The 40,997-nt window shown below is 67.0% G+C and carries 35 protein-coding genes and 1 pseudogene; 18 read left to right on the top strand and 18 right to left on the bottom strand.

Going from position 1 to position 40,997, the window contains the following annotated elements; translation table 11 throughout:
* Window positions 1-75, top strand: a pseudogene (locus AC3WL8_RS35780) (IS200/IS605 family transposase); the annotation flags it as partial.
* A 44-nt stretch (window positions 76-119) separates the two neighbouring features.
* Here the strand turns inward: AC3WL8_RS35780 and AC3WL8_RS35775 are convergent.
* Window positions 120-437 (bottom strand): hypothetical protein, encoded by a 318-nt coding sequence (locus tag AC3WL8_RS35775; protein ID WP_249221259.1) that lies wholly within the window; start codon window positions 435-437, stop codon window positions 120-122.
* A 235-nt stretch (window positions 438-672) separates the two neighbouring features.
* On the opposite strand from AC3WL8_RS35775, the gene AC3WL8_RS35770 reads away from it, so the two are divergent.
* The 6 genes from AC3WL8_RS35770 to AC3WL8_RS35745 all read left to right on the top strand — a co-directional run bounded on the left by AC3WL8_RS35770 (window position 673) and on the right by AC3WL8_RS35745 (window position 7,314).
* Window positions 673-1,467, top strand: coding sequence for a hypothetical protein (locus AC3WL8_RS35770; protein ID WP_211980955.1), 795 nt, complete (start codon window positions 673-675; stop codon window positions 1,465-1,467).
* Window positions 1,464-2,858 carry an MFS transporter gene (locus AC3WL8_RS35765; RefSeq protein ID WP_153954348.1) on the top strand — a complete coding sequence of 465 codons (1,395 nt, stop codon included), beginning with the start codon at window positions 1,464-1,466 and terminating at the stop codon, window positions 2,856-2,858. The genes AC3WL8_RS35770 and AC3WL8_RS35765 overlap by 4 nt, the downstream gene beginning before the upstream one ends.
* An 89-nt stretch (window positions 2,859-2,947) precedes the next feature.
* Window positions 2,948-3,976, top strand: coding sequence for a TGS domain-containing protein (locus AC3WL8_RS35760; RefSeq protein ID WP_492379856.1), 1,029 nt, complete (start codon window positions 2,948-2,950; stop codon window positions 3,974-3,976).
* Window positions 3,977-4,143: 167 nt separating this feature from the next.
* Window positions 4,144-4,431, top strand: a complete 288-nt coding sequence (locus tag AC3WL8_RS35755; RefSeq protein WP_013956269.1) for a GYD domain-containing protein — start codon at window positions 4,144-4,146, stop codon at window positions 4,429-4,431.
* Between the two features lie 509 nt (window positions 4,432-4,940).
* Window positions 4,941-5,234 (top strand): hypothetical protein, encoded by a 294-nt coding sequence (locus tag AC3WL8_RS35750; RefSeq protein WP_013956268.1) that lies wholly within the window; start codon window positions 4,941-4,943, stop codon window positions 5,232-5,234.
* 79 nt (window positions 5,235-5,313) lie between these two features.
* A complete protein-coding gene (locus tag AC3WL8_RS35745; RefSeq protein ID WP_211980954.1) occupies window positions 5,314-7,314 on the top strand; it encodes a thioredoxin domain-containing protein in 2,001 nt (666 codons plus the stop codon).
* A 16-nt stretch (window positions 7,315-7,330) separates the two neighbouring features.
* On the opposite strand, the gene AC3WL8_RS35740 is transcribed toward AC3WL8_RS35745, so the two are convergent.
* Window positions 7,331-11,242 (bottom strand): ATP-binding protein, encoded by a 3,912-nt coding sequence (locus tag AC3WL8_RS35740; RefSeq protein WP_492379855.1) that lies wholly within the window; start codon window positions 11,240-11,242, stop codon window positions 7,331-7,333.
* Between the two features lie 260 nt (window positions 11,243-11,502).
* On the opposite strand from AC3WL8_RS35740, the gene AC3WL8_RS35735 reads away from it, so the two are divergent.
* Window positions 11,503-12,876, top strand: a complete 1,374-nt coding sequence (locus AC3WL8_RS35735; protein ID WP_211980952.1) for a tetratricopeptide repeat protein — start codon at window positions 11,503-11,505, stop codon at window positions 12,874-12,876.
* Between the two features lie 421 nt (window positions 12,877-13,297).
* Here the strand turns inward: AC3WL8_RS35735 and AC3WL8_RS35730 are convergent, their stop codons facing one another.
* Genes AC3WL8_RS35730 through AC3WL8_RS35720 form a run of 3 tightly spaced genes read right to left on the bottom strand, consistent with a single transcriptional unit; the run spans window position 13,298 to window position 16,004 of the window.
* Entirely contained in the window at window positions 13,298-13,666 is a 369-nt protein-coding gene (locus tag AC3WL8_RS35730; RefSeq protein WP_013956264.1) for a hypothetical protein, read from the bottom strand.
* Window positions 13,663-14,577: a DUF2950 domain-containing protein gene (locus AC3WL8_RS35725; RefSeq protein ID WP_153954353.1), complete on the bottom strand. Its 915-nt coding sequence runs from the start codon at window positions 14,575-14,577 to the stop codon at window positions 13,663-13,665. The genes AC3WL8_RS35730 and AC3WL8_RS35725 overlap by 4 nt, the downstream gene beginning before the upstream one ends.
* Before the next feature lie 20 nt (window positions 14,578-14,597).
* A complete protein-coding gene (locus AC3WL8_RS35720) occupies window positions 14,598-16,004 on the bottom strand; it encodes a DUF3300 domain-containing protein (protein WP_153954354.1) in 1,407 nt (468 codons plus the stop codon).
* 351 nt (window positions 16,005-16,355) lie between these two features.
* Between AC3WL8_RS35720 and ppk2 the strand changes: the two genes are divergently transcribed.
* The gene (gene ppk2 / locus AC3WL8_RS35715) at window positions 16,356-17,240 is read left to right on the top strand and encodes a polyphosphate kinase 2 (protein ID WP_153954355.1); all 885 of its coding nucleotides are present in this window, start codon (window positions 16,356-16,358) and stop codon (window positions 17,238-17,240) included.
* Here ppk2 and AC3WL8_RS35710 read toward each other — a convergent pair whose 3' ends face one another.
* The 4 genes from AC3WL8_RS35710 to AC3WL8_RS35695 form a co-directional block, all read right to left on the bottom strand.
* Window positions 17,241-17,642, bottom strand: coding sequence for a hypothetical protein (locus AC3WL8_RS35710; RefSeq protein WP_153954356.1), 402 nt, complete (start codon window positions 17,640-17,642; stop codon window positions 17,241-17,243). It abuts the gene before it with no gap.
* A gap of 83 nt (window positions 17,643-17,725) precedes the next feature.
* Window positions 17,726-17,980: an RNA-binding protein gene (locus AC3WL8_RS35705; RefSeq protein WP_153954357.1), complete on the bottom strand. Its 255-nt coding sequence runs from the start codon at window positions 17,978-17,980 to the stop codon at window positions 17,726-17,728.
* A 195-nt stretch (window positions 17,981-18,175) separates the two neighbouring features.
* Window positions 18,176-19,237 carry a phosphotransferase family protein gene (locus tag AC3WL8_RS35700; protein ID WP_211980951.1) on the bottom strand — a complete coding sequence of 354 codons (1,062 nt, stop codon included), beginning with the start codon at window positions 19,235-19,237 and terminating at the stop codon, window positions 18,176-18,178.
* Between the two features lie 29 nt (window positions 19,238-19,266).
* A complete protein-coding gene (locus AC3WL8_RS35695; RefSeq protein ID WP_211980950.1) occupies window positions 19,267-20,055 on the bottom strand; it encodes an SDR family NAD(P)-dependent oxidoreductase in 789 nt (262 codons plus the stop codon).
* An 89-nt stretch (window positions 20,056-20,144) separates the two neighbouring features.
* On the opposite strand from AC3WL8_RS35695, the gene AC3WL8_RS35690 reads away from it, so the two are divergent.
* Window positions 20,145-21,194 carry an RNA-guided endonuclease InsQ/TnpB family protein gene (locus tag AC3WL8_RS35690; protein WP_211982134.1) on the top strand — a complete coding sequence of 350 codons (1,050 nt, stop codon included), beginning with the start codon at window positions 20,145-20,147 and terminating at the stop codon, window positions 21,192-21,194.
* A gap of 52 nt (window positions 21,195-21,246) precedes the next feature.
* On the opposite strand, the gene AC3WL8_RS35685 is transcribed toward AC3WL8_RS35690, so the two are convergent.
* The 7 genes from AC3WL8_RS35685 to AC3WL8_RS35655 form a co-directional block, all read right to left on the bottom strand.
* Entirely contained in the window at window positions 21,247-22,716 is a 1,470-nt protein-coding gene (locus AC3WL8_RS35685; RefSeq protein WP_013956255.1) for an NAD(P)(+) transhydrogenase (Re/Si-specific) subunit beta, read from the bottom strand.
* Window positions 22,713-23,063: an NAD(P) transhydrogenase subunit alpha part 2 gene (locus tag AC3WL8_RS35680; RefSeq protein WP_013956254.1), complete on the bottom strand. Its 351-nt coding sequence runs from the start codon at window positions 23,061-23,063 to the stop codon at window positions 22,713-22,715. Before AC3WL8_RS35680 ends, AC3WL8_RS35685 begins: the two co-directional genes overlap by 4 nt.
* Before the next feature lie 22 nt (window positions 23,064-23,085).
* Entirely contained in the window at window positions 23,086-24,204 is a 1,119-nt protein-coding gene (locus AC3WL8_RS35675) for a Re/Si-specific NAD(P)(+) transhydrogenase subunit alpha (protein ID WP_211980949.1), read from the bottom strand.
* Window positions 24,205-24,320: 116 nt separating this feature from the next.
* Entirely contained in the window at window positions 24,321-25,115 is a 795-nt protein-coding gene (locus AC3WL8_RS35670) for a TauD/TfdA dioxygenase family protein (protein WP_013956252.1), read from the bottom strand.
* 33 nt (window positions 25,116-25,148) lie between these two features.
* Window positions 25,149-26,120 (bottom strand): zinc-binding dehydrogenase, encoded by a 972-nt coding sequence (locus tag AC3WL8_RS35665; protein ID WP_211980948.1) that lies wholly within the window; start codon window positions 26,118-26,120, stop codon window positions 25,149-25,151.
* Between the two features lie 52 nt (window positions 26,121-26,172).
* Complete coding sequence (locus tag AC3WL8_RS35660; RefSeq protein WP_013956250.1) at window positions 26,173-26,538, bottom strand: hypothetical protein; 366 nt, start codon at window positions 26,536-26,538, stop codon at window positions 26,173-26,175.
* On the bottom strand, window positions 26,528-26,989 hold the full coding sequence (locus AC3WL8_RS35655) for a hypothetical protein (protein ID WP_013956249.1): 462 nt from the start codon (window positions 26,987-26,989) through the stop codon (window positions 26,528-26,530). The genes AC3WL8_RS35660 and AC3WL8_RS35655 overlap by 11 nt, the downstream gene beginning before the upstream one ends.
* Before the next feature lie 217 nt (window positions 26,990-27,206).
* Here AC3WL8_RS35655 and AC3WL8_RS35650 point away from each other — a divergent pair, with 217 nt between their 5' ends.
* The 7 genes from AC3WL8_RS35650 (at window position 27,207) to AC3WL8_RS35620 (ending at window position 36,561) form a co-directional block, all read left to right on the top strand.
* On the top strand, window positions 27,207-27,497 hold the full coding sequence (locus AC3WL8_RS35650; protein WP_013956248.1) for a UxaA family hydrolase: 291 nt from the start codon (window positions 27,207-27,209) through the stop codon (window positions 27,495-27,497).
* Window positions 27,498-27,502: 5 nt separating this feature from the next.
* The gene (locus AC3WL8_RS35645; RefSeq protein ID WP_013956247.1) at window positions 27,503-28,657 is read left to right on the top strand and encodes a UxaA family hydrolase; all 1,155 of its coding nucleotides are present in this window, start codon (window positions 27,503-27,505) and stop codon (window positions 28,655-28,657) included.
* Window positions 28,658-28,663: 6 nt separating this feature from the next.
* Window positions 28,664-29,368: a GntR family transcriptional regulator gene (locus AC3WL8_RS35640; protein WP_211980947.1), complete on the top strand. Its 705-nt coding sequence runs from the start codon at window positions 28,664-28,666 to the stop codon at window positions 29,366-29,368.
* Window positions 29,365-30,399 (top strand): Ldh family oxidoreductase, encoded by a 1,035-nt coding sequence (locus AC3WL8_RS35635; RefSeq protein WP_013956245.1) that lies wholly within the window; start codon window positions 29,365-29,367, stop codon window positions 30,397-30,399. The genes AC3WL8_RS35640 and AC3WL8_RS35635 overlap by 4 nt, the downstream gene beginning before the upstream one ends.
* A 91-nt stretch (window positions 30,400-30,490) precedes the next feature.
* A complete protein-coding gene (locus tag AC3WL8_RS35630) occupies window positions 30,491-34,057 on the top strand; it encodes an indolepyruvate ferredoxin oxidoreductase family protein (RefSeq protein ID WP_153954359.1) in 3,567 nt (1,188 codons plus the stop codon).
* 70 nt (window positions 34,058-34,127) lie between these two features.
* Window positions 34,128-35,108: a tripartite tricarboxylate transporter substrate binding protein gene (locus AC3WL8_RS35625; RefSeq protein WP_013956243.1), complete on the top strand. Its 981-nt coding sequence runs from the start codon at window positions 34,128-34,130 to the stop codon at window positions 35,106-35,108.
* 127 nt (window positions 35,109-35,235) lie between these two features.
* Entirely contained in the window at window positions 35,236-36,561 is a 1,326-nt protein-coding gene (locus AC3WL8_RS35620; RefSeq protein WP_153954360.1) for an MFS transporter, read from the top strand.
* A 38-nt stretch (window positions 36,562-36,599) separates the two neighbouring features.
* On the opposite strand, the gene AC3WL8_RS35615 is transcribed toward AC3WL8_RS35620, so the two are convergent.
* Window positions 36,600-38,381: a SulP family inorganic anion transporter gene (locus AC3WL8_RS35615; protein ID WP_013956241.1), complete on the bottom strand. Its 1,782-nt coding sequence runs from the start codon at window positions 38,379-38,381 to the stop codon at window positions 36,600-36,602.
* A gap of 302 nt (window positions 38,382-38,683) precedes the next feature.
* Here AC3WL8_RS35615 and AC3WL8_RS35610 point away from each other — a divergent pair, with 302 nt between their 5' ends.
* Entirely contained in the window at window positions 38,684-39,034 is a 351-nt protein-coding gene (locus AC3WL8_RS35610) for a hypothetical protein (RefSeq protein WP_013956240.1), read from the top strand.
* 85 nt (window positions 39,035-39,119) lie between these two features.
* On the opposite strand, the gene AC3WL8_RS35605 is transcribed toward AC3WL8_RS35610, so the two are convergent.
* A partial coding sequence (locus tag AC3WL8_RS35605) for a pyruvate carboxylase subunit B (protein ID WP_492379854.1) occupies window positions 39,120-40,997 on the bottom strand: 1,878 nt, incomplete at its 5' end.

Genomic DNA, 40,997 nt, shown 5'->3' with positions numbered 1-40,997 from the left:
TTCGCAGGGAACTGCGGCGGTGCGCCCATCGAGATCATCCGCCAATACATTGAGCAACAACAGACGCCGCATTAGCCCCCGAAAGGACGCCGACGGCGTCCGCGCTATCCTTCTCCGGCCTAAAGGCCGAGGCTTGCCGCGCACCTGGTCAATTGGCTCGACGGCTGGGACGACAGCGCCCGCCAGTTCGCGAGATTGACCTCGCCGTCCAGGGACAGTACCAAGCGGCTGGACAGCTGCCACTGCACGATATCGTCCCAGCGCGCGGCCACTTCGTATTTCTCAACGCCGTGGCCGTTGTCGCGGCCATAGCCGCCCTGCATCGAGAAGGTTGCCGCGCCGGCGGCGGCCGGCAGCACGCACAGGCAGACAGCAAAGGAAACGGCGGTCGCAAGGTGCGCCAGCCGGGTTGATGGGGTTGCGTTCTTCACTGACATCCGTGGGTTTCGGGCAGCGTCGAGGTGTATCGCGGCGCTGCCACTTTATTTTGATCACGGCGCTCGAAGATAGCAGCCCTTCAAATTTGCGGAAGCCTGCCGGAAGCGAACACAGTGTTCCAATGCCGGAACAATGCGGCATCACAGCCAAAGCATTGGCCAAGCAACAGACAATTGTCGAAACTTGGTAGTACGCGGCTATCACAAGGCCGTCCACAAGCGGAAGGAGGCCATCATGCGCGCCTGCCGACAAGCCCGCCCTGCCGCCAGGGCAGCAGCAGTCTGGCTGCTGGTGACGGCCATGGCCACCGCGGCCTGGCTGCTGCCGCGCATCGCGCAGCCTCCGCAATACCATCGTTATGCCGACCCTTATGTCTGCTTCGGCACGCCCCACTGCCTCGACATCGGCTCCAATCTGCTGTTCCTGCTCGCGGGCGCGGCCGGCCTGCGCTATCTGGGCACCACGGCTGCCAGCCGCGCCTTCATCGCGCCGGCCGAGGCCTGGCCTTACCGGCTGCTTTTCTTTGCCGTCTTCCTGGTTGGCCTGGGCTCCGCCTATTACCACCTTGCACCGGACAACCAGCGGCTGGTGTGGGACAGGGCCCCGCTGGCGCTCGCGCTGATGTCCTGGCTGGGCGCCAACCTGTGCGAGCGGGTCAGCCTGAAGGCCGGCTTGCGGCTGCTGCCGCTGCTGCTGATCGCGGGGCCGGCCAGCGTCGGCTACTGGGCATGGAGCGAAGCCCGAGGCATCGGAGACCTGCGCCCTTATCTCCTGGTTCAGGCGTGGGCCATGCTGGTGGTGCCGCTGCTGCTCTGCCTCTATGCGCCGCGCTACACTGGCGACTGGGATGTGCTGGCCATCACCGGCTGCTATGTGCTGGCCCTGGCTTGCGATGTGCTGGATCACCAGATCGCCGCGCTCACCGGGCTGGTCAGCGGGCACACGCTCAAGCACGTGTTCGCAGCGCTGGCCGTCTATGGCGTCCTGCTTCGGCTGAAGCGGCGCCGCATCGTGGAGGAAGGAACATGACCGTGCCCCAAGCGGGTGGCCACGCTCGCGAGCCCCGCGTGCCCTCTGCCCTGGGCGTCGACGTACGGCCGCGCGAAGTGTGGGCATGGGCCATGTACGACTTTGCCAATTCGGGCTACACCACGGTGGTCATCACCGCGCTGTTCAATGCCTACTTCGTCGCCGTGGTGGCCGGCAACGCGCCCTGGGCCACGCTGGCGTGGACCGCGGCGCTTTCCCTCTCCTATGCGCTGGTGGTGCTCAGCGCGCCGCTGGTCGGCGCCTACGCCGACCTGCGCGCAGCCAAGAAGCCACTGCTTGCGGTGACGACGGCGGGTTGCGTGGTGTTCACCGCACTGCTCTATTTTGCGCAGCCCGGCACCCTTGGCATCGCCATCCTGTGCGTGGTCCTGTCCAACTTCTTCTTCGGCAGCGGCGAAAACCTGATCGCCGCCTTCCTGCCATCGCTCTCCACCACCCGCGCCCTGGGCAGGGTATCGGGCTGGGGCTGGAGCCTTGGCTATATCGGTGGCCTGTCCACGCTGGGCGCCTGCCTGCTCTATGTCAACTGGGCCAGCGCGCGCGGCCAGGTCGCCAGCCAGTTCGTTCCCGTCACCATGCTGATCACGGCAGCCATCTTTGCCGTGGCGAGCCTGCCGACCTTCCTGCTGCTGCGCGACCGCGGCGCGCCACAGGTCGCCGCGGCCGCGCCGGCTGGCGAACGGGCCATCGGCACGGCCTGGGCCAGGGTATGGCAACGCCTGGGCCAGCTGCGCCAGTTCAAGGACCTGCGCCGCTTCCTGCTGTGCACCCTGTTCTACCAGGCCGGCATCCAGGCGGTGATCACGCTGACCGCCATCTACGCCAACCAGGCCATGGGCTTCACCATGCGGCAGACCCTGACCCTGGTGCTGGTGGTCAATCTGACGGCAGCGGCCGGCGCCTTCCTGTTCGGCCATGTGCAGGACCGCATCGGCCACGTGCGCGCCATTGCCCTGACGCTGCTGGGCTGGATCCTGACCATCATGCTGGCGCGCGCCGCGCGCGAAGCGCCGCTGTTCTGGCTGGCCGCCAATGTGGCCGGCCTGTGCCTGGGCGCCGCCCAGTCCGCCGGACGGGCCATGGTGGGGCTGCTGGCTCCGCCCTCGCGCGCGGCCGAGTTCTTCGGGCTCTGGGGCCTGGCGGTCAAGCTGGCCTCGATCGCCGGGCCACTGACCTATGGCATGGCAAGCTGGCTGACGGGCGGCGATCACCGGCAGGCGCTGCTGGTCACCGGCAGCTACTTCGTGGTCGGGCTGGGCCTGCTGTGCGGCGTCAACACCGTGCGGGGCCGGCGGGCAGCCTTGCGCGCTGAGCGAATGGTCGGGCTGGAGACCGGGTACGGCGCCGCTGCCGGCCCCGCTTGCCATTAGCAGCACGGACGGCAGACTAGAATGAAACTGCCCTTTGGCGATTGGATCGCTCTTTCGGCTTCCGGACGCTGAAGCTCTGGCGACAGCCCATGCCAGCAAACCTCACTCCAGAGTACAAGCAGGCCGAACAAGCCTATCGGCTGGCACGCCAGCCGCGCGAGCAGCTCGAATGCCTGAAGGAGATGCTCCGTGTCATCCCGAAACACAAGGGGACGGAGCGTCTGCAGGCCGATATCAAGTCGCGGATCAGGGAACTCACCCAGGCATCCGCGGGCCACGGGAAGGCCGCTCACAGAGGGCCGGCACATGCGGTGCATCCAGAAGGCGCGGCGCAGCTCTGTCTGATCGGCCCGCCCGGCGCGGGAAAATCCAGCCTGCACGCAAGGCTGACAGGATCGGGCAACGAGGTCGGGCCCTACCCCCACCCTACGCAGTTTCCGATTCCCGCCATGTTGCCGTTCGACGACATTGCTTTTCAGCTGGTGGATCTGCCACCTGTATCAGTCGAATTCATGCAACCCGGGCTCACCGACATATTGCGGGCGGCAGACGGCGTACTGCTCGTGGTCGATCTGAGCGCGCCAGACTGTACAGAACAGTTGGCGCTGATTCTGCGGCGCCTCGCCGAGGCAAAGATCATCCTGTCGGAGCGCTGGCCGGGTCAGGCTGACAGCCCTGGGGCGACGGCGGAAGCGGCGGCTGACCCGTTCAGTGTTCACCTCCCTGCGCTGCTGCTGGCCAACAAGACTGATCTCGCCAAGCCGGAAGACGCGGCCGTGCTCGAAGACCTGCTCGGTGTACATTTTCCGGCGCTCGCAACCTCGGCAACCGGCGGGCGCGGACTGGCCGAGGTCGGTCCGTTCCTTTTCAGGGCTCTGGGCATCGTGCGTGTCTACACCAAGGCACCCGGGAAACCCGTCGACCAGCGTCGGCCTTTTACGATGCGCCGCGGCGACACCGTGCTGGATGTCGCCCTGCAGGTGCACCCTGATCTCGCGCGTACGTTCAAGTTCGCCCGCATTTGGGGGAGTGGCAAGTTCAGCGGCCAGCAGGTGGGCACCGATCATCCGGTAGCCGATCGAGACGTGGTGGAACTGCATTCGCAGGCGCATGGCTGATCAAAGCCATGGCCGCAGGGAGTTCGTTGATGGCCCGGCCCACGGGGCCCTGGGGACAGGTCGCAGCAGGGGGGCGCCGATGACATAGACTGAAAGACCTGCGGCCGGTTGTTCCCGCATGACTGCCGTGCCGATTTGCGGAGCAATTTCTTGCACGGAGGTATGCCATGACTACATACGTCATCCTCAGCCGTCTCGCTCCTGACGCGTTCACGGACCCCAGGGACATGAAGAAACTCGCCGCCACGGTGGCCGAGAAAATCAAGGCCGAATGCCCTGCAGTCACCTGGAAGGACAGCTATCTGACACTCGGGCGCTTTGACGTCGTGGACATTGTCGAGACGGACGACCTGAAGCAACTCGAGCGGGCGGCGTTGATCATCCGGGGCTACGGACACGCCGCGACCGAGACGCTGCAAGCGACGCCGTGGGACAAGTTCATCGCGGCCCTGTAGCGCAGCTCGCTGGACCAGGCTGCTCGCGCGGCGGCACAGCCAGATTCAGGTTGACCTGACCGTCGGCTGCCCTATACTTAAAGTGCTGACTGAGACACGCTTGAGTAAAGCGAAGGTAGGTCAGCGAAACGATCATGTTTCCTGGATGATCTGCCAGATGAAGCGTGATCGTGCAGGCCACATATGCCTGCAGGTCCGGACCGGATCATAAGTTGCTGACCCGGTTCGGACGCACCCGATTGTTGGAAGCACTGAGCACCTGTAGAAGGTGCTCTTTTTATTTGTGGCTCCTTTTATTTGTGGCGTATCAGGGCGACGTTGACCACTCGCCTCGCGGGCCTCGCTGGTGACATGCCGGCAGGCACTGTAACTTGCATTGCCCCGGGCAGTTTTTTTTGCCACAGTCGCCTTAACCGATCGCAGTCCCTGGTCGGCAAACCGTCCGGCAATGCAAAACTGGACGGATCGGATCAGAGCGGTAGCGGATCCGAACTGAAACAAGGAGTCGCATGCGCGCTCGCTCACGCCCTCCGAACGCCGGCTACCGCTGGCTGTGGCAGCTGTCTGCAGCCGGCTGGGGGCACTGCGGCCTGGCCTATGTCAGCGGCGCGCTGCTTGCACCGCGCTGGTGGCCCGCAAGGGAGGCTATGCCCCTGCGGGACCGGTACTCTTCGCGGCGCACGGCGCTGGTGCTGTACACCTTCGCCTATCGTGGCGGTGGGGCACCCCCCGGCACCACGCCACCGCGCGATGGCTTTACCTGGCGATACCAGTACTGGTCACCAGGGGTTGGGGTGGCCTGATGCCGGAAACCCGCCACGCGCTTGCCGGGCGCCCTGTTCTGCGCCACAGTTGTCCCACCGGCCCAGGCTGGAGACCAGGATGACAAACCGGCTCGCCACAGAAACCTCGCCTTACCTCCGGCAACACGCGGATAATCCGGTCGACTGGTATCCCTGGTGCGAAGAGGCGTTTCGCCGTGCGCGCGACGACGACAAGCCGGTCCTGCTTTCGGTCGGCTACGCGACCTGCCATTGGTGCCACGTGATGGCGCACGAATCGTTCGAGAATCCCCGGATCGCCGCCCTGATGAACGAGCGGTTCATCAGCATCAAGGTCGACCGGCAGGAGCGTCCCGACCTCGACGACATTTACCAGAAAGTCCCCCAGTTGATGGGACAGGGCGGCGGCTGGCCGCTGACGGTATTCCTGACGCCGCAAGGAGAGCCTTTCTACGGTGGCACCTACTTTCCGCCGGATGACCGCTACGGCCGCCCTGGGCTCCCGCGCGTGCTGCTGAGCCTGAGCGAAGCCTGGAGGCATCGCCGCCAGGAACTGCGCGACACCATCGAGCAGTTTCAGCGGGGGTTCCGGCACCTGGACGAAGGGGTCCTGAGCCGTGAAGACGCGGAACAGGCCGCGGAAGTCCAGGACCTGCCCGCGCAGACAGCCCTCGCCCTCGCGCGCAATACGGACCCGACCCATGGCGGCCTGGGCGGAGCGCCCAAGTTTCCCAACGCAAGCGCGTACGACCTCGTGCTGCGCATCTGTCAGCGAACGCATGAACCCGCGCTGCTTGATGCGCTGGAGCGCACGCTCGACGGCATGGCGGCCGGCGGCATCCATGATCAGCTCGGCGGTGGGTTTTCCCGCTACAGTGTCGACGAACGCTGGGCCGTGCCCCACTTCGAAAAGATGCTTTACGATAACGGCCAGCTCGTCACACTCTACGCCAACGCCTATCGCCTGACCGGAAAGCAAGCCTGGCGCCGCGTATTCGAGGGAACGATCGCGTACATTCTGCGAGACATGACGCACCCCGACGGCGGCTTCCATGCCGGCGAAGATGCCGACAGCGAAGGCGAGGAAGGCCGCTTTTATGTCTGGACAGCGGCCGAGGTAAAGGCAGTCCTGGGCGAATCAGAGGGGGCCCTGGCGTGTCGCGCCTACGGCGTGACCGAAGGCGGGAACTTTGAGCCCGGCAGATCGGTGCTCCACCGTGCCGTCACGCTGACTCCTCTGGAGGAGGCACGGCTGGAAGGCTGGCGCGAGCGGCTGTTGGCAGCACGCGCCCGGCGCGTGCGCCCCGGCCGCGACGACAACATTCTCGCCGGGTGGAACGGTCTCATGATCCAGGGACTCTGCGCGGCTTACCAGGCAACGGGCAACCCCGCACACCTCGCCGCCGCAAGGCGTGCCGCCAGCTTTGTCCAGGACAAGCTCACCATGCCGGACGGCGGTGTGTATCGGTACTGGAAGAACGGCACAGTCAAGGTGCCAGGGTTCCTGGAAGACTATGCCTTCCTGGCCAACGCGCTGATCGACCTCTACGAATCCTGCTTCGACAGGAGATACCTCGATCGCGCCGCCGAACTCGTGACGCTCATCATCGACAGGTTCCGGGGCGACGGGCTGTATTTCACGCCCAATGATGGCGAGCCATTGATACACAGGCCCCGCGCTCCGTACGACGGCGCCTGGCCGTCTGGCATTTCAGCCAGCGTGTTCGCCTTCCTGCGCTTGCATGAACTCACCGGCGAGGATCGCTATCGTGACCTCGCCGAGCACGAATTCCAGCGTTACCGTGCTGCCGCCACCGCGGCCCCGGCCGGCTTCGTGCACCTCCTGGCCGCCGCGGACTTCGCGCAGCGCGGCGCGTTCGGGATCATTCTTGCCGGCGACAAGGCGGCGGCCGCCGCCTTGGTGGAAAGCGTTCACCGCACCTATCTTCCGGCACGCGTGCTGGCATTCGCCGAAGACGTTCCCGTCGGCCAGGGGCGGCTCCCGGTCGACGGCCGGCCGGCAGCCTACGTGTGCCGACATCGCACCTGTACCGCGCCCGTGACCAGCGGCCAGGCGCTCCTTGAACGCTGCGTGGGGTGACGGTGAGCCCTTTCGATCAGGACAGGCCAGATGCGTCCTGCCCGATACGCGATGTCGCTGTCAGCCGCTCCAGTGCCGCATCGATGGCACCCAGGGATTCATTCAGACCGGCCGCGTGTGCCTCGTCCCTGAGCAGCCGTAGCCGGGCCCAAAGCGGCGGCGTGCTCGCACCACCCTCTTCCCGTCCGGCGCAGATCAAGGCGCGACCCCTGCGGATCAGGAAGTCTCCCCAGGGGCACGGCTCAGGCCGCATGTAATCCTGCAGCGCTGCCAGGTAGCGTTCGGCTTCCTGCCACCGGCGCGCCGCCAGTGAAACGTCGATCGCAGCTTCGAGCAGATCGACGTGGCAATGGCTCACGCAGCCCTGGGCCAGCATGGCCTCGCCCTGGCGCAGGGCGTCGAGCTGCTTGTCCGGATCGCGCGTGGTGCGCGCGAGGAACGCGAGCACGGTTGGCCCTGAATACCGCACGCCGCTGGCGTGGCTCAGCTGCAGTGCCTCGTCGAGCAGGGACTCCGCCTCCTGCACCTGGCCGAGCGCGCCGATGGCCAGGCCAAGCCGGGCCAGCGCTTCCGCCTCGAAGCGCCGGGCCTCCAACCGGCGCGTCAGTGCCAGTGCCAGCCGCGCGTGCGCTTCGGCACGCGGCCAGTCGCCGGCGAGCTGTGCGGTCGATGTCATCACGTCGTAGGCGAGCATCTCGCTGCGCGCATCGCTGATGCGCCGCGCCAGGCGCAGTCCTTCCTCGCAGCTGGCCTGCGCGGCCGCAAGTTCGTTGCGGAACAGTTCCACCGCGCCCACCATCGGCAGGTTGGCACATTCGATGCGGATGAAGCCGTGTGCCCGCGCCAGCTCGACGCAGCGGACAAAATGCGCATGCGCGGTCAGCATGCGGCCCTGCTGGTAGTACGCATCACCGAGGCCGCCCAGCGCACGCGCCTCGCCCAGCACCGATCCGCCCGCCCTCGCATGGCCGAGGGCGCGCTGGTGGGCGGCGAGGCACTCTTCCATGTCGCCCTTCGGGAAATAGAGATTGCCGCGCAGTGATTCGATCTCGGCCAGGCGCTCGTGCTGGCCCGGCGCGGCAGCGGCCTGCTCCGCCTCGCGCAGCGCCGCCAGGGCTTCGTCATAGCGGTCGAGCAGGCGCAAGGCGGCCGCCGTGCCAAGCCACACCCGGGCCCGCTGTGCCGCATCGCTCGCCAGCAATTGCGCTTGCCGGAAAGCCTGCAGCGATTGCGTCGGCAGGCCAAGGTCAAGTGCCAGCTCGCCGTGCAGGCAGGCAAGCGTGTGCCTGCAGGCGTCGCCGCTATCCAGGCGCTGCGCACGCTCGACCAGGCGCAATGCGCGCTCGCCGCGGAAGTGCGCCGCCTCATGCCGCGCCGCGGCGGCATAGGCTTCGGGCGCGCCGGGATCGCCTGCGGCATCCAGGTGCTCGGCCATCAGCGCCGGGTCCCGGCCTTCATACCAGGCGGCCGCGCGCCGGTGCAGATTCTGTCGCCGCGACTTGAGCAGCGACGCGTACACCGCCTCATGGATCAGCGCGTGCATGAACAGATAGTCTTCGCCTTCCGGCCGGGCCATGGCCTCTTGTACCAGGCGCTCGCAAGCGTACGCGGGATCCTCGAGCAAACGCCGCAGTGCGGCCGGGCCAAAGCGCTGGCCCAGTACGGCAGCGGCCTGCAGCGCCTGGCGGTCGGCGGTAGAGAACCGGTCCATCCGCGCCAGCACAATGCTCTGCAGCGTCCCGGGCAACTCGTCCGCGCCCGCCTCCGCGCCGCGCAGCAACTGGTCGAGAAACAGCGGATTGCCCTCGGCCCGGCGAATGCAGGTAGCGGCCACGGCAGGATCGACCTGCCGATGGCAGGCTGCCAGTTCGTGCGCCTCGGCATCGTCGAGCGGCCCGAGGTCGATGGTGGTCAGCGATGCCCCCTGGCTGCTCGCCCGCCAGGCCACATCGAGCGGGTCATGCTCGGGACGTACGGTCAGCACCAGGATCAGCGCATGGCTGCGGGTTGCCGCGGCCAGCTGCGCCAGGCAATCGAGCACCGTGCGCTCGGCCCAGTGGACGTCGTCGACCACGATCAATTGCGCGCGCACCGCACTGCGGCGGGTGGCCAGCGTCACCATCAATCGCTGTGCGCCGCGTTGCCGGCTGGCGGCGTCCATCGCGGCCAGTGCGGCGGCCTGCTCCCGGGACTGGGGCTGCTCGAACATGTCGCGGGCGAACACAAGCTCATCCTCGCCGAGTTGCCAGGCCGCGAGCGCTTGCGCGATGACCGCGCCTGTCGCTTCTTCGGCGGCGGCGCCACCCGCGCCCGTGCGAGGCGCGACGCCCAACAGACTGCGCGCGAGCAAGCACAAGGGATCGCCGCCGCTGCCGGCGCCGAAGTCGAGCACCAGCGCCCGGTGTGCCTCCAGGCCATGCTCGCGCGCCAGCGCGACGAAGCGGTCGGCGAGCCGGCTTTTGCCGATGCCGGCCTCGCCACGGATCAGCACGACCCGGCCATGGTCGGAACGCAGGCAGCTGTCGGCAACGCCGGCGAGCTGGGCCAGCTCCGCTTGCCGCCCGACGAAGGCGTGCTGCGCCGGCGCCTGTTCCACCCCGAGAAAGCGCCACACGCGCCAGAGCGGAATCGGTTCGGCCGCTCCGGGGAGCACGGCGTGCGCCACGCAGTCCGCTTCCAGGCGTCCGGGCAGCGCCTGGTAGACCCGATTCGACACCATGGTTGCGCCAGGCTCGGCCCGCTCCATCGCCTGCGAGGCCACGCTAACCGGCCCGCCGGTCAGCGTCATGCCGCTTTCGCCGCAGGCGGCCAGCACCTGGCCGCTGGCCAGGCCTACGCGCGCCAGCAGCCTGGCGTTGGCGGATTCCGCCAGCCGCGCCAGACCGGCATGCAGCGCCCCGGCGGTATGCAGGGCGCGCTCGGCGTCGTTCCCATGCGCCACCGGAACGCCAAACACGATGGTCAGCCGGGTGCCGATTTCATCGGTGATATGACCGCCGCAGGCGCTGGCCAATGCCCTGGCATGCTGGCGCCAGCGCGCAAGGGCAGCGTGCAATGGCTCGGGCTCCAGGCCAACGCTGCTATCGTCCAGGCTGGCTATCAGGACCACTGCGTGGCGCAACTGCGGCTCGGCAGCGATTACGGCGGACGCAGGTGGCACCGCGGCACCGTCGTCACCAGCCGGCATGCCAGCCACCGGCTCGCGACGGGCCCGCAGCATTGCCTGGTACAGCGCCTCGGTCTCGGGCTCGGGCGATACCCCGAGTTCGCGTTGCAGCGCCGCCCGGCACAAGCGGTATTGCTTGAGCGCCAGCGCCTGCCTGCCCTGGCGTTCATACAGCCGGATCAGCGCCCGGTGCACGCTTTCCTGCAGCGGATCGAGCGCAAGCAGGCGGGTGGCACTGGCGATGGCCTGCTCCGTCTCGCCGGCCTGTTCATGGTGCGCCAGCAACCTGGCCATGACCGCCAACACCACGCCGCGCAGACGTTCGCGTTCGATCGCCAGCCAGTGGTCGAACGCCGGCGCGGCGGCATGAAAGCCCTCCAGCAAGTCACCCCGGTACAGCACCGCGGCGCGCGCCAGCGACGCGGGCGTGGCTTCACGGGCAAACTGCTCGAACTCGCACACGTCGACCTCGATTTCGCCGAGCGTCACGCTGTCGCCTTCTGCCAGCACCACGTGCTGGCCAGCCTCTTCCAGCGCGCGCCGCGCCGCACTGAGCGCCTGGCGCAGGCTGCTGCGCGCCTGCTCGGCATTGCTTTCGGCCCAGCACAGTGCGGCCAGCTTGTCGCGCGGCTGGGCGCGCCCTTGTGCCAGCGCGAGATAGGCCAGCACTGCGCGCGCCTTGCGGGCAGTCAGCGGAATCGGCGTTCCGTCTGCGGAACTCAGCTGGAAGCCGCCGAACAGGTCAAGACGGGCGCGGGCCATGATTTGGAATCCTGAAAGCCCATCCTTTATAGGCGACGGCACAGCATCACGCGCGCCTCGCCGGCGCAAAGATATGAAGCCGGTACTTCCCGGCCTGCCGCTATTTTCACGCTTCTTTCACGCTGGATTGCCGGGCCCGTTCACGCCCGCTGCCTAGTATGACCACAACCCCGGGCCGCGTGGCTCCGACATAGCGGACGAACAGGGGCTGCCATCGAGCGAGGCAAGGGCTGCCTCGGTCACACTGGAAGGATTGCGTCATGACACATACTGACTCGCGCGGTGTTTCGGTCTCGAGCACCAACACCAACTCGCTGGAGCGCTTCGAAGCCGCCCTGGAATTGCTGCATGGCTACTACGGCGACCCGCTCACGGTGATCGACCATGCCCTGGCCGACGATCCGGGCTTCGTGATGGGCCATGCCTTGCGCGCGGGGATGATGATCACGGCTGGCGACGGCGCCGTGGAGCCGATGCTCAGGCAGAGCGTCGAGGCAGGCGAAGCGCGGTCCGCCAGCGCCAACGAGCGCGAGCGCCGGCATATCGCGGCGGCACGCGCCTGGCTGGACGGCCACTTCGCGCGCTCGATCCAGCTGTACGGTGACATCGTGGTCGACTATCCGCGTGACAGCCTAGCGCTGCAGATCGCCCATATCGGCGACTTCCTGCTCGGGCAGTCCACCCTGCTGCGCGACCGCATCGCCCAGGTGCTGCCGCACTGGAATACGCGCGTACCCGGCTTCGGCTATGTCCTTGGCATGCATGCGTTCGGTCTTGAGGAAACGAACTTGTATGAGCAAGCCGAGGAACGCGGCCGCTTCGCGCTGGAACTGAATCCGCGCGATCCCTGGGCTATTCATGCGGTCGCCCACGTGATGGAAATGCAGGGCCGCCAGGATGAAGGCATCGACTGGCTGAGCGGGCGTGCTGCCGACTGGTCGCAGGACAATATGATGGCCGTGCACAACTGGTGGCACCTGGCGCTGTTCCATCTCGAACTCGGCCATACCAGGCAGGTACTGGACATCTACGACGCGCACATCCGCGAGCACCACTCCGCGGTGGCGCTGGAGCTGATCGATGCCTGCGCCATGCTGTGGCGCCTGCACCTGCGCGGCATCGACGTGGGCGCGCGCTGGAACGAAGTCGCCGACACCTGGCAGGCGCGCGGCGCCGAAGGCTACTACGCCTTCAACGATACCCACGCCGCCATGTCCTATCTTTGCGCCGGGCGCGACTGTGCACTGGATGGCCTGCTTGCCGGCATGCGCGCGGCGGCAGGTGGCAGTGGCTCCAACGCGATGATGACCCGCGAGGTCGGCCTTCCGGTGACCGAAGCCCTGCTCTCTTTCTCGCGGCAAGACTACGACCACGCCATCGGTTTGCTGCTGCCGGTACGCCAGATCGCGCATCGCTTCGGCGGCAGCCACGCCCAGCGCGATCTCATCAACCTGACGCTGATCGAGGCGGCGTTGCGAGGCCAACGCGCCAACCTGGCCTGCGCGCTCGCAGCCGAGCGCATGGAGCTCAAGCCGATGAACCCCAGCCTGAGCAAGCTGGTGCAGCGCGCTTCAGCGCTCCAGCGCGAAGCGGCGGACGGCCACGGGGAGGCGGTCGCGGCGAAGGTGGCGTGACGCAAGCCGGCTGGCCACGTGCCAAGCCCAGGCCTTTGTCGCCGGCACCTGGGCCGGCCGACAATGGCCCATGAGCGGATAAAAAAAATGAGGACGCTTGCCTTGGCTCATGCCGAGCCCAGGCAAGCCGCCCCAAAGCGCTCCCTCGATCGTCAGGGCGCCATCAGCGCAGGTTGCTGCGCTCGGTCGGCGTCAACTGGCTCAGTTGCGCCTCGCTCAACGCTGGCGGCCGAGGCGATCGCGCAGCGGCCCTCGAACCAGCTCGGCCTCTATAACGAGGCGGCCACCAGCCATCGCATGGGCAACAACCCCTTTGGCACGTCGGTGAATCCGCAGCGCCCGGCCAGTCCGGCGCCGGGGGCGCCGGTCATTCCGCGCGCGCAGCCTTGAGTGGTTGGCGGCAACGGCGGCGCAGCGCGCCTCAGCGGCCCATGCGCGCGTCGTAGCTGCGCGAGATGCGCTCTAGCAGGCGGGGATCCGACGGGTCGGTGCCGTCGAACTGCACCCGCACCGTGCCGTCGGCCTGGCGGCGCACGCTGGCCCTCACCGGCAGGTTGTTGCGGGTTCCTTCCACCGTGCCGGCCACGGCATCCTCCGTGTTGATCGCCACGCCCTGGTCGCGCATGGCGCCGGCGGCCGCGGCGAAGGCGCGGTCGTAGCGGCTGGGCTGCAGGCCCGGGTAGGTGGTCGGAACCACCTCGGCAGGGTAAGGGTAGGGATAGCATGCCGTCAGCACCGGCACTGCGGCGAACACGGCAACGCCCGCCAGGATCCGGAGCCCATGCTTCATGGCGTCACCTTGCTCCAGCCAGGGCCGGGATCGAAGGTCTTGATCGCCGCGGCCTTGCCGGCACTGTCGGTGCCCAGGTCGCGTTCATAGACCTGGCCATCGTGGCTGACCATGAAGCTCTTCACGCCGGTATCGCCATACCGCACCGGCCAGGCCAGCACGGCGAAGCCGCCGAACAGCTTGCCATTGACGACATAGTTGTACGCGCCGCCGGGTGCGGTGGGCCCCTGCGCGGTCAGCAGCTTGTAGTGATAGCCGTAGTAGCCGCCCTGCCCCGGGTTGCGCTTGCCGGCGGTCAGGAATGCGGCCCCGAGCGGGCTGGGCGGCTTGCCCTCCGATGTCGGCCAGTACAGCCCGTCCTGCTTGCCCGGCGTACTCGCAAGCTTGCCTGCGTAGGCCAGCAGGCCGTCGCCGTCATGATCGGTCCGGGCGTATTCGCGCTGGGCGTCATAGACCGCGAGCATGGCCTGGATCACCGCGAGTTCATTGCGGCCGATGCGGCGTATGCGCATCTCGTCGACCCCGGCACGCGTATCGAACTGCCAGCCCTTCGATGTCTTCACCAGTGGCACTGGCAGGGTCCAGCCGTCATTGCCTACGGCGATGCGGGCATGGCTGCCCTCTGGCTGGACCGCATGCGAGATCCGCCAGGCCTCGAGAAAGCGGTACCGGATGTCGGCGCCGACTGGCGGGATCAGGTCGTGGATCCTGGCGCCCAGCAGCACCTTCATGGCATCGTCGTCGCTGATGGCGACCGCCTCGCCAAAGGCGTTCATGGCGGCCTCGGGGGTTTTGAAGGACTTCTGCGCGTGCGCGGCGTGCATGCCGGCAACGGTCAGCGCGAGCGCAAACGCCAGCGCGCAGGCCAGGCGGCCAGGCAGGGATCGGGCAAGGCTTAGTGGTGACGTCATGATCGAGGCTCCCTGGTCCGCTAGCGCCTGCCACCGCGTCCGCCGCCGCCACCACGGCCCCCGCCGCCGCTGAAGCCGCCGCCGCCACGGCCCCCGCCGCCGCCGCTGAAGCCGCCGCCTGCGTGGCCTCCGGCCGACTGCATGCTGGAGCGTCCGCGATCAAAGTCGCGCTGCGACGCCGCGCCGCCGCCCACGCCCTGGAATGCGTTGTCCCGCCCGCCACCGCCGCCGCGGTCGGCTACGGTGGTGGCCCGTTCACCGCCGCCCCGTGACCGGTCGGCAGCCCCTGCGCGGTCCGATACATCGGCCCGGTCAGAGACCCCGGCCCGATCACTGCCCCGTTCGCCAGCGCGATCACCGACCCGGTCTCCGGCGCGGTCTCCCGCCCGATCACCCGCCCTTTCTCCGGCCCGGTCTCCGGCACCCGCCCGGTCCTGCCCGCCGGCCCGGTCGCGCGCCGCGCGGTCGGACACGCCGGCGCCACCCTCGCGACCCCGGAACTCATTGCGCCGGTCCCCGCCTGGCACATCGCGGGAGAATTTCTCGCGGGTGGCATTGTCGCGGTAGGCCACGCCCTGCCGGTGACCGGCGTCGTGCTGCCAGCGCCCGCCGCTCTGCACCTTGGTGCGGTCAAAGTTGCGGTCGATATTGGTGGCCCGGTTGACGTTGACGTTCACGTCGCCGCCGCCCCAGTTGCAGTTGCCGAAGATCGCCCCGGCGGCGGCCAGCCCGACGCCCCAGGCAAAGCCCGTGGCCAGCGCGGCGCCCGGGTAATAGGCGGGATAAGGCGGCCAGTAGTACGGCGGGTAGGACGGATAACCCCAGGAACCGTAGACCACGGTGGGGTTGTAGGCCGGGACGTAGATGACCTGCGGGTCGGCCGGTTCGATGCGCACCACGGTCTGCACGCCTAGCGCCGCAGTGGTCGCGGGCTCGACAATGACGTTCTGCTGTTCGGTGCTCTTGAGGTTGCCGGATTGCTGGGCCTTGTTGCGCAGCCGCTGGACCGCGGCCAGCACGTCTTTCTCCTGGGCCAGGAAGGCATCGCCCAGCTTCTGGGTCCAGTCGAGCTTGTCGTTCATCGGCTCAAGGACCTGCGGGAAGGCCACCAGCGACTTCACGCTGACATCCCAGGGCTGGTCGGCCACGGCCTTGACCGCGGCGTCGCCCTTGACCTTGGGGTTGGCCTTGACCCAGCGCGCCGCGTGCACGATCTCCAGCGGATAGGTGGAGGCCATCAGCACCTGCGACAACACGGAATCGGGATAGAGCGCGATCGGCGCGACCAGCGCCTCAAGCTCCTCGGCCTTGAAGGTGGGTGGCGGCTTCGGTGCGTCTTGGGCAGCGGCGCCGCCCGCTGCTGCCGCCAGCGCGACAAACAGCCACGCACAGCCGGACTGAAGCAGCCGCCTGACCAGAAAGGCCATGTTCCCTCCTCGCAACTGGTGACGGAGCCATCCGAGGCGTACCGGGGCAGCGCACCGGGCCGGAGGAAGTTCTCCTGCCGCGTGCCATTGCCAGACGACATACGGAGCGGATATTGCTCCATACGCGCTACGAAGGTAGTACGGAACACATTGAAATTCAACCGAATTCCGGTCGCCGTCCGGCAGGCCAGCCGGCAAGGGTTATGCCAGGAAAATGGATCGGCATGAGGATTTCCCCCGATTTTGCTTCTATCGTAGAAACGAGCCGCCTGTGCGCATGCAAGCGGTACCCCAGGTTTGAAGGTGCATAACCGGACCCTCGAGGCACCGGTACGTCAGTGGAGGAAGATCATGGCCAAGCGGAAAGGAAAGCGCCACGACGACAACGGGAGTCAGACGGAGCCGCCGCGCGAACCAGACCCGGCCGACAGCCGCGACGAAAAGCCGGACCAGCAGCCGCGCGAGCGCATGTCGGAGAAGGCATACCAGAAGGAACTCTTCGCCCTTCATGTCGAGCTCGTCAAGCTGCAGCAATGGGTGCAGGCCAGCGGCAGCAAGGTCTGCGTGGTGTTCGAAGGGCGCGACGGTGCCGGCAAGGGCGGCACCATCAAGGCCATCACGGAACGCGTCAGCCCGCGCATTTTCCGCGTGATCGCCCTGCCCGCGCCGACCGACCGCGAAAAGAGCCAGATGTACGTGCAGCGCTACCTGCCGCACCTGCCCGCCGCGGGAGAGATCGTCATCTTCGACCGGAGCTGGTACAACCGCGCCGGCGTCGAACGCGTGATGGGGTTCTGCACCGAAGCGCAGGCCGACGAGTTTCTGCGCGCCGTCCCACTGGTCGAACGCGCCATCGTGCATTCCGGCATTATCCTGATCAAGTACTGGCTCGAGGTCAGCCCGGAGGAGCAGACCCGCCGCCTGCAGGGGCGCATCAAGGACGGCCGCAAGGTCTGGAAGCTCACTGACATGGACTTGCGCTCGTACAGCCGCTGGTACGACTATTCACGCGCGCGCGACGCCATGTTTGCCGCATCCGATACCGACTATGCCCCGTGGCATGTGGCCAATTCCAATGACAAGCGCCGGGCGCGCCTGAACATCATCACGCACCTGCTGGCACAGATCCCGTACAAGGCGATCGAACGCAAGCCAGTCAAGCTGCCTGCCAGGCAGAAGGCGGGCGGATACCGGGAGCCCGACTATCCGTATCGGTATGTCGACGAGCGGTACTAGCTACTTCGGCAGCTTGCGCGACTTCCAGCTCCCGTCCTTCTCCTTGCAGTACCACCCGGTCCAGGCTTCGGTTTCGCCGGCCCGGCGGAATTCACTGCGCAGTTGCCGGCACCGGTCGCCGTGGTCGCGCCGGGACCGCAATGGCGTGAAGGAACCTTCGACCTGCCGCTCGCGCGCGTCGGGTGGCAGCCTGAACGGCATGCGGGCGCCGTCGGCGCCCTGCTCCAGGGTCCTGCGGAAGACATCCGTCAACGCCGTGAGCTGGTCCTGGGTAAGCGTGCCGACGATGGTGCCGCCAAGGTAGTGGTCAAAATAGGCAACGGCCGGTCCTGCCGACATTGCACCCGCAAGCATTGCGGCACTGCATGCCAGCGCGTGCAGGATCCTGTTTCGCCTGTTCATCTCGCCTCCTCCGCCATGGCCTGCCCCGAGGCGGGCAAGCGAGGAAGCACCGGACCCACATGCCCGCCAGCCGCGGCAGCGGCCTATTCGAAACGCTCGGTCAGCACCATCGCGTCCACCTTGCGCTGCTTCCAGAACAGGTGGTTGATGCGCGGCTGCAGCAGCCGCAACGCGGCCGCATCGACCGAATTGAAATGCAGCGATACGGCCGGGCGGGTGCCGTCTCCCGGCACGCGTTCAATCTCATCGAAGGCCGGGAAGCCGTAGCGACCGATGAACTCCTGGATTTCCTCGTCGGTTGTCGCCGTATCGATATTCACAAGCATCAGCACACTCATTGACGTCTCCTGAAGGCTCGGGATGCCAGTCAGCCCGGTTCCGATGCGGCCATGAATCCGCGGGCCCATCTCCCCTTCCTATCTTTAAGCCAGGCTGGATCGGAAGGCAAACTTTGATTCCCGATGAGGAATCCAGGGCAGATTCCATCACCTGCGGAGGCTTCGATCCGGCTGGCGCCGGACCGTGCGCAAACGCTAACGCCCTGCCGCGCGGTAGCGCATGGCGAATTGCCACCCCAGTTCGGCCAGCGGCACCGCCTTCCTGCCGGTCTCCACGGCATCCGCCGCGGCGGCGTTGCCGCTCCTGGCTCGCTGCCCGATGCCATGCATGATCGCCGCCAGCCGGAAGAAATTGTAGGCGAGATAAAAGTCCCACTGCTCGAGCGCGTGCGTGCCGTTTGCCTCGCCGTACCAGCGCAGGTAGGTCGCCTCGTCGGGAATGCCCAGCGCCTGCAGGTCGAGCCCGCCGATACCGCGCCACAGGTCGGCCGGGATATGCCAGCTCATGCAGTGGTAGGCCAGGTCCGCCAGCGGGTGGCCGAGCGTGGACAGCTCCCAGTCGAGCACGCCGATGACGCGGGGCTCGGTGGGATGGAAGACGAGGTTGTCCATGCGGTAGTCGCCATGCACCACGCTGGTCTGCTCCGCGTCCGGGACGTACTGCGGTAGCCACTCTGCCAGCGCCGCCAGCGCCTTGTTGTCGCCCATGCCGGTGTCTCGGCACTGGCCGACCCAGCGCGCGACCTGGCGCGCCACGTAGCCGCCGCTCCTGCCATAGTCCGCCAGGCCGGCGGCGCGGTAGTCGACGCGGTGCAAGGCGCCGATCACGCGGTTCATCTCGCGGTAGATCGCGGCGCGCTGTTGCGGGGACTGGCCCGGCAGGGACTGGTCATAGATCACGCGGCCCTGCAGGAGTCCCATCAGGTAGAAGGGCGTGCCAAGGATCGTGGTGTCTTCGCTGTAGAGGTAGACCGGGGGCACCGGCACGTCGCTGTCGCGCAGCGCGTGCATCACGCGATACTCGCGGTCGATGGCATGGGCGGACGACAGCAACTGGCCCGGCGGCTTGGTGCGCAGCACGTATTGCTGCGCGCCGCAGGCCAGCCGGTAGGTCGGATTGGACTGGCCGCCGGCAAGGCGCTCCAGGGTCAGTTCGGGCCGGTCGATCAGGCCTTCTGCATGCAGCAGCGCTGCCAGGGCAGCGCTATCGAAACCCGAACCGCCAGTCGCGGCGGGAACTGCAAGGGCTGGTTGCATTGGATCGCTCTCCTCGATTGCGGGTGGGCTCAGAGCGAGCTGACCGCGTGGCCGCCGTCCACGGGCAGCACCGTACCGGTCATGTAGTCGGAAGCATCCGAAGCCAGCAGCAGCAGCGCGCCGTCGAGCTGCCGGGGCTGGCCGAGCCGGCGCTGCGGAATGCGCCCGATCATGGCCCGGCCGCTGTCGGTCTCGAAGAAGCCGCGGTTGATGTCGGTCTCGAAATAGCCCGGCGCCAGCGCGTTGACGCGGATCCCGTGCCGCGCCCATTCCAGCGCCAGCGAGCGCGTCAGGTGGATCAGGCCCGCCTTCGCGGCGGTGTAGGCCGGGACCTGCTGCGCCACGCGCAGGCCGAGGATCGACGCGATATTGACGATGCAGCCGCCGCTGCCGGCCTCGCGCATCAGCCGCGCCGCGCATTGCGCCACGCGCCAGGCGCCGTTCAGGTTGGTATCGATCACGCCTTGCCAGGCGGCCTCATCCACCTCCATGGCCGGCCCGGTGGTGGCGATGCCGGCGCTGTTGACGACCACCTGGACCGGGCCGAGCTGTTGGCGCGCCGTCTCGAACGCCGCACCGACCGACGCGGGGTCCCTGACGTCGAGCGCAACGACGCAGCCTTGCCCGCCCTGCCTGCGCAGTTCCGCCAGCACGGCCTCGCCTTCGGCCACGCGCCGCCCCGCCAGTGCCACCTTGCAGCCGGCGCGCGCCAGCGTCTGCGCAAAATGCAGGCCCAGGCCGCCAAAGGCCCCGGTCACCAGCGCTACCTTGCCTTCCAGGTCGGCGAACAGGCCGAGGTTGCGTTCTTGCTGGTTCATCAGACTTGCTCCGAGAAACCTCGCCCTTCAGGGCGGGGAGTGAAAGGAGTGCTGCCGGCAGCAAGCAATCCCATATTAGAATGACCGGCATGCTTCTGGTCTATCGCTACCGGGTGAAGTCGCTGAACGGCCTGCTCAATCAGCAGAGCCGCGCGGTGAACTACGTCTGGAACTTCTGCAACGACACGCAGAAGCACGCACTCAAGTGGGGCAAGAAATGGCCCACGGGTTTCGATCTGAACGTGTTGACCACCGGCAGCAGCAAGGAACTGCGCATCCATTCCGGCACCGTCAACGCGGTTTGCGAGCAGTACGCCAAGTCGCGTAGCCAGCACCGCCGGCCGTACCTGCGCTATCGCGGCCGCAAGTCGCTTGGCTGGGTGCCGCTCAAGGGCCGGGATCTCAAGCGCTCGGGCGACGCATTCCGCTTTGCCGGCAACACGTTTCGCGTGTTCAGCTCCCGCCCCCTTCCCGAAGGCAAGATCAAGGACGGCACAAATTTCTCCTGCGATGCGCGAGGCAACTGGTTCCTGAACATCGTGATTGAAGTTGCCGACACCCAGGCCCGCTGCCCGGAACGCGGCGTCGGCATCGATCTGGGCTTGAAGGACATTGCCACGCTGTCCACCGGCGAGAAGTTCGAGAATCCGCGCCACCTCGGCCGACTCGAGCAAGCGCTGGCCAAAGCGCAGCGAGCACGCAAGCGGCGACAGGCAACGAACCTTCACGCCCGCATCACCAACGCAAGGCGTGACTTCCTGCACAAGCTCTCGCGTCGCATCGTGCGAGACTTTGACTACATCGCGGTGGGGAATGTGAACGCCGCCGGCCTCGCCAAAACCAGCATGGCGAAGTCCGTCCTCGATGCGGGCTGGTCGTCCTTCCGCACAATGCTCGCGTACAAGGCGATTGCGCATGGCGCGTGGTATGAGGAAGTCGACGAACGTTTCACCACCCAGGTTTGTTCTTCGTGCGACGCGATGCCGCCGGGGAGGCCGAAAGGTATCGCAGACCTCGGAATAAGGCAGTGGGTATGCAGTGAATGCGGTGCCGTACATGATCGCGATGTGAACGCTGCGTTAAATATCCTTGCCCGATCGGGACATCGATCGCCTGCAGAGGGAATCTCCTCCCTTTAGGGAGGGGAGAATGTCAATCCATGTCTCCTCGTTATTGCTGTGAATCTGCGGCTCAGGCGGCCTTGAGCATGTCCTCGACCACCTTCTTGGCGTCGCCGAACACCATCATGGTCTTGTCCATGTAGAACAGCTCGTTGTCCAGCCCGGCATAGCCGGCGGCCATCGAGCGCTTGTTGACGATGATGGTCTTGGCCTTGTACGCCTCCAGGATCGGCATGCCGGCGATCGGCGACTTGGGGTCGTTCTTGGCCGCCGGGTTGACCACGTCATTGGCGCCCAGCACCAGCACCACGTCGGCCTGGCCGAACTCGCTGTTGATGTCTTCCATCTCGAAGACCTGGTCGTACGGCACCTCGGCCTCGGCCAGCAGCACGTTCATATGGCCGGGCATGCGGCCCGCCACCGGGTGGATCGCGTACTTCACGGTCACGCCTCTGTGCGTGAGCACTTCGGTCAGTTCCTTGAGCGCGTGTTGGGCACGCGCGACCGCCAGGCCGTAGCCCGGGACGATGATCACCGTTTCCGCATTGCCCATCAGGAAGGCGGCGTCATCGGCCGAGCCCGATTTCACATTGCGCTGGGCCTGCCCTGCCGGGCCGCTGGCGGCCGCGGCGTCGCTGCCGAAGCCGCCCAGGATCACGTTGAAGAACGAGCGGTTCATCGCCCGGCACATGATGTACGACAGGATCGCGCCGGAGGAACCCACCAGCGAGCCGGCGATGATCAGCATCGGGTTGTTCAGCGAGAAGCCGATGCCCGCCGCCGCCCAGCCCGAGTACGAGTTCAGCATCGACACCACCACCGGCATGTCGGCACCGCCGATCGGGATGATGATCAGCACGCCCAGCACGAAGGCGAGCGCCAGCATGACCAGGAACGGCATCCATGCCTGCGTCAGGAAGAACGCAATGCCAAAGCCCACCATCGCCACCGCCAGCAGCAGGTTCAGCCAGTGCTGGCCGGCGAACACCACCGGTGCGCCCTGGAACAGCCGGAACTTGTAGCGCCCGGCCAGCTTGCCGAAGGCGATCACCGAGCCGGAGAAGGTGATGGCACCGACGAAGCAGCCGATGAAGAGTTCGATGCGGTTGCCCAGCGGAATGTCATGCGAACCGGCAGCCGTGATACCGAAGGCAGCAGGCTCCGCCACTGCCGCCACGGAAATAAACACCGCCGCCAGGCCGATCAGCGAGTGCATCGCCGCGACCAACTCGGGCATCTTGGTCATCTGCACCTTCTTCGCCACGTAGGCACCGATGCCGCCGCCCACCACCAGCGCCGCCAGGATCAGCGCCAGGCCGGTGCCCGGCGCGGACGGGTCCGCCCCGCCGGACAGCAGCTCGCTCTTCAGCTTGAAGATCAGCGCCACCGTGGTGAGCGCCGCCACCAACATGCCGGCCATGCCGAAGGTATTGCCGCGCCGCGCCGTGGTCGGGTGTGACAGCCCCTTGAGCGCCTGGATAAAGCAAACAGACGCGCCCAGGTAGGACAGCGTCACCATATTCATCGACAGGCCATTCATTGCGCTACCTCCGCCAGTTTGCCGCCAGGCTGCCCCTTGGCTTCGGGCTGCGCCTTGGGTGCCTTCTTCCTGAACATCTCCAGCATGCGCTGCGTGACCAGGAAGCCGCCGAACACATTCACTGCCGCCAGCGCCACCGCCAGCGTCCCCATTGCGCGGCCAACGTAGCCCTCGGTCAGGCCGGCGGCCAGCATGGCGCCGACGATGATGATGGCCGAGATCGCATTGGTCACCGCCATCAGCGGCGTGTGCAGCGCGGGCGTGACCGTCCAGACCACGTGGTAGCCCACGTAGATCGCCAGTACAAAGATGATCAGGTTAATCACCGTGTGGCCAACTATTTCCATCGAGATCTCCTTGATTGCCGGTTCAGCTGGCCAGCGCCAGTTCTTCGCGCCGCGTCATCAGGCATGCGGCAACGATGTCGTCTTCCAGGTTCAGCGTGAACTGGCCGTCCTTGTCGATGACCAGCTTGAGGAAGTCCAGCACATTGCGGGCATACAGTGCCGAGGCGTCGGCCGCGACCATGCCGGCCAGGTTGGTGTGTCCGATCAGCACGACGCCATGGCGCTCGACCACTTCGTCGACCACCGTCAGCGGGCAATTGCCGCCCTGTGCCGCGGCCAGGTCGACCACCACCGAGCCCGGCTTCATCTGCTGCACGGTCGCTTCGTGCAGCAGCGTGGGCGCCTTGCGGCCCGGGATCAGCGCGGTGGTAATGACGATGTCGGCCTGGACGGCACGCTGGTGGACCAGTTCGGCCTGGCGCTTCATCCAGTCCGGCGGCATCGGGCGCGCATAGCCGCCCACGCCCTGGGCGATCTCGCGCTCTTCGTCGGTGAGGAAGGGAACATCGAGGAACTTGCCGCCGAGCGATTCGATCTGCTCCTTCACCGCGGGGCGCACGTCGGAGGCCTCGATCACCGCGCCCAGCCGCTTGGCCGAGGCGATGGCCTGCAGGCCGGCGACGCCCGCGCCCAGGATCAGCACGCGCGCCGCCTTGACGGTGCCCGCGGCGGTCATCAGCATCGGCATGAAGCGCTGGTAATGGTGCGCCGCCACCAGCACGGCCTTGTAGCCGGCGATGTTGGCCTGCGACGACAGTACGTCCATGCTCTGCGCGCGCGTCGTGCGCGGCGCGGCTTCCAGGGCAAAGGCGGTGATGTTCGCGGCGGACATGCGCGCGTTGTTCTCGGCGTCGAAGGGATTGAGCATGCCGACCAGCACGGCGTCCGGCTTCATCTGCGCCAGCTCGGCTTCGTCCGGTGCGCGCACCTTCAGCACCAGTTGCGCGCCCAGCGCCTCGGCGGCGCTGCCGATGCGCGCTCCCGCGGCCTCATAGGCGCTGTCGGTCTGGCTGGCACGCACGCCGGCGCCAGCCTGCAATATGACCTGGTGGCCCTGTGCCACGTATTTCGTCACGGTCTCCGGCGTTGCGGCAACGCGCGCCTCCCCCGCCCGCGTCTCAGTCGGGATCCCTATCTGCATTTCAATCTCCTTTGGTCCCGTGCATTCCGTGCGTCGGGGGTGGACGGGCAACCTGTGTGCCGGGCGCCGCATGCCGGATCAATGGCAAGGCGCGGCGCCGGTCTTGGCGGTACAGCTCAGCGGGGCACTTCCCCTTCCAGCGTGACGCGGTTCAGCACGCGGTCGGCATTGCCATAGTCGTGCACGGCGTAGTGCATGGTGCAGCGGTTATCCCACATCACCACATCGCCCTCCTGCCACATATGGCGGTAGACGTTGTCCGGCGTCACCGAGTGCTCATACAGGAAGTCGAGCAGCGGACGGCTCTCCACTTCGGTCATGCCTTCGATGCACTGCGCGGTGTCGGGGTGGCCGACATAAAGCGCCTTGCGCCCGGTCTCCGGGTGCGTGCGCACGATCGGGTGCACGGCCGTCGGCACCTTGTCCGAACCCGTCATCTTGGCCAGCCGCGCCCCCGAGAAGCGGGCCCGCAGCCCTTCGATCATGCGCTGCATCGCCGGCGACAGACGGTCGTACGAGACGTACTGGTTGCACCACATGGTGTCGCCACCGATGGGGATGGTGACCGCCGACAGGATCGAGATCTTCGGCGGCACCTCGGTATAGATCGAGTCCGAATGCCAGGCCTCGGTCGAGGCGGTTTCCTTCGGGATCCTGGTGACCTGAGCCAGTTCCGGGAACTCGGTCAGGCCCTTGAGCAGCGGGTTGCCCTGCACCGGCTTGCCCCAGCGCCGGGCGAACGCGACCTGCGCGGCCGGCTGCAGTTGCTGGCCGCGGAACACCAGCACGCCATGCTCCAGGAACGCCCGGTGCAGGATCTCGAAGCTGGCGTCGTCGAGCGGCTGGTTCAGGTCGACACCGGTCACGGCTGCAGCCACGGAGCCGGTCAGCGGCTTGATCTGGATTGTCATCATGTCTCCTCTTATCTATCGCTTTCTGTGGAATCAGTCGACCAGCAACACGATCTTGCCGACGTGCTGGTCTTGCTTCATGTACGCATGCGCGGCGTCGATGTCGGTCATGGCAAAGGTCCGATCGATCGGCAGCCGCACGCGGCCCGTGCGCAAAAACGGCAGCATGTCGCGCGCGCAGGCCTGGATGCACTCCAGCCGCTCCTGTTCCGTGCGGGTGCGGAAGGTCACGCCGATCAGCTGCAGGCGCTTGAGCCAGAGCTGTGCCAGGTCGATCTGGGCGGTTGCCGAGCCCAGCCGCGCGATGTTCACCAGGCGGCCCTTGATTGCCAGGCTTTTCATATTGGCCTCGAACACCGGGCCGCCGACGGTATCGATGATGATGTCGACGCCCTTGTTGTCGGTGGCCTGCAAGACCGCCTCGACCTGGTCGTCCTTCGAGGCGTCGATGCCGACATCCATGCCGAACTGGCTGATTTTGTCCAGCTTGGCCGCCGAGCGCGAGGACGCGATCACGGGCCGGGCGCCCATCAGCGAGGCGATCTGGATCGCCGCCATCGCCACGCCGCCCGAGGCGCCGTTGACCAGCACCGACTCGCCCGCCACCAGGCGGCCGTTGGTGACCAGTGCGTCATGCGCGGTGATAAAGACGTTGGGGAACGCCGCGGCATCGATCCATGACAAGCCGTCCGGCACCGGGATCAGTGCCAACGGGTCGGCCACCACGTACTCCGCCTGGCAGCCGCGGCCATGGCCCATCACGCGGTCGCCCTTGCGCCAGCCGCTGACGCCTTCGCCGACTTCCGCGATCTCGCCGGCAAATTCGACGCCGGTGGTGATGGTGTTGCCCGAGCGCAGCTCCTTCGCCTGGTTGATTTCGCCACGGTTGAGGCCCGCGGCGCGCACCCTCACCAGTACCTGCCCCGCTGCCACCACCGGCACGGGGATATCCTGCACTTCGACCTTGCCGCCCTCGGGGCCCGGCACTACACGGACTGCCTTCACTGTTGTCTCCTTTTCCTGTCTCTCGACGTGTCTCTTGCTGCGTCTGTACTTGCTATGCGCTGCCCAGCGCCGTCGCGCGGATCAACGACAGCAGCTCCAGCGCCCGTTCGGCGGCAGCTTCTCCACCCGGATGGTTGCCGCGTACAAACGGCGCCCGCGTATCCTCGATGGCGGCCAGGGCGTGCAGCGGCTTCTCCGCCGCCACCGCCAGCCGCCGGAATTCATTGACCGTCAGCAGGTAGGTATGGAACACATCCGCCTGCGGCGGCGTCGCACCCACCTTGTGCAGTAGCGCGTTCAACCAGTGCGTTCCCGCCAGCATCGCGCCTTCGATAGTCATCTCGTAGTCGACGCTGGTGCACTTCTGCAGCGACGCCTCGAGACTGCGCGCCATCGCCATGTGCTGCTCAATGTCCATGGCGGTCTCCCTCCAGGCGCGCTTCCAGCAATCCCAGGCAGCGGCGCAGCGCGGCGTCGCAACCTTGCGCAATCCCGGCGGTCGGCGCCAGCCCTTCGCGCAGACAGGGATCGCGGTAGTGCTCGATGTGCTCCATCACTTCCATCATCTCGGCGATATCGGCAGGCACCGGCCCCTCCACTTTCGGGCGACCGACATGCAGGACGTCGCCCAGCGGCCGGAACGCCGGCTTCAGGCTGCCGTCGGGCTGCGGCACCAGGTAGACGCCGGGTTGCGTCGGGAACCGGTCGTCATCCAGCGTGATGCCCGCCTGATGCAGTGCTGCATTGACGGCATGGGTGCCGGCGGTCATGCCTGCCCAGAACCACAGGCCGAAGTCCTCCAGGGGATCCAGGCGTGCGCGCAGGGCCTGCAGCTTCGCAATCTTTTCCTTGTGTGACATGACGTTCATGTCCGCCTTCTCCGTTGATTCACTGCGTCGATGCTCCGGCGCAAACAACATCGCCGTTGTCATGACGATAGACAGCGGTCGGGCCGATGTCAACAAACTTCTATATAGGACTTTCACTCTAGGAGTAGTGGTTTTCGCTGAGTATCCCTATTTATCCTTGACTAGATACCAGCAGGCTCCCTACATTTGATCCCAACACCTATACAGGAGTTGATCAATGCCCCGAGCCATCGTACTGAACCCGGCCGACAATGTGGCCACCCTGCTGGACGCCGGCCAGGCCGGCGACGCCTGCGCGCTGGAAGGCGAGCGACAAGGCAAGCTGGTGCTGCTGCAAGACGTGCCGTTCGGCCACAAGATCTGCATCGCCGACACGGTCGAGGGAGAAACCATCCTGAAGTACGGCCAGGTCATCGGCCGCGCCAGCCGCGCGGTGCGCGCCGGCGAACACATGCACGTTCACAACATCGAGTCGGCGCGTGCCCGCGGCGACCTGCAAAAGGGGTAATGCAGATGACAACAACCTTCCTCGGATACCCGCGCGAGAACGGCGCGGTCGGTGTGCGCAACTGGGTCGCGGTGGTTTCCGTGATGGACAACTGCAATCCGGTCACCCGCACCATTGCCCGCACCGTAGGCGGCTGCATCCCGGTCACGACGCTGTTCGTGCGCGGACAGTTCGGCGCCGACCTGGATTTCGCGTTCGAGTCGCTGGCCGGCCTTGGCCGCAATCCCAATATCGCCGCGGTGCTGCTGGTGGGCCTGGAAGAATCGTCGACGGAAGAGGTCGCACGCCGCATCCGCAGCACCGGCAAGCCGGTCGAATGCGTGCACCTGCAGCCCGACGGCACGGTTGCATGCATTGCCGAAGGCACGCGCAAGGCCAGCCGGCTCTCGCTGGCGGCGTCGAAGGCGCGCCGCGTGCCGTGCCCAGTGTCGTCGCTGGTGATCGGCGTCGAGTGCGGCGGTTCTGACACCACTTCCGGGCTGAGCTGCAATCCGGTGATCGGCCGCATGGCGGACATGGTGATCGCCGGCGGCGGCACCGTGATCATTTCCGAAACCTCGGAGTTCATCGGCGCCGAGCATCTGTTCGCCGAGCGCGCGGCCGATGGCCGGGTGCGCGAGGCCTTTGTCACGGCGGTGCGCAACATGGAAAACCTGGCGATCTCGCGCGGCGTCGACATGCGCGAGGACCAGCCTTCGCCCGACAACAAGCGCGGCGGCCTGACCACGGTCGAGGAAAAGGCGCTGGGCGCCATGGCCAAGGCCGGCACCAGCCCACTGGTGGGCGTGCTGCGCTACGGCGAGGCGCCGCAGAAGAAGGGGCTGCATTTCATGGACGCGCCGGCCGCGGCAGTGGAAAATCTCACTGCGCTGGCCGCCGGCGGATGCCAGCTCACCTTCTTCGGCACGGGGGTGGGCAACCCCATCGGCAGCATGGTGGCACCGACCGTCAAGGTGTGCGGCAACGTCAATACCCTGCACACCATGGCCGACAACATTGACTTCGACGTCAGCGGAGTCCTGCAGAACGGGGACAAGATCTCCGACCTCGGCGAGCAGCTGTTTGGTTATGCGATGGACGTCGCATCCGGCACGCGGCTGACCAGCGAGGTGCTCGATATCCGGGAGACCGCGGTCAGTCGATTCGCACTGAGCCTCTGAACAACCATGACCAAACTTCGCAGCGTCTCCGACGCGATCATCCACTCCATCGAATCCGGCGCGCTGCGCGAGGGCGACCGCCTGCCCTCCGAGGGCGAGCTCGCCAGCTTCCATGGGGTCAGCGTCGGCACGATCCAGAAGGCATTGGCGCGGCTGACGCACTCCGGACTGATCACGCGCGAACAGGGACGGGGCACCTTTGTCTCCGGGACGCGCGTTGCGCCGGCGGATGTCCGTTACCTGCGCTTTCGCGATGAACAGGGCAACGAGCTGCCGTCCTACGTCCACGCGCGCTCGGTAAAGCGTATCAAGCGCAAGGGACCGTGGTCGGAGTTCCTCGCCGGTGACGGCTACGTGCGCATCGAGCGCGTGATCAGCGTCGGTGGCCGCTTCGACCTCTACAGCGAGTTCTGGCTGCGCGAGGAAGACTTTGCGCAACTTGGCGGGCTGGACCGCGATGCCCTGGAGAAGAACCTGCGCGAGCTGATCGGCCAGCGCCTGTCGCTGCCGACGCTGCGCGTGGACCAGTGGATCCGCTTTGGCCCGGCCCCGGCCGCGGCCGCGCAGGAACTCGGGCTCGACCCGGAAGCGCCGGCATTCATCATGGAGTTACGTGGCTACACGCTGCGCGACCAGCCGCTCTACTACCAGTCGATCTATGCCGCCCCGTTCGCGGAGCGCCTGATGATCGTGCGGGAGAAATCCATATGAGTATCCGCTGGAAAACCGACCGCCTTGCGCGCTGGACCGCCGCCGTGTTCGAGTCGTGCGGCGTGGCGCCAGACCAGGCTACCGAAGCCGCGGCCGCACTGGTGCGCAGCGAACTGCGTGGCTACAAGACGCATGGCCTGACGCGGGTCCCCTCCTATGTCGAACGCCTGCGTGCCGGCGATTTCAACCCGCGCCCCGAGATGTCGCACAAGGCCTTTCCGGGCGGCATCGTGCTGGACGCCGACGGCGCCATGGGCCAGATCGCGGGCCCGCGCGCCGTGCAACTGGGGCTGGAGGCGCTGCAATCGTGCGCGTCCGTGCTGGTTGCGGTGCAATCGTGCGGCCATCTCGGCGCGCTGGGCATCCCGGCGCTGCTGGCTGCCGAGGCGGGTGCCTTCTGCATGGTCGGACAGCGCACGCCGCCCGTGCTGGGCATGGAAGGATTTGCCCGCGCCGCGATCGGGCACAACCCCATCGCCTTCGGCTGCCCGTTGCCGGGCGCGGCGCCGATCGTGTTCGACGTCGCCTGCAGCGTCGCCGCCCGCGGCCATATCCTGCTGGCCGCCCGTGAAGGCAAGCCGATTCCCGATGACTGGGCGCTAGACGCCGACGGCCATCCGACCACCGATGCGCAACGCGCGCTGGAAGGCTCGCTGCTGCCCACCGGCGGGCACAAAGGCATCGGCATCGCCATGATGGTGGAGTGCCTGGCCGGTGCCATGGCCGCCACCGCAGACTCGCTTTCTCCCGCACGCAACACCGTCGCAGGCGCCGGCGCGGTCGGCCGCCAAGGCGGTTTTGTCTGGCTGGTAAAGCCGGACGCCTTTGCCGGCAAGGACCTGTTCGCCGACTACATGGCGCAGTGGACCGGCAATTATCTTGCCGCCGGCGGCGCCGATGCCCGGCTCCCCGGACACCGAGGCGAAGCGCTCGAACGCGAAGGCCGCGAGCAAGGCATCGCCCTGCCCGACGCGGTCGTGCGGGAACTGGATGCGCTAGGCCGCGAACTCGGCATCCCCCTCCCCGGCTAGCGCCGCTTCCATCACCTGTATTGCCTGGAATCCGGGTGCCAAGGCACGCCGGCAGGCCCCGTTCAACCCTGTTTGCCTGAAAACCGCCCTTATGAATGCTCCAATCCTCCCCGACGCGGCCCGGCAGGCGATGCAAGCCGTGTCGATCGACGACAAGTACGCGCTGGACTCCGGCCGTGCCTACATGAGCGGCGTGCAGGCGCTGGTACGCCTGCCGCTGTTGCAGCGCAAGCGCGATGCCGCGGCCGGCCACAACACCGCCGCCTTTATTTCCGGCTACCGCGGTTCACCCCTGGGGACCTATGACCAGGCGCTGTGGCAGGCAAAGAAGCATCTTGCCGATAACCACGTGGTCTTCAAACCCGGCGTCAACGAGGAACTCGGCGTCACGGCGGTCTGGGGCTCGCAGCAACTGGAGTTCGATGCCGCCAGCAAGCGCTACGACGGCGTGTTCGGCATCTGGTATGGCAAGGGTCCCGGCGTCGACCGCAGCGGCGATGCGCTCAAGCATGCCAACCTCGCCGGCACCTCGCCGCTGGGTGGCGTGATCGCGCTCGCCGGCGATGACCATGTCTCCAAGAGCAGCACGCTGGCCCACCAGAGCGACCACACCTTCATGGCGTGCGGGCTGCCGGTGTTCTTCCCGTCCAATGTGCAGGACATCCTCGATCTCGGCGTGCATGCCCTCGCCATGAGCCGCTTCAGCGGGCTGTGGGCCGGCATGAAGACCGTGCAGGAGGTGGTGGAATCGGGCGCCTCGGTGACCACCGACTCGGATCGCGTGCGCATCGTGTTGCCGGAAGACTTCGCCCTGCCCGAGGGCGGACTGCATATCCGCTGGCCCGACGATCCGCTCGCGGCCGAGGCGCGCATGATGGAGTTCAAGTGGCCGGCCGCGCTCGCCTATGTGCGTGCCAACCGCCTGAACCGCAACGTGATCGAGGGATCCGGCGACCGCCTCGGCATCATCGCCAGCGGCAAGGCCTACAGCGACACGCGCCAGGCCCTGCTCGACCTCGGGCTGGATGACGCCACCTGCCGCGCGCTCGGCATCCGGCTGCACAAGGTCAGCGTGGTTTGGCCGCTGGAGCCCGACAGCGTGCGCGACTTTGCGCGCGGGCTGCGCGAAATCCTGGTGGTCGAGGAAAAGCGTCCCGTCATCGAGCAGCAGCTCAAGGACGAGCTGTACCACTACCCGCCCGCCGCCCGCCCGGCCGTCTTCGGCAAGTACCACCACACCGACGGCGCCGGCGGCGAATGGAGCCACCGCAAGCCCGCCGAGGACTGGCTGCTGCGCGCCAAGGCCGATCTCTCGCCCGCGCTGGTGGCCAAGGCCATCGCGCAGCGGCTCAAGGCGCTGGGCGTGCCGGCCGACGTGGCCGCGCGCATGGACGTGCGCCTGCAGGAAATCGAAGCGAAGGAACGCGCCACCGGCCAGGGCGATACGCGCGCCACCGATCGCCTGCCGTGGTTCTGCCCGGGCTGCCCGCACAACACCAGCACCCAGGTGCCGGAGGGCTCGGTCGCGACCGCCGGCATCGGCTGCCACGGCATGGTGGTGTGGATGGACCGCTCGACCACCTCGTGGTCGCAGATGGGCGGCGAAGGCGTGCACTGGATGGGCCAGGCGCCCTTCAGCAAGCGCACCCACATGTTCGCCAACCTGGGCGACGGCACCTACAACCACTCCGGCCTGCTGGCGGTACGCCAGTCGATCCACGCCGGCGTGAACCTGACCTACAAGATCCTGTTCAACAGCGCCGTGGCCATGACCGGCGGCCAGCCGGTGGACGGCCAGCTCGACGTGCCGGCGATGACGCGCGAACTGGGCGCCGAAGGCGCGCGGCAGATCGTCGTGGTCACGGACGAACCGGGCAAGTACAAGGGTGTCGACAACCTCGCCGCCGGCGTCACCGTGCGCCACCGCGACGAGCTCGATACCGTGCAGCGCGAGCTGCGCGAGGTGTCCGGCGTGACCGTGATCATCTACGACCAGGCCTGCGCCACCAAGAAGCGCCGCGAGCGCAAGCGCGGCACCATGGTCGATCCGGCGAAGCGCGTGGTCATCAACGAGCTGGTGTGCGAAGGCTGCGGCGACTGCTCCGTGCAAAGCAATTGCCTGGCCGTGCAGCCGGTGGAAACCGACTTCGGCCGCAAGCGCAAGGTCAACCAGGATACCTGCAACAAGGACTTCTCCTGCACCAAGGGCTTCTGCCCGAGCTTTGTCACGGTCGAAGGCGGCCAACTGAAGAAGCCCGCCGCCACCGCGAGCGGCCGCGCCACGCCTCCGGCCATCCCGATGCCCACGCTGCCGGATGCCGGCAAGCCGCAGCGCATCGTGGTGGCGGGGATCGGCGGCACCGGCATCGTCACCATCGGCGGCGTGCTGGGCATGGCCGCCCACCTGGAGGGCAAGGGCGTGATCACCCAGGATGCGACCGGCATGGCGCAGATGGGTGGGGCCACCTGGAGCCACATCCAGATCGCCGCCAGCCCGGACGCCCTGCATGCGAGCCGCGTCGACATGGCCATGGCCGACCTGGTGATCGCCTGCGATACCGTGGTCGCAGCCGGCAAGACCTCGCTGGCCGCGATGTCGCCGGCGCGGACCTATGTGGTGCTGAACAGCCATCTCACCCCGACCGCGGCCTTTGTCCGCAATCCCGACTGGGATCCGCAGACCGGCGAGGCCGTGGCGCGGATCGCGCAGTCCGTCGGCGAAGGCCAGCTCGCCAGCTTCGACGCCGAACAGGTGGCGAAGCAGCTGCTCGGCCAGTCGATCTTCGCCAACCTGCTGCTGCTCGGCTATGCCTGGCAGAAAGGCAAGGTGCCGCTGTCGCACGCCGCGCTGATGCGCGCCATCGAGCTCAACGGCGTGCAGGTCGACAGCAACAAGGCGGCCTTCGAATGGGGCCGGCTGTGCGCCCACGATATGTCGAAGATACCCGCGCTGCCGGCCGGCTCGCAGGTGATCCAGTTCGTGCGCAAGGTGCCGGTCGGGGAACTGATGACGAAGCATGCCGACTTCCTGGCCGGCTACCAGAACCGGGCCTATGCGGCGCAATACGAGTCGTTAGTGGGCCGCGTGAAGGCGGCGGAATCGGTCGTCGGCGGCACCCGCCTGACCGAAGCCGTGGCCCGCTCGCTGTTCAAGCTGATGGCCTATAAAGACGAATATGAGGTGGCTCGCCTGCATACCGGCGCCGCATTCCGCCAGCAGATTGCGTCGATGTTCGAAGGCAAGGTCCGGCTGGTCCATCACCTGGCCCCTCCCCTGTTTGCGCGGAAGAACCAGGCCGGCGAACTGGTGAAAGGCGCCTATGGCCCGTGGATGCGCAGCGCGTTCGGCGTACTGGCCCGGTTCAAGGGACTGCGCGGCACGGCATTCGACCCCTTCGGCTACACCCTGGAGCGCAAGGAAGAGCGGGCTTTGATCGGTGAATTCCGGCGCAGCGTGGAAGCCTTGCTGCCGGCACTTTCCGCGCAAAACCTTGACCTGGCGCTGGAGATTGCCCGGCTGCCGCAGGAAATCCGCGGCTACGGCCACGTCAAGGCGCGCAACCTGGCGGCCACCCGCACGCGCTGGGAGCGGCTGATGGCGCAATGGCAGCAAGGAAGCGCAAAGCCGGGACAGACCAAGGCTACTGAAGCGGCATAAACCAAAGACTGAAACAGCGTAGGCCCCGCCACCCGCACGGGGCCCGCCAGAGACAGCGAGGAGACAACAGATGAAATCCGTACTGAACCGCTTTGGCCGTACCCTGGGCGCGATCGCACTGGCCGCCTGCGCCACCGGCGCGCTGGCACAAGGCGGATACCCCAACCGCCCGATCCGCATCATCGTACCCTGGCCGGCGGGCGGCGGCGTCGATGCCGTCACCCGCACGGTGGCCGAGAAGATGACAGCCAGCCTGGGCCAGCAAGTCGTGGTCGACAACCGGCCCGGGGCAACCGGCAATATCGGCGCCGGCATGGGCGCCAAGGCGGCACCGGATGGCTACACGCTGCTGGTCGCCAGCGCACCGATGGCGATCAACGCCGGCCTGCACAAGAACCTGCCCTTCGACATGGGCAAGGACTTCGCGCCGCTGGGGCTGATGGCAAGCTCGCCGTACATGCTGGTAATCCACCCGTCCGTGGGCGGCTCTGTCAAGGACCTGGTGGCACGCGCCAAGGCGGAGCCCGGCAAGCTCAGCTATGCATCGGTCGGCCCGGGCACCCAGCAGAACGTGATCACCGAGGTGTTCAAGGAGACCGCCCATATCAATGTCGTGCACGCGCCCTACAAGGGCGGACCGCAGGCGCTGACCGACATGGTCGGAGGCCACATCCAGATGATGTTCCACGGCGTGCCGGCGGTGATGCCGTTCGTCAAGGGCGGCCAACTCAAGGGCATCGCCGTGGCCAGCAAGCAGCGGCTGCCGTTGTTCCCGGATGTGCCGACCATGGCGGAGGCGGGCTTCCCCGGTATCGAGGCCAGCGAATGGTATGGCCTGGTGGCACCCGCCGGCACGCCGAAGGAAATCGTCGCGCTGCTCGGCAAGGAGATCGAGAAGGCCCTGAATGCGCCTGGCGTGCGCCAGCAACTCGTCAGCAGGGGTTATGAGCCCGCCAGCCAGAGTTCCCCAGACCAGTTTGCCAGCTTCATGGCGGCCGAGCAGAAGAAATGGGCGCTCGCCATCAAGCAGACCGGGTTCCGGCTGGAATAAGGCAGCACGGCCCGGCGACGCCAGGCCGCCGGCCCGCCTCCACCGACTCACTTCATCAGACTAACAACAGCGCGCGGCGGCTTCTTGCCCGCACCCGTACCGGCAACGGCCGCGCCAGGAGACAGCTTTGCCCCTCGATCCCACCACCACCATGGTGTCGCCAATATCCACGCCCGCGCCGGCCGAGGACAACCCCAAGCCCATGTCCAAGGCTTCTGCGGTCACCGCCATCACCATCGGCGGTGCCCTGGAGTTATACGACTCGGGGGTGTACAACTTCTTCGCCACCCTGATCATTCCCCTCTATTTTCCTGTCGGCAATCCGCTCGGCCAGTTGCTACTGTCGTTCGGCACCTTTGGCGCGGGCTACCTGATGCGGCCCCTGGGCGGACTGGTGATCGGCGCATACGCCGACCGCCATGGCCGCAAGCCCGCTGTGCTGCTGTCGATGTGGCTGATGGCGTTCAGCGCCCTGATCCTCGTGGTGACGCCGACCTATGCACAGATCGGCTACCTGGCCCCGGTCCTGATGATCCTCGCACGCCTGCTGCAGGGCTTTGCGATCGGCGGTGAGATGGGCTCGGCCAGCGCCATGCTGCTGGAGTACGCGGACGAACGCTCGCGCGGCTTCTACACCAGCTGGCAGACGGCCAGCCAGGGTATTGCCGCCGTGTTCGCAGCGCTGGTGGCGCTCTCGCTCAGCCATACGCTCAGCGCCGATGCCCTCGAGCATTGGGGCTGGCGCGCTGCATTCCTGCTCGGCATCCTGGTAATCCCCATCGGCCAGCTGATCCGCCGGCGCCTGGAGGAAACGCTGGTGCCGCCGCCGCGCAAGAAGGCCGCTGCCGGCGGATGGCAGCTGATGCGCCAGCACTGGCGTGAGCTAGTGGCCAGCGTGCTCCTGATGACCGGCCTCGCCGCGGCGGTACACCTGATCGCCTACTATCTGCCGAACTACGCCACCTTCCAGCTGCATATCCCGCGCGGGGAGGCGGTCTGGGCCGGCTTCGTGGCCGCGGCCATGATGGTGGTGTTCGGTCCGATCGCCGGCTGGATGTGCGACCGCGTCGGGCGCCGCACCATGGTGTGGTGGTCGCGCGTGGTGTTGCTGCTGATGGCCTATCCAGCCTTTTTCGTGCTCAACACCTATCCGTCATTGACTTGCCTGCTGGTGGTGGTCGGGTGCCTGGCCATCCCCATGGCCATGACTTCACCCGCCACGCTGGTGCTGGTGAGCGAGGTATTGCCGCAGCGCCTGCGGGCCACCGGCATGTCCGTGACCTACTATGTGGCGATTGCGATATTCGGCGGCTTTGCCCAATTGTTCTCGACCGTGCTGATCCACCTGACAGGCAGCCCCAATGCGCCGGCCTTCTACCTGATCGGCTGCGGCCTGGTCTCGCTGCTCGGGTTGGCCATGGTGCCGGAGACGCTCGGCCGGCGGCTCTCGTAAGCCCAGCGCCGGCAACGAAGCATGCGGCGCAGGTCTTTTCACTGGCCGGCCTGCGCCGCAGGCGCACTTCCGCTGCCCGTGCCGGCCGGGCCGTCGTCAAGTCCAAGGTAGTCATCCACCGCACTGCCAACGGTCGGATGGAAATTCTTGTCGCCAATCGCTTCCATCAGCTCGAAGCGCTTGAGCTTGTCACGCACCGGATCCTTCATCTCGGCGAAATGCAGCGCAATGCCGCGCGCGTCCAGGGTGCGGCTCAGTTCGCGCAGCATGTCGGCCGAGGTGACATCGACACTGGTCACCGGTTCGGCCGCCACTACGACCCTGCGCACGGGTGTCGGCGATGCATCGATCGCTTCCATCAGCCGCTCCTGGAACAGTTCGGCATTGGCGAAGAACAGCGGCGCATCCCAGCGGAACAGCACCAGGCCGTCGATGCGCTGCGCATGCGGGTAGCGTTGCATGTCGTGGTAGCCGCGCAGGCCTTCGACGCGGCCGAGCACGGCATAGTGCGGCCGCCAGCCGTCCCACAGGAACTCAATAACGGCGATGACCACGGCCAGGATGATCCCCTGGATGGCCCCGAACACCGCCACCGCGGCAAAGCACACCATGGAAAGCCAGAACTCCCACTGCTGGATCCGGTAGATGCGCTTCAGGTCATTCACCTCGAACAGGCCGATGGCCGCCGCGATCACCACCGCGGCCAGCGCGCTGTTTGGCAGGTACTGCAGCAGGTTGGGCGCGAACATCAGCAGCGCCGCCACGGCCAGCGCACCCAACACGCCGGTAAGCTGGGTCTTCGCGCCCGCGGCTTCGGCCACCGGCGTACGGGACGAGCTGCTGCTGATCGGAAAGCCCTGGAAGAAGCCCGCGGCCAGGTTGGCGGCGCCCAGCCCGACCATCTCCTGGTTCGGGTCGACGCGGGTGTTGGTGCGCGCGGCAAAGGTGCGCGACAGCACGCTGGTATCCGCGAACGAGATCAGCGCAACGGCACACCCGCCCAGCAGGATCTTCACCAGGTCCGCATCGCTCACCCAGGGCACGACAAAGGCCGGCAAGCCTTGCGGGATCTGGCCCAGCACCTTCACGCCGGACTGGTCCAGGTGGAGCCCGCTGACGGCCAGCGTGGCAATGATCACCGCGATCAGGATGCCGGGAATGCGCTCGAAGCGCTTCAGGAACAGGATCAGCACCAGGCTGCCCGCGCCGACCGCAAAGCTGTACCAGTTGGTCTCGCCGGCCAGGATCGCGCGGCCGAGGCTGATTATCTCCCGCAGCGGGCCGGCGTCCTCGATCGAGATGGCGAACAGCTTGGGCAACTGGCTGACCAGCACCGCGAGCGCGATCCCGTTCATGTAGCCATAGCGGATCGGCTTGGACAGCAACTCGGTAATGAACCCCAGCCGCAACAGCCCCATCACGATGCAGACCACGCCCGAGACGATTGCCATCATGCTGGCCACCATGATGGCGCGCGCCGGATCGCCGCCGGAGACCTGCAGCACCACAGCCAGGATCGGCGCGGCCAGGGCCGAATCCGGCCCCAGCACAAGGATCCGGCTCGGGCCGAACACGGCATACACCAGCATCGGGATCATGGTGGCGTAGAGCCCGTAGACACCGGGCACGCCGGAGGCCTCCGCGTAGGCGATGCCGACCGGCACCAGCATGGTGGTCAGCACCAGCCCGCCGGCGAGGTCGTTCGGCAGCCAGCCCGGCTGGTATGACTTCAGCATCTGGACCCCGGGGAGCCAGCGCAACCACCCGGGTGCCTTGTCGGCGTCGCGCTGCGCGGCGGGAGTCAGGTTCTGAGGCTCCATGGGGGGCATCTCCTTGGCATACATCGACTATAGAGGGTGCCGCCCCGCCGGATCAAAGAAAGAAGTGGATCAGCCGGCCCTGGAACGCCCTGGTCGGGGTGCCGCGAAACCCCTCGGATGCTGCAATGCAATGCTGCCTGCTTGCCGCACCGCGCTCCCGATCTGACTACGGGGAAGAACCGCCCGGGTCATTCGCTTCTGACAATCCCGGTAATGGGACGTATGATGGTCTGGCAAGCCAGCCTGTAGTCCGACAGGGTTCCCGCGCCCAGCGGAATGCCTTTGCACCGGGGAGAGACAAGATGCCGATATCGACGAGATGCCTGGCAACCGGCCTGCTGGCCCTGGCGTGGGCCTCGCCTGCCCTGGCGCAGCCCGCACCGGCAGACGGTGCCGCCGGCGCCATATCGGAAGCGGTGCAAGGCGGGGCCAGTCCCTATCGCCCCCCGTCAGCCGCCTCGCCCGATCCTGACGATGCCGCGCGCGCCAAGTGCGAAGCCCTGAAGGAGCAATACAACGCCACCTCCAAGAAGCGCTCCTATCAATCATCCGGCCCTGCCACCCAGAACGCGCAAGGCCGCACCATCCCCAAGATCGAACGCGACAAGACGCGCAAGCAACTGCAGCAGGCGTACCGGGACAACTGCACGTAGCCGGGAATCTGTCTGCACGGCGTGGTGGAAGTGGCGGACGGTTCGCCGCGGGATGCGAATCGGAGCCTGCGCCTGCCAGCCAGCGTCAATTCTTCAGTTCAATCAGCAGATCCTTCGCCGCCACGCGATCGCCCTGCTGAACATGGACTGCGGCGATTTCGCAGTCCCGCTCCGCCGCGATATGGGTCTCCATCTTCATCGCCTCCAGCGCCAACAGCGTCGTGCCCGCGGCCACGCGCTGCCCTGGCTGCACCGCCACCGTCACGATCGAGCCAGGCATGGGCGCAGCGACGTGCAGCGGGTTGTCGGGCTCGGCAACCGGACGGCTGTGGCGCTTCGCCGCCGCTTGCGTGGTGCTGCGCTGCTCGACCAGCGTGGTGCGCGACTGCCCGTTCAGCTCGAACTGGACCTTGATGACACCCTCTTCGGCATCGGGGTGCGTGCCTTGCAGCGAGACCAGCAGGGTCTTGCCGGCGGCGATGTCGATGGCCACTTCTTCCTGCGGCTGCAAGCCGTACAGGTATGCCGGCGTGGGTACCACCGAGGTGTCGCTGTAGTTGCGCACATGCGCGTGGTACTCGCCGGCCTGCTTCGGGTACATCAGGTACGAAGCCAGCTGGCGGTCGTCGAGCGGCTGTTCGCACGCTGCTTCACCCGCGACGCGCGCCGCGTCGAGGTCAACCGGCGGGATTTGGTCGCCGGGCCGGTACGGCACGGGCGGCTCGCCGCGCAGCACCTTGCGCGACAGTGCCGCGGGGAAGCCGTCGGGCGGAAAGCCCAGTTCGCCCTTGAACAGCGACACCACCGATTCAGGGAAGGCGGTTTCCTTGGCCGGATCGCACACGTCGGCGGCGCTCAGGTCGTTGGCCACCATCATCAATGCCAGGTCGCCGACCACCTTGGACGTCGGCGTCACCTTGACGATGTCGCCGAACATCTGGTTGACCTCGGCATAGGCACGCGACACCTCGGTCCAGCGATGCTCGATGCCGAGCGAGCGCGCCTGCTCGCGCAGGTTGGTGTACTGGCCGCCGGGCATCTCGTGGCGGTACACGTCGGCGGTGCCGGCGCGGATTTCGGATTCGAACGGCGCGTAGAAGCGGCGCACCCCTTCCCAGTACATCGACGCTTCGTGCAGGCGCTCCAGGCTGAGGCCGGGATCGCGCTCGCTGCCGGCCAGGGCCGCGGCGATGCTCGACAGGTTGGGTTGCGAGGTCAGCCCGCTCATGGCGTCGAGCGCGCCGTCGACCGCATCGCAGCCGGCCTCGATCGCGGCCAGCGCCGAAGCGGCCGAGATGCCGCTGGTGTCGTGGGTATGGAAATGCACCGGCAGCCCGGTCTCTTCCTTGAGCGCCCTGACCAGTGCCGCCGCGGCCTGCGGACGGCAGATGCCTGCCATGTCCTTGATGCCCAGCACATGCACGCCGGCCTGCTTCAGCTCGCGCGCGATGCCGACGTAGTACTTCAGGTCGTATTTGGCGCGCGACTTGTCGAACAGGTCGCCGGTATAGCAGATCGCGCCTTCGCACAGCGCGCCGCTCTCGCCGACGGCGTCGATCGCGACCCGCATGTTGCGCACCCAGTTCAGTGAATCGAACACGCGGAACACATCCACGCCGGCGCTGGCCGCCTGGCGCACGAAGAAGCGCACCACGTTGTCGGCATAATTGGTGTAGCCGACCGCGTTGGAGCCGCGCAGCAGCATCTGGAACAGCACGTTGGGCACGCGCTCGCGCAGTTGCTCAAGGCGCTGCCACGGGTCTTCCTTGAGGAAGCGCAGCGCCACGTCGAAGGTGGCGCCACCCCAGCACTCCAGCGAAAACAGCTGCGACAGTTCGCGCGCATAGAACGGCGCGATCGGCAGCATGTCGGCGGTGCGCATGCGCGTGGCGAACAGCGACTGGTGCGCGTCGCGCATGGTGGTGTCAGTCAGCAGCACCTGCTTCTGCTCCAGCATCCAGCG

Source organism: Cupriavidus sp. FW305-F7, assembly GCF_058782875.1.
The sequence above is the reverse complement of the archived record's forward strand: the minus strand, read 5'-3'. Positions and strand labels throughout refer to the sequence as shown.

Bases quoted from the DNA above. Each gene is read 5' to 3' on its own strand.
- ppk2 (WP_153954355.1), top strand. From the start codon at position 16,356: ATGGCCAAGCGGAAAGGAAAGCGCCACGACGACAACGGGAGTCAGACG.
- AC3WL8_RS35615 (WP_013956241.1), bottom strand. From the start codon at position 38,381: ATGGAGCCTCAGAACCTGACTCCCGCCGCGCAGCGCGACGCCGACAAG.
- AC3WL8_RS35630 (WP_153954359.1), top strand. From the start codon at position 30,491: ATGAATGCTCCAATCCTCCCCGACGCGGCCCGGCAGGCGATGCAAGCC.
- AC3WL8_RS35640 (WP_211980947.1), top strand. From the start codon at position 28,664: ATGACCAAACTTCGCAGCGTCTCCGACGCGATCATCCACTCCATCGAA.
- AC3WL8_RS35695 (WP_211980950.1), bottom strand. From the start codon at position 20,055: ATGAACCAGCAAGAACGCAACCTCGGCCTGTTCGCCGACCTGGAAGGC.
- AC3WL8_RS35710 (WP_153954356.1), bottom strand. From the start codon at position 17,642: ATGAACAGGCGAAACAGGATCCTGCACGCGCTGGCATGCAGTGCCGCA.
- AC3WL8_RS35650 (WP_013956248.1), top strand. From the start codon at position 27,207: ATGCCCCGAGCCATCGTACTGAACCCGGCCGACAATGTGGCCACCCTG.
- AC3WL8_RS35670 (WP_013956252.1), bottom strand. From the start codon at position 25,115: ATGACAATCCAGATCAAGCCGCTGACCGGCTCCGTGGCTGCAGCCGTG.
- AC3WL8_RS35690 (WP_211982134.1), top strand. From the start codon at position 20,145: ATGCTTCTGGTCTATCGCTACCGGGTGAAGTCGCTGAACGGCCTGCTC.
- AC3WL8_RS35725 (WP_153954353.1), bottom strand. From the start codon at position 14,577: ATGACGTCACCACTAAGCCTTGCCCGATCCCTGCCTGGCCGCCTGGCC.
- AC3WL8_RS35750 (WP_013956268.1), top strand. From the start codon at position 4,941: ATGCGCGCTCGCTCACGCCCTCCGAACGCCGGCTACCGCTGGCTGTGG.
- AC3WL8_RS35755 (WP_013956269.1), top strand. From the start codon at position 4,144: ATGACTACATACGTCATCCTCAGCCGTCTCGCTCCTGACGCGTTCACG.
- AC3WL8_RS35680 (WP_013956254.1), bottom strand. From the start codon at position 23,063: ATGGAAATAGTTGGCCACACGGTGATTAACCTGATCATCTTTGTACTG.
- AC3WL8_RS35740 (WP_492379855.1), bottom strand. From the start codon at position 11,242: ATGGCCCGCGCCCGTCTTGACCTGTTCGGCGGCTTCCAGCTGAGTTCC.
- AC3WL8_RS35660 (WP_013956250.1), bottom strand. From the start codon at position 26,538: ATGGACATTGAGCAGCACATGGCGATGGCGCGCAGTCTCGAGGCGTCG.
- AC3WL8_RS35635 (WP_013956245.1), top strand. From the start codon at position 29,365: ATGAGTATCCGCTGGAAAACCGACCGCCTTGCGCGCTGGACCGCCGCC.
- AC3WL8_RS35705 (WP_153954357.1), bottom strand. From the start codon at position 17,980: ATGAGTGTGCTGATGCTTGTGAATATCGATACGGCGACAACCGACGAG.
- AC3WL8_RS35645 (WP_013956247.1), top strand. From the start codon at position 27,503: ATGACAACAACCTTCCTCGGATACCCGCGCGAGAACGGCGCGGTCGGT.
- AC3WL8_RS35655 (WP_013956249.1), bottom strand. From the start codon at position 26,989: ATGAACGTCATGTCACACAAGGAAAAGATTGCGAAGCTGCAGGCCCTG.
- AC3WL8_RS35625 (WP_013956243.1), top strand. From the start codon at position 34,128: ATGAAATCCGTACTGAACCGCTTTGGCCGTACCCTGGGCGCGATCGCA.
- AC3WL8_RS35700 (WP_211980951.1), bottom strand. From the start codon at position 19,237: ATGCAACCAGCCCTTGCAGTTCCCGCCGCGACTGGCGGTTCGGGTTTC.
- AC3WL8_RS35730 (WP_013956264.1), bottom strand. From the start codon at position 13,666: ATGAAGCATGGGCTCCGGATCCTGGCGGGCGTTGCCGTGTTCGCCGCA.
- AC3WL8_RS35770 (WP_211980955.1), top strand. From the start codon at position 673: ATGCGCGCCTGCCGACAAGCCCGCCCTGCCGCCAGGGCAGCAGCAGTC.
- AC3WL8_RS35685 (WP_013956255.1), bottom strand. From the start codon at position 22,716: ATGAATGGCCTGTCGATGAATATGGTGACGCTGTCCTACCTGGGCGCG.
- AC3WL8_RS35735 (WP_211980952.1), top strand. From the start codon at position 11,503: ATGACACATACTGACTCGCGCGGTGTTTCGGTCTCGAGCACCAACACC.
- AC3WL8_RS35675 (WP_211980949.1), bottom strand. From the start codon at position 24,204: ATGCAGATAGGGATCCCGACTGAGACGCGGGCGGGGGAGGCGCGCGTT.
- AC3WL8_RS35720 (WP_153954354.1), bottom strand. From the start codon at position 16,004: ATGGCCTTTCTGGTCAGGCGGCTGCTTCAGTCCGGCTGTGCGTGGCTG.
- AC3WL8_RS35610 (WP_013956240.1), top strand. From the start codon at position 38,684: ATGCCGATATCGACGAGATGCCTGGCAACCGGCCTGCTGGCCCTGGCG.
- AC3WL8_RS35775 (WP_249221259.1), bottom strand. From the start codon at position 437: ATGTCAGTGAAGAACGCAACCCCATCAACCCGGCTGGCGCACCTTGCG.
- AC3WL8_RS35760 (WP_492379856.1), top strand. From the start codon at position 2,948: ATGCCAGCAAACCTCACTCCAGAGTACAAGCAGGCCGAACAAGCCTAT.
- AC3WL8_RS35745 (WP_211980954.1), top strand. From the start codon at position 5,314: ATGACAAACCGGCTCGCCACAGAAACCTCGCCTTACCTCCGGCAACAC.
- AC3WL8_RS35765 (WP_153954348.1), top strand. From the start codon at position 1,464: ATGACCGTGCCCCAAGCGGGTGGCCACGCTCGCGAGCCCCGCGTGCCC.